Genomic DNA, 56,789 nt, shown 5'->3' with positions numbered 1-56,789 from the left:
GTCGGCCACGCCGCCGTCGTACAGCTCGGCGAGCCGCGTCCGGATCGCGCCGCAGACCTCCTGCGCGTCCTGCGGAGTGGCGACCTCGCCGGTGCCGATCGCCCAGACCGGCTCGTAGGCGATCACGCTGCGCCGCACTTGGTCGGCCGGGATCTTGTCGAGGGATCCGTCGACCTGGGCGAGGACGTGCTCGACGTGCCGTCCGGCCTTGCGGACCTCGAGGCCCTCCCCCACGCACACGATCGGGGTGACGTCCTCGGCCAGCGCGGCCCTGGCCTTGGCGTTGACGAGCGCGTCGTCCTCGTGGTGGTACTCGCGCCGCTCGGAGTGGCCGACCAGGACATGCGAGCAGCCGAGCTTGGCCAGCATCGACGCGGCGATCTCGCCGGTGTAGGCGCCGGACGCGTGCGCCGACACGTCCTGCGCGCCGTACATGATCGCGTACCGGTCGGCCTCGATCACCGTCTGCACGGAGCGCAGGTCGGTGAACGGCGGGACGACGACAATGTCGGCGGCCTCGTGGTCGGGCTCCTTGAGCGCGAACGCCATCTTCTGGACGAGCAGGATCGCGTCCAGGTGGTTCTTGTTCATCTTCCAGTTGCCGGCGATGAGCGGCTTCCGGGCGGGGGTCGCGGCGGCCATGGTTCAGTCCTCCAGTGCCAGCAGGCCGGGCAGCGCCTTGCCCTCGAGGTATTCGAGGCTGGCGCCGCCGCCGGTCGAGATGTGGGAGAAGGCGGTCTCGTCGAAGCCGAGCTGCCGGACGGCCGCGGCGGAGTCGCCGCCGCCGACAACGGTGAACGCGCCGGAATCGAGCAGGCCCTGCGCGACGGCGCGGGTGCCGTGCGCGTAGGGCTCCATCTCGAACACGCCCATGGGGCCGTTCCAGAACACGGTCCGCGCACCGGCGAGGCGGGACGCGAACAGCTTGCCGGACTCGGGGCCGATGTCGAGGCCGAGGCGGTCGGCGGGGATCGCGTCGGCGGGCACGACCGCGTGCTCGGCGTCGGCGGCGAACGCCTCCGCGGCGACGATGTCGACCGGCAGGACGAACTCGACGCCCGCCTCGCTCGCGCGCCGCAGGTACTCGCGGCAGGTGTCGAGCTGGTCCTCCTCCAGAAGGCTCCTGCCGACCTCGTGGCCCTGCGCCTTCAGGAAGGTGAACACCATGCCGCCGCCGATGAGGATGCGGTCGGCCTTGCCGAGCAGGTTGTCGATGACGCCGAGCTTGTCGGACACCTTCGACCCGCCGAGCACGACGGCGTAGGGCCGCTCGACGTCCTCGGTCAGCCTCTTCAGGACGTCGACCTCGGCGGCGATGAGGTCGCCGGCCGCGTGCGGGAGCCGCCGCGGGACGTCGTAGACGCTGGCGTGCCTGCGGTGCACCGCGCCGAACCCGTCGCCGACGTACAGCTCGGCGAGCTCCGCGAGCCGGTCGGCGAACGCGCCGCGCTCGGCGTCGTCCTTGCTGGTCTCGCCCGGCTCGAAGCGCAGGTTCTCCAGCAGCGCGACGTCGCCGTCGGCGAGGCCGGACGCGGCGGCGCGGGCGGAGGAGCCGACGACGTCGGTGGCGAACGCGACGTCGGTGCCGAGCAGCTCGCCGAGCCGAACGGCGACGGGGGCGAGGGAGAACTCGTGCTTCACCTCGCCCTTGGGCCGCCCGAGGTGGGCGCAGACGATGACCTTGGCGCCCTTGGCGCGCAGCGCGTGGATCGTGGGCAGGCTGGCCCGGATCCGCCCGTCATCGGTGATCTTCCCGTCCCGCAGCGGGACGTTCAGGTCGGCCCGGACGAGCACCCGCCGGCCGGCGACGTCCAGATCGTCAATGGTGCGCATCGGATGCGGTGTCCTTCCGGAGACGGCCGCGCCGTGGCCGCGCGGGCGCGCGACCACGGCGGGGCCGGGAGCGATCAGAGCGAGGAGCCGACCAGCTTGACGAGGTCGACGAGGCGGTTGGAGTAGCCCCACTCGTTGTCGTACCAGCCGACGACCTTCACCTGGTCGCCGATGACCTTGGTGAGCCCGGCGTCGAAGATGCACGACGACGGGTCGGTGACGATGTCGGAGGAGACGATCGGGTCCTCGGTGTAGGTGAGGTAGCCCTTCAGCGGGCCCTCCGCGGCGGCCTTGTACGCCGCGTTGACCTCCTCGACGGTGACGTCGCGGGACACCGTCGCGGTCAGGTCGGTGGCGGAGCCCGTCGGCACCGGGACGCGCAGCGCGTAGCCGTCCAGCTTGCCCTGGAGCTCCGGCAGCACCAGGCCGATCGCCTTGGCGGCGCCGGTGGAGGTCGGCACGACGTTCAGGGCGGCGGCGCGGGCGCGGCGCAGGTCCTTGTGGGGGGCGTCCTGGAGGTTCTGGTCCTGCGTGTAGGCGTGGATCGTCGTCATCAGGCCCTTCTCGACACCGAAGGTGTCGTTGAGGACCTTGGCGAGCGGCGCCAGGCAGTTCGTCGTGCAGGACGCGTTGGAGATGACCGTGTGGTTCGCCGGGTCGTACTTCTCCTCGTTGGCGCCGAGGACGACGGTGAAGTCCTCGTTCTTGGCCGGGGCCGAGATGATGACCTTCTTGGCGCCGTTGTCGGCGTGCACCTTCGCCTTGGCCCCGTCGGTGAAGAAGCCGGTGGACTCCACGACGATGTCGACGCCGAGCTCGCCCCACTTGAGGTTCGCCGGGTCGCGCTCCGCGAACGCCTTGATGGCCTTGCCGCCCACCACGATCTCGTCCGCGGTCGCGTGCACGTCCTCGCCGAGGCGGCCGAGGATGCTGTCGTACTTGAGCAGCGTCGCGAGCGTGGCGTTGTCGGTCAGGTCGTTGACCGCCACGATCTCGATGTCGGCCCCGGACGCCTTCACCGCGCGGAAGAAGTTGCGGCCGATCCGGCCGAACCCGTTGATGCCTACTCGGATGGTCACGGAACGGCTCTCCTCATGCGTCGTCTCACCCGGTGTCAGCCGGGCCGTTCACTACTCGTCATTGCGGGGATCTCCCCTCGCCCGACCCTATCCAATGCCGTCCCGGATACCCCACACCGGTCGTGTGGAACGCGCGGGTGGCGCGCGTTCGCCGGCCCGGACACCGGCGGCGCCGCTCAGGGCGCCAGCATGTCGGCGGTGAGGTTCGCCTCCGTGCCGGGGACGCCCTGGTCGAGGGCGCGCTTGTCGGCCATCGCGAGGAGGCGGCGGATGCGGCCCGCGATGGCGTCCTTGGTGAGCGGCGGGTCGGCGAGCTGGCCGAGCTCCTCCAGCGACGCCTGCTTGTGCTCCAGCCGCAGCCGGCCCGCGTTCACGAGGTGCTCGGGCGCGTCGTCGCCGAGGATCTCCAGCGCGCGCGCGACGCGGGCGCCTGCCGCGACCGCCGCGCGGGCCGACCGGCGCAGGTTGGCGTCGTCGAAGTTCGCGAGCCGGTTCGCGGTCGCCCGGACCTCGCGGCGCATCCGCCGCTCCTCCCAGGCGAGGACGCTGTCGTGCGCGCCGAGCCGGGTCAGCAGCGCGCTGATCGCGTCGCCGTCCCGGACCACGACGCGGTCGACGCCCCGCACCTCCCGCGTCTTCGCGTGGATCTTCAGCCGGCGGGCGGCGCCGACGAGGGCGAGGGCGGCCTCAGGGCCGGGGCACGTCACCTCCAGCGACATCGACCGGCCGGGCTCCGTCAGGGAGCCGTGCGCGAGGAACGCGCCCCGCCACGCCGACTCCGCGTCGCACGCCGCGCCCGCGACCACGTGCCGGGGAAGGCCGCGGACGGGCCGCCCGTTGTTGTCGATCAGGCCCGTCTGGCGCGCGAGGGACTCGCCCTCGCGGAACACCCGCACCACGTACCGGTTGCCCTTGCGCAGACCGCTCGGCGCGAGCACCACGACCTCGGAGGTGTGCCCGAACACCTCGGCGATGTCCTTGATCAGCCGGCGTGCCGCCGCCCCGGTGTCGATCTCCGCCTCGATCACGATGCGGCCGCCGACCAGATGCAGGCCCCCCGCGAACCGCAGCAGCGTCGAGACCTCCGCCTTCCGGCAGCACGGCTTCAGCACCGTCAGCCGGCTCAGCTCGTCCTTCACCACACCGGTCATCGCCATGGATGAACCCTCCCCCTCTCGGTCCCCTGCAGTCTGGCCGCCCCAGTCTTGCCGACGGCGGCCCCGCCGGGGTTCACTCGCCGAATATCTGTACGAAGGCTTGGGCGAGGCGGGCGGGCTCATGGCGCGGTGAGCCGTCGTCGGCGGCGACGTCGGCGAGCACCAGCCGGCCCCCGAGATCCTGGACGGCCTTGTCGAGCGCGTCAGGGTCGTCCACCACGCCGCGGTCGGCGAGGACGACGTCCACCCGCAGGCCGGGGGCGTGCGCGCGCAGGACCTCCAGATGCCGCTGCGGGGAGAAGTCGTCGGTCTCGCCCGGCTGCGGCGCCAGGTTCAGCGCGACGACGCGCCGGCCGCGGGCCGCGGTGAGCGCGCGCGCCAGCGCCGGGACCTTCAGGTGCGGCAGGACGCTCGTGAACCACGATCCGGGGCCGAACACGAGCCAGTCGGCGTCCTCGACGGCGGCGAGCGTCTCCGGGCACGCCGGCGGGTCGGCCGGCACCAGCGAGATGCCGAGCACCGCGCCGGGCGTCTTCGCGCACTCGACCTGCCCCCGCACCTGGCCGACGGCACCGGGCCGGGCCGGGTCGGCGCCCCGCACGTCCGCGACGATGTCGAGCGGGACCGCCGCCATCGGCAGGACCCGTCCGTGCGCGCCGAGCAGCCGCCCCACCCAGTCGAGGCCCGCGACCGTGGCGGAGGCGCCCGCCGGTCCGGCGCCGGGGGCGGTGTCGCCGAGCAGCTCCCAGAGGGCGACGATCAGCAGGTTGCCGACCGCGTGGTCGTGCAGGTCGCCGCCGCTGCGGAACCGGTGCTGGACGACGTCCCGCCACGTCCGGCCCCACTCGTCGTCGCCGCACAGCGCGGCGAGCGCCATCCGCAGGTCGCCGGGGGGCAGCACGCCCAGCTCGCGCCGCAGCCGGCCGCTGGAGCCGCCGTCGTCGGCGACCGTGACGACCGCCGTCAGCCGGTCGGTGACGCGGCGCAGCGCCGACAGCGAGGCGTACAGGCCGTGACCGCCGCCGAGCGCGACGACCTTCGGGCCGCTCTGCTTCACCGCGCCGCTACTCTCCCTGTCCCGGACCCGGCCGGGCGCCGGGCCTCACTCGCGGCCGAGGTCGCGATGGGCGACCCGCACGTCGAGGCCCTCGTCCCGCAGCCGGGCGGCGATCTGTTCCGCCATGGCCACACTACGGTGTTTCCCGCCCGTGCAGCCCACGGCGAGCGTCACGTAGTGCTTGCCCTCGCGCTCGTAACCGTCCGTGAGCAGCCGCAGGACCTCGGCGTAGGCGTCCAGGAACTCCTTGGCGCCGCGCTGCCCGAGCACGTAGTCGCGGACGGCGGCGTCCCGGCCGGTCTTCGGCCGCAGCTCCGGCACCCAGTGCGGGTTCGGCAGGAACCGGCAGTCGACGACGAGGTCGGCGTCCACCGGCAGGCCGTACTTGTAGCCGAAGGACACGACGGTCGCGCGCAGGCTCGACTCGCCCGTGTCGGTGCCGAAGAACCCGATGATCTTGTTGCGCAGCTCGTGCACGTTCAGCCCGCTGGTGTCGATCACCAGGTCGGCCTCCGCGCGGACCTCCCGGACGAGCTCGCGCTCCCGGGCGATGCCGTCGACGAGGCGCCCGTCGTCCTGCAGCGGGTGCGGGCGCCGGACGCTCTCGAACCGGCGCACCAGATCGGCGTCGCCCGCCTCCAGGAAGACCACCCGGGGGTGGACGCCCCGCGCCTCCAGCTCCGCGATCGAGGAGTGCAGGTCCTCGGTGAACGCGCGGCTCCGCACGTCCACGACCACCGCGATGCGGGGCACCGCGTCCTTCACCCGTCCGCCGAGGTCGGCCATCGTGGCGAGCAGCCCTGGCGGGAGGTTGTCGACGACGAACCAGTCGAGGTCCTCCAGCGACTTCGCCGCCGTGCTCCGGCCCGCCCCCGACATTCCGGTGATGATGACGATGTCCGGGATCTTCGTCTCGGTCGTCATGCCCGCTCCCCCCTGTCGTCCCCTGCGCGTCCCGTTCCGTGCAGCGCCGCGAGGATGGCCCCGGCGCTGCGCAGCCCGATGCCCGGCACCTCGGCGACCTGCTCCGGCGTCGCCTCCTTGAGCCGCTTCACCGAACCGAAGTGCTTCAGCAGCGCCGCCCGCCGCGCCGGGCCCAGCCCCGGCACGGTATCGAGCTCGCTGACCGTCATGGCCTTCGACCGCCGCTGCCGGTGGAAGGCGATCGCGAACCGGTGCGCCTCGTCCCGGACCCGCTGGACGAGGAACATGCCCTCGCTGTTGCGCGGCAGGATGACCGGATCGTCCTCGCCGGGGAGCCAGAGCTCCTCCAGCCGCTTCGCGATCCCGCACACGGCGATGTCGTCGACGCCGAGCTCGTCAAGCGCCCGCTGCGCCGCCGCGACCTGCGGGGGGCCTCCGTCGACCAGCACCAGGTTCGGGGGGTAGGCGAACCTGCGCGGCTTCCCGGTCTCCGGGTCGATCGGCTGGTGGGCGCCCTCGTCGCCCTCCGCGCTCTCCGTGTCGCCGAGCGCGTCGAGCTCGCCCATCTTCTCGCTCTCGGCGAGGTAGCGGCGGAACCTGCGGGAGATCACCTCGTGGACGGACCGGACGTCGTCCTGCCCCTCCACCCCCTTGATCGTGAACCGGCGGTACTCGCTCTTGCGGGCCAGGCCGTCCTCGAACACGACCATCGAGGCGACCACGTTCGTGCCCTGCAGGTTCGACACGTCGTAGCACTCGATGCGCAGCGGCGCGTCGTCGAGCTCGAGGGCGTCCTGGATCTCATGGAGCGCCCGGCTGCGGGTCGTGAGGTCGGACGCGCGGCGCGTCTTGTGCTGCTTCAGCGCCTCGTGCGCGTTGCGGGCGACGGTCTCCAGCAGCGCCTTCTTGTCGCCCCGCCGCGGCACCCGGAGCCGCACCGGGCCGGCGCGCCGCTCCGCGAGCAGCTCCGTCATGGCGGCCTCGTCGGGCGGCAGGGCCGGGACGAGCACCTCGCGCGGCACCGACTCGCCCTCGCCGTAGATCTGGAGCAGGAAGTCCTCGACGAGGTCGGCGGTCGAGACGTCCTCGACCTTGTCGACCACCCAGCCGCGCTGCCCCCGGATCCGGCCGCCGCGCACGTAGAACACCTGGACGGCCGCCTCCAGCTCGTCCTCGGCGAAGGCGACCATGTCGCAGTCGGTGGAGTCGGGCAGGACGACGGCCTGCTTCTCCAGCGCCCGCTCCAGGGCGCGGACGTCGTCGCGGAGCCGCGCGGCGCGCTCGTACTCCTGCGCGGCGGCCGCCTCCCGCATGTCGCCCTCGAGGCGCCTGATGAACCGGGACGTGTTCCCCGCCATGAAGTCGCAGAAGTCGTCGGCGAGGAGGCGGTGCTCCTCGGGCGAGACGCGGGCGACGCAGGGGGCGGAGCACTTGCCGATGTAGCCGAGCAGGCAGGGCCGGTCGAGCCGGTTCTGGCGCTTGAACACCCCGGCGCTGCACGTCCGGACGGGGAACACGCGCAGCAGCTGGTCGACCGTCTCGCGGATCGCCCACGCGTGCGAGTACGGCCCGAAGTAGCGGACGCCCCTGCGCTTCGCCCCGCGCATCACCATCACCCTAGGGAACTCCTCGTTCAGGGTGACCGCGAGGTAGGGATACGACTTGTCGTCGCGGTAGCGCACGTTGAACCGGGGGTCGAACTCCTTGATCCAGGAGTATTCGAGCTGGAGCGCCTCCACCTCGGTCCCGACGACCGTCCAGTCGACCCGGGCGGCCGTCGACACCATGGTCTGCGTGCGCGGATGCAGCGTGGAGAAGTCCGCGAAGTACGAGTTCAGCCGCGACCGCAGGCTCTTGGCCTTGCCCACGTAGATGACCCGGCCGTGCTCGTCGCGGAAGCGGTACACACCGGGTGACTCGGGAACGGACCCCGGTGCGGGTCGGTAGGTCGCCGGATCTGCCACAACGGAAGCCTAATGCGCGCCACCGACAGGCCGCGCTCCCGCGCGTCCCGGCACGGGTGACGGACATCTCTCCGCAAACGGCGTATAGCCCGCCGAAGATCGGAAAGGGATGCCCGGAACCGCTCCGCCGCACGCTCGAAGGAGGTCGTACCGGACGTGTCAGCGCTCTGGGCCTGGATCGTCCTGGCGGCCGTGGCCGCCACGTCCGTCATCGCCGTCGAGGGGGTGCGCCGGCTGCTGGCCGGCCGGCTCTCGGCCCGCTGGCCCGAGGCGGCCAGGGTCGCCCGCCGCGTCACCTCGCCCGCCACCGGGTTCGCGCTGGTGGTCAGCGCCAATGCCGCGATGCCGTACCGGTACCTGCCCGACGGGGTGGACGACGCCGTCCGGCATCTCATGAAGATCGCGGCGATCGGGGTCGCGACCTGGCTCGTGGTGCGGATCATCTACGCGCTCACCGATCCGCCGCTGGCCCGGCTGATGCGGATCGAGGGCGAGCGGAACCGGCGGGCGCGCCGGGCCCGGACCCAGATGCTGCTGCTGCGCCGCATCGCCGCCATGGTCATCGTCGTCCTCGCGGTCGGGGCGGCGCTGTTCACCTTCCCCGGCGTGCGCGCCGTGGGGGCGGGGGTGCTGGCGTCGGCGGGCGTCGCGGGGCTGGTCGTCGGCATCGCGGCCAAGCCCACCCTCGGGAACCTCCTGGCGGGACTCCAGCTCGCGTTCAGCGACGCGCTGCGGCTCGACGACGTCGTGGTCGTGCAGGGGCAGTGGGGGCGCGTGGAGGAGCTGACGCTCTCCTACGTGGTGGTCCACCTCTGGGACGACCGGCGGCTGATCCTGCCCGTCTCCTACTTCACCGAGCAGCCGTTCGAGAACTGGACGCGGCACACCAGCCGCGTCATCGGGTCCGTGGAGCTGCACGTGGACTGGACGGTGCCGATCGAGGAGCTCCGCGTGGAACTGCACGCCATGCTGAAGGACCATCCGCTGTGGGACCGCCGGGAATGGATCCTGCAGGCGGTCGACGTCCAGCCGAACGGCCTCGTCACGCTCCGCGCGCTGATGAGCGCCGCCGACTCCGCGAGCGCGTGGGACCTGCGCTGCGACGCCCGGGAGCACCTGATCGCCCACATTCGGGACCACTACCCGGACGCCCTCCCCCGCTTCCGCGTCGCCGATCCCGGGACGGAGCCCGCCCCGGACGGGCCCGCGGAGGAGGCCGCCGCGGACCGGGCCGTCCCCCCGCGGGACGGCCCGGTCCGGACGGCGTCGCTCAGGCGAGCTTGATCTTCCCGCCCTCGACCGTGACCTTCCGCGCGTCCAGCGGCCGGTCGGCGGGCGGGTTCACCACCGACCCGTCGGTGATGCTGAACCTACTTCCGTGGCACTTGCAGTTGATCGTGCCCCCGGCGACCTCGTTCACGTCGCAGCCCCGGTGCGTGCAGACCGACGAGAACGCCTTGAACTCGCCCGCCGCCGGCTGCGTCACGACGACCTTCTCGTCCTTGAACAGCTTCCCGCCGCCGACCGGGATCGCGCCGGCGGCGCCGAGGTCCGTGCCGCCGCCCCCGCCCTGGTTCCCGGCGTCACCCGTGGCGCCGCCGTTCCCGGCGTCACCGCCCTCGGGCTCGTCGGATCCGCCGCCGCACGCCGCGGCGAGCATCCCGGCGCCGGCCAGCCCGGCGCCGATCAGGACGCCCCTGCGCGTGTTCCCCGCGTCCGGCGCGACCTGCTCCGGCGCCGTGCCGTCCTGCTGTGCCATGGTCTCCCGCCCCTTCATCAGATGATCGCGTCACCTGGGAGCACGCGTCCCGCCCAGCGATGGTTCAATTCCGAACTAAATTCCGACGACCGTGCCGCCCTCGACCCGCACGGGGTACTCCCGGAGCCCCTCCGCCGCGGGGCCGCGGCCGACCGCGCCGTCGGCGAGGCCGAACTCGCTGCCGTGGCACGGGCAGTGGATCTTCCCGCCCGCCACCTTCGACGTCATGCAGCCCTGGTGCGGGCACACCGCGCTGAACGCCTTGAAGACGCCCGCGGACGGCTGCGTCACCACGACCTTCGCCTCGTCGACGAGCCTGCCGCCGCCGACCGGCACCTCGGCGGCGGGGAGCAGCCTGCGACCCCTGATGTCCGCGGGCGCCGCCGTCGCCCCGCCGGCCGCGCCGCAGCCCGCGAGGACCGCGGCGCCCGCCGCACCGGCGCAGCCGCACAGCACCGCGCGGCGCCCGACCCCCCGCTCGATCTCTTCGCTCATGCGCCCCATGATCCCCGACGTGCGGCGATGCTCCGGACCGGACCCGTCAGCCGAGGATCTTCTTGAGGTACTGGCCGGTGTGGCTGCCGTCGACCTCCGCGACGTCCTCGGGGGTGCCGGTCGCGACGACCGTGCCGCCCCGCGAGCCGCCTTCGGGGCCCATGTCGACGATCCAGTCGGCCGTCTTGATGACGTCGAGGTTGTGCTCGATGACGATGACCGTGTTGCCCTTGTCGACCAGGCCGTTCAGGACGCCGAGGAGCCGGCGGATGTCCTCGAAGTGGAGACCGGTGGTCGGCTCGTCCAGCACGTAGATCGTCCGGCCGGTGGAGCGCTTCTGCAGCTCGGCGGCCAGCTTCACGCGCTGCGCCTCGCCGCCCGACAGGGTCGGCGCGGGCTGGCCCAGCCGGACGTAGCCGAGCCCGACGTCGTTCAGCGTCTTCAGATGCCGGTGGATCGCGGTGATCGGCTCGAAGAACTCCGCGGCCTGCTCGATCGGCATGTCGAGGATCTCGGAGATCGTCTTGCCCTTGTAGTGGACCTCGAGGGTCTCCCGGTTGTAGCGGGCGCCGTGGCAGACCTCGCACGGGACGTAGACGTCCGGCAGGAAGTTCATCTCGATCTTGATGGTGCCGTCGCCGGAGCAGTTCTCGCAGCGGCCGCCCTTGACGTTGAAGGAGAACCGGCCCGGCTGGTACCCGCGCACCTTCGCCTCGGTCGTCTGCGCGAACAGCTTGCGGATGTGGTCGAACACGCCGGTGTAGGTCGCCGGGTTGGACCGCGGGGTGCGGCCGATCGGCGACTGGTCGACGTGCACGACCTTGTCGAGCCGGTCGACGCCGACGACCCGCTTGTGCCGCCCCGGGACGGTGCGGGCGCCGTTCAGCTGCTTGGCGAGCGTGTTGTAGAGGATGTCGTTGACCAGGGTCGACTTGCCCGACCCCGACACGCCCGTGACGGCCGTGAGGACGCCGAGGGGGAACGCCACGTCCACGTTGCGGAGGTTGTTCTGCTGCGCGCCCTTCACGACGATCTCGCGGCCCCTGGTGGGCGGCCGCCGCACCGCCGGGACCGCGATCTCCCGCCGCCCGGACAGGTAGGCGCCGGTCAGCGACCGCTCCGAGGCCAGCAGCTCGTCGACCGTGCCCGACACGACGATCTCGCCGCCGTGCTCGCCGGCGCGGGGGCCGATGTCGACGACCCAGTCGGCCGCCGCGATGGTGTCCTCGTCGTGCTCCACGACGATCAGCGTGTTGCCCATGTCGCGGAGCCGGATCAGCGTCTCCAGCAGCCGGTGGTTGTCGCGCTGGTGCAGGCCGATGGACGGCTCGTCCAGCACGTACAGGACGCCGACCAGCCCCGACCCGATCTGCGTCGCGAGCCGGATGCGCTGCGCCTCGCCACCGGCGAGGGTCGCGGACGCGCGGTCGAGCGTCAGGTAGTCGAGGCCGACGTCCAGGAGGAACCCGAGCCGCGCGTTGATCTCCTTGAGGACGCGTTCGGCGATGTGCTTCTCGCGCTCGTCCAGCTCCATCGAGAGCAGGAACTTGGCCGCCTCGCCGATCGGCAGCGCGGCCACCTCGGCGATCGAGCGGCCGCCCATCGTGACCGCGAGCACGACCGGCTTCAGCCGCGCGCCGTCGCACGCCGCGCACGGGATCTCGCGCATGTAGCCTTCGAGCTTCTCCCGGACGGCGTCGCTCTCGGACTCGGCGTGCCGCCGCTGGATGTAGGGGATCACGCCCTCGTAGGCGGTGTAGTACGACCGCGTCCGGCCGTACCGGTTCTTGTAGCTGACGTGGACCTGGGTCTCGTGCCCCTGCAGGATCGCCTTGCGCGCCTTGGCGGGCAGGCGGTCCCACGGGGTGTCGAGCCGGAAGCCCATGGCGTCGCCGAGCGCCGACAGCAGCCGCAGGAAGTACTCGCTGACGTGGCCGTTCGTCCACGGCTGGATGGCGCCCTCGGCCAGGGAGAGCTCCCCGTCGGGAACGACGAGCTCGGGGTCGACCTCCATGCGCGTCCCGAGGCCGGCGCACTCCGGGCACGCGCCGTAGGGCGAGTTGAAGGAGAAGGTGCGGGGCTCCATCTCCTCGAACGACAGGTCGTCGTACGGGCAGTAGAGGTGCTCGGAGTACATGCGGGTGCGGTGCTCGTCGTCCTCGGGGAGGTCGACGAAGTCCAGGACGATCGTGCCGCCCGCGAGGCCCAGCGCCGTCTCGACGGAGTCGGCGAGCCGCTGCCGCGCGGAGTCCTTCACCGAGAGCCGGTCGACGACCACGGCGATGTCGTGCTTCTCCTGCTTCTTCAGCTTGGGCGGCTCGTCCAGCCGGACCATCCGCCCGTCCACCAGCGCCCGCGAGAACCCCTTGGACTGCAGCTCCCGGAACAGCTCCAGGTACTCGCCCTTGCGCCCGCGGATCACGGGCGCGAGGACCTGGAACCGGGTGCCCTCCGCCAGCTCCAGGACCCGGTCGACGATCTGCTGCGGCGCCTGCCGGCTGATCGGCCGGCCGCATTCGGGGCAGTGCGGGCGCCCGATCCGGGCGTACAGCAGCCGGAGGTAGTCGTACACCTCGGTGATCGTCCCGACCGTGGACCGCGGATTCTTGCTGGTCGACTTCTGGTCGATCGACACCGCCGGGGACAGCCCCTCGATGAAGTCGACGTCGGGCTTGTCCATCTGGCCGAGGAACTGCCGGGCGTACGCCGACAGCGACTCCACGTACCGGCGCTGGCCCTCGGCGAAGATCGTGTCGAACGCCAGGCTCGACTTGCCCGACCCCGACAGACCGGTGAACACGATCATGGCGTCGCGCGGCAGGTCGAGCGAGACGTCCTTCAGGTTGTGCTCGCGTGCTCCACGAACGATGAGACGGTCATGCACGGCGTATCTTCCGGTTCCTGTTCTGGGGCGCGGTGACGAGACGTACGTCGGTCTCAGGCTAACCGCGGGGTACGACGGAATTCCCCCGACCGCACAACGACGGCGCCGGCCGCCGCATTTCCGCCGCCCCGCCCGCGGGCGACCCCTGAACCGTACACGTGTTCGAACCGGGCCCGCCACACGACCCGCGAACCCCACCCGTCCGCCCCGCCCCTTGGATCGGGATCGGGCGGTGGGGAAGGATGATGATCGTGGAGAACCGACGCAAGGTCATCGATGAGCTCGACCTCGGGGTCGAGCGGATCACCGCGACGCTGTCCCGGCTGAGCGCCGCGGAGCTGCGCGCGCCCTCGGCCCTGCCGGGCTGGACGCGGGGGCACGTCGCCGCGCACATCGCGCGCAACGCCGACTCGCTCTGGAACCTGCTGGAGTGGGCGCGGACGGGCGTGGAGATCCCGCAGTACCCGAGCGTGGCCGTGCGGAACGCCGACATCGAGGAGGGCGCCGGGCGCAGCGCCGAGGCGCTGATCGAGGACGTCCGGACGTCGCAGGCGCGGTTCTCCGCGCACGCGCGGGGCCTGCCCGAGGACGCCTGGGACGCCGAGGTGCGGGCGATGCAGGGCTGGGCGCATCCCGCCTGGTACCTCCTCTGCCGCCGGTGGAACGAGGTCGAGGCCCACCATGCCGACCTCGCCGCCGGGTACGGGCCGGCGGACTGGCCCGAGTCCTACGTGCGGTGGGCGCTGGGCAGCACGCTCACCGACCTGGCGGCGCAGCCGCCGGAGCGGTGGGGCGCGCTCGCCGGGTTCCGGCTGACCGCGACCGACTCCGGGGAGTCCGCCCGCCTCGGGTGGAGCGAGGGCGGCCCGGAGGCCGCCGGGTCGGGCCGGGCGCTGCTGGGCTGGCTGAGCGGCCGCTCCGACGGCGCCGGGGTGCACCTGCGCCAGGACGGCGCGCTCCCGGTCCCGCCGGACTGGCCGCATCCCCCCGCGGGCTTCTAGCCCGAGTCCAGCCACTGGTCGAGGGAGCGGGCGCGGCGGGCGTCGTCGGCCGCGGCGGCGTGGTCGCCGAGCGCCAGATGGGACCGGCGGCGCAGCTCCAGGGAGCGCCGCAGGCCCCGGTGGTCGTCCATGTCGCGGCGGATCTTGATCTCGTCGCCGAGGTGCCGGGCGGCGCGCGCGTGCCCGCCGAGGAGCTGCGCCGCGCGGGCCATGGTGTGCAGGGCGCACGCCTGCTCCCGGGCGTCGCCGAGCTCGGCGGCGAGGTCGAGGGCCGCGCGCCCGGTCTCCAGTGCCTCCTCCGGACGCCCCAGGTCGAGGTGGATGTCGGCGAGGTGGACGAGCGCGGTGCCCTCGCCGTGCCGGTCGCCGACGTCGCGGAGCAGCCGCAGCGACTCCAGCTCCATCGCGAGCGCCTCCCCGGGGCGGCCGCTGCGGCGCAGGACCGCCGCGAAGGTGTCCATGCCGACGCCCATCCCGTACCAGTCGCCGCCCGCCTCCCGGATCCGCAGCGCCTGCCGGGCGGCGACCTCGGCGTCGCCCGGCAGGCCGAGCCGCAGGTAGGTTCGGGCGAGGCTGCCGAGCGTCCCGGCCATGCCGCTCCGGGCGCCGAGGTGGTGCCACAGGTCCAGGGCCTCCAGCCCGAGCACGAACGCCTCCTGCGGGCGGCCGAGGCGCCGCATCACCACCGACAGGTGCTCCAGGTCGTGCGCCTCGCCCTGCCGGTCGCCGATCTCGCGGCGGATCTCCAGCGCCCGGGTGAGGAGCTCGCGGGCCTCGTGGTAGCGGCCGAGGCGCCAGTGGACGATGCCGGTCTGCGCGAGCGCCTCCGCCTCGCCCTGCCGGTCGCCGGTATCGCGGTGCAGCCGAAGCGCCTCGCCGCAGTGGGTGAACGCCTCCGCGAACCGGGTCGCGTCGCACATCAGCATGCCGAGCACGGTGAGCGCGCGGGCCTCGCCGTGCCGGGCGCCGAGCGCGCGGTAGTCGTGCAGCGCCCGCTCGGCGTCCCGCCGGGCCAGGTCGCGCAGGCCCAGGGCCGCGTTCATGCGGGCGAGCTCGGTGAGCGCCTCCGCGGCGCCGTGCCGGTCGGCCACCTCCTGGCGCTGGGAGAGCGCCTCCAGCGCGTTGGTCAAGGCCTCGTGGACGTTGCCGCGGTTGCGGTGGATCCGGGCGAGGGTGAGCAGGGTCCCGGCGGCGCCCCGCCGGTCCCCCGAGCGGCGCCGGACGTCCAGGGCGCGGCGGGCGTGCCGCAGCGCGGGCTCGTCCGCGCCGAGCCCGAGGTGCGCGCGGGCCAGGATGTCGTGGTCCCGGGCGACGCCCGCGACGTCCACCAGCTCCCGGTGGATCTCCAGGGCGCGGCGGGCGTGGTCGATCGCCGTCGGGTAGCGGCCGAGCGCGGTGTGCACGTCGGCGAGCGTGGCGAGCACGACCGCCTCGCCGCGCGGATCGGGCGGGTCGGCGGCGCGGAACGCGCGCCGGGCGTCCTCCCCGTACCCGATGGCCTGGACGGAGTTGCCCTGCTCGAAGTGCGCGACGGCGAGGTCGTGCAGCATGACGGCGACGGCGCCCCAGTCGTCCTCGCTGCGGGCGGCGCGCAGCCCCGCCAGGCACACCGCGATGACGTCCTCGCTGTTGCGGCGGAATTCGGCGGAACCGAACAGGGCCCCCGCCAGCTCCCAGCAGGTGCGGTGCAGGCCGAGCCGCGCGGCCTGCTCGACCGCGGCGACCAGCGTGCGGCGCTCCGCCTCGAACCAGGCCGGACCGGCCGTCCGCGCGGCCGCCAGGTACGCCGCGAGCAGCCGCCGCCGCGCGGCGAGCCGGTCGCTGTCGGCGTCCTCCCGGAGCCCCTGTTCCCGGGCGAAGTCGCGCAGCAGGCCGTGCATCCGGTACCGGCCCGGCCCGGCGTCGTCGACGAGGGACGCCTGCCGCAGCGCGGCCAGGCACGCGGCGGCCTCCTCGGGCGTCCCGTCCAGCAGGGCGGCCAGCGCGGCGGGCGTGACGTCCGGGCCGGGGGTGAGCCCGAGCCGGCGGAACGCCCGGCGCAGATCGCGGCGCAGGCCCCGGTAGGCGACGTCGAAGGTCGGGCCGGCCCCCCGGTCGGCCAGCTTCCGGACGACTCCGGCGACGGACGCGCCCGGGTCCTCGGCGAGCCTGCCCGCCATGACCGACAGGGCCAGGGGGAGGCACCCGCACTCCCGGGCCAGCCGCACCACCGCGCGGTCCTCGGACCGCAGCCGGGGATCGGACCGTCCGACGACGCCCGCGATGAGGTCGACCGCCTCTTGCGTCCCGAGCTCCCGCAGCTCCAGCGTCCGGACGTCGGCGCCGTCGAGCAGCACCGGCAGCCGCCGCCGGCTCGTCACGACCACCAGCCCGGACGCCGCCGCGGCGAGCAGCGGCCGGATCTGCCCGGGGTCGGCGACGTCGTCCAGGATCAGCAGGATCCGCTTGTCCGCCAGCAGCGACCGGCACAGCGCCGCCAGCTCCGCCGCCGTGCGCGGGAGCTGGTCGCCCGGGACGCCCGCCCGGCGCAGCACCTGCCCCATCGCCTGCGCCGCGGTGACCGGGCCGGGGGTGGTGCCGCGCAGCTCCGCGAACACGACCCCGTCGGGGAACCGGTCGGCGGCGCGGTGCGCCCAGTGCAGCGCGAGGGCCGTCTTCCCGACGCCCGCCATGCCCTGGACCACCACGGCGCGCGGCCACTCCCGCTGCGCGACGAGGAGGTCCAGCTTGCCGAGGCTGACGGCGCGTCCGGTGAAGAACGGCGGCGCGGGCGGAAGCCGCCGCCCGAGCGGGCGCGCGGCCGGGGGTGCGGCGGACGCGGCGATCCCGGCCGGCACGCCCGCGCGCCGCGCCGGGGCCGCACGGACCGGCACGGTCCGGTCGCGCACGATCCGGTCGGGCACGATCCGGTCCGGCGGCGCGGACCATTCGTCCCCCCACGGCCGGGCCGCGCGCCGCAGTCCCTCCCAGTCGAGGATCGTGAGCGGGCGGGGCCGCCGGTCGAGGATGCCGCGGGCCCGCCACAGCCGGAACCAGCGCACCAGCGTCTCTCGGGAGATCCCGGCCCAGTTCGCCAGGTCGCCCTGGCTGAGCCGGACCGGGATCTCCCGGCCCCGCGACGTGGTCTCCCCGAACCGGTGCGCGAGCTCCAGCAGGTGGTGGGCGAGCCGCTGCGGATGGTCGGCGGCCCGCACCGCGTGCCGCCGGCCGCCGTGCCCCGCGCTCTCGGCGAGGGCGTGCATCATCGCCTCCGCCACGCGCGGGTTCGCGGCCAGCAGGCTGCGCCACTGGCCGCCGTCGACCCGCAGCGCCGCGACGGGCTCCAGGGCGGCGACCGTCGCGCGCTGCGGATGCCCCCACGGCCCGAGGACGCCGACGACGTCGCCCGCCCCGTACAGCTCGATGATCGACTCGTCGCCCTCGCTGGAGCCGACGTACTCCTTCGCGACCGCGTTGCCCGCCGCCCGCGCCCGGAACACCACGTAGACGGCGGGAGCGGTGGCGCCCTGGTGGCACAGCGTCCCGCCGGGCGGGACGTCGGCGCGCCGGCCCATCGCCCGCAGCGCCTGCCGGTCGGTGGGGGCGAGCAGGTCCCAGAAGCTCCCGGACCGGACGTCGCGGTCGAACACGGGTCACCCGCCCGTCATCGCGGCGGCGAGCGCCCAGAACAGGAACAGCACCGCCGACGCCACCGCCCACGCGAGCGCCAACCAGGCCAGTGCGCCGCAGCGGTGCGCGGCGGCGAGCAGCCGCCGCAGCTCGGCGTCGCGCACCCGCTCGTCGAGGGCCGCCGCGGACGCGAACGGCGTCCACGGCACGGACGGGTCGAGCGGCGCGCCCGTGCGGCTCCGGACGTCGCACAGCGCCCGGATCAGCGTCCGGCGCGACCGGACGGCGTAGCCGGCGGAGATCGCGGCGGACCCGGCCGGCACCGGCAGGAGGGCGAGCGCCAGGACGCCGGGCGCCCCGGCGGCGAGCCGGGTGCAGGTCCCGACCAGTACGAGGGCGAGCAGCATCGCGGCGATCGCGGCGTCCTGGCCGCAGAGCCGGACCAGCGCGCAGGCGTGCCCGAGGAGGTCCTCGGGCGTCTCCCTGCCCGGTCCGGGACGGAACGCGGCAACCAAGGTGTCACCGTCCTCACGGGGTCGATCCGATCTTCCGCTCCCATGGTGCGGCGGAGAGCGGCCGCCGTCCGCGCACGAGTGCACGTTCGGGCTGAGTCGCGTGACGCAGTCGCGGAGCGGTTCCCCCGGGCGGCCCGGCGCGGGGTGCCGCGGGCGGGGATGCGGGAGGATGGACCGTTCGCATCACCCCGCGGGAGGATCACCATGAGCTATTCGGGGAACGTCGAGGCCGGCGGCCGGCCCGACGTCCGCGAGCTGCCGGGCCTCTCCGTCACCAAGGTGGCGGTCGGCCCGTACGACAACAACGCCTACATCCTGCGCTGCGCGGCGACCGGGGAGCGGCTGCTGATCGACGCGGCGAACGAGGCGTCCCGGCTGCTGGAGCTCATCGGTGACGGCCCCCTCGCCCGGGTCGTGACGACGCACCGGCACCAGGACCACTGGATGGCGCTGAGCGAGGTCGTCCGGGCGACCGGCGCCCCCGTCGTCGCGCACCACCGGGACGCGGAGGCGCTCCCGGAGCCGGTCGCGGAGCCGGTCGAGCACGGCGCGACGGTCCGGGTCGGCGACGCGTCGCTGGAGGTGATCCACCTGCGCGGCCACACCCCGGGCTCGATCGCCCTGCTGTACGACGCGGGCGGCGCGCTCGCCGCCCGCCCCCACCTCTTCACCGGCGACAGCCTGTTTCCGGGGGGAGTCGGGAACACGTGGGGGGATCGGACGCTGTTCGAGCAGCTCCTCGCGGACGTGCAGGAGCGCGTCTTCGACCGGCTGCCGGACGCCACCTGGGTCTACCCCGGCCACGGCAAGGACACCACCCTCGGCCGCGAGCGCCCCAGCATTCCCACCTGGCGCGAGCGCGGTTGGTGATCAGCGGGCGGGCGGGGCGGGCCGCGGCGGTCCCGGGCCGGGAGGCCGCCGCGGCCCGGTGGTACCGCTGGGTGCATGTTCGCGCGGGTGATGGCGTCCAGCGCCCCGAACGGCTTCCACATGGCGCCGTCGGTCGCGCCCGGCCGCCCGGCGCGCCGAGGCGGCCGGCGGCTACCAGCCCGGGGGCAGCGAGGTGAAGTCGGGGTCGCGGCCCTCGGCGAACGCCGCCAGCGCCTCGGCGTTCGCGGGGCCGCCCATGAGCCGGACGAAGCCGTCGTTCTCCCGCTCCCGGGCCCGCCGGATCTCCGCCCGCAGCGGCGCGGTCATGTCGCGCTTGACCTCGCGCAGACTCGACACCGGCCGGCTCGCCAGCGTGGCCGCGACCCGGCGCGCCTCCGCCATCAGGGCGCCGGGCTCGCAGACCCGCCAGACCAGGCCCATCTGCTTCGCCTCGTCCGCCGGGATCCACTCCGCGGAGAGCAGGATCCAGGCGGCGTTCTGACGGCCGACCAGGAGGGGCAGCAGGTAGCTCGACGCGGCCTCCGGCGCGACGCCCAGGCTGGTGAACGGGGTCTTGAGGCGGGCGTCTCCGGACATCAGGACCAGGTCCGCGAACCCGATGACGGTCAGCCCGATCCCCAGGCCGAGCCCGTTGATCGCCAGTACCAGGGGCTTGTCGAACGCCTCCAGCGCGTCGATGAGCCCGATGAACCCGTGCCGGCCGGGCGTGAAGTCCGGGTTCGCGATGCGCTCGCCCATCTCCACGAGATCGGTGCCGGCGCTGAAGGCGCGGCCGCTGCCGGTCACCAGCACCACCGCCACCGCGGGGTCCTCGGCCGCTTCCAGGAGCGCGTCCGCGAGCGCGTCGTACAGGGCCTCGTTGAACGCGTTGAGCGCGTCCGGGCGGTTCAGCGTCAGCGTCCGGACGCGGCCGGCGTCCTCGGCCAGCAGCACCGGGGCCTTCGCGGTCATCGCCGTCCCTCCGTCCCGAGCACCAGGTCCGCGCACCGCTCGCCGATCATGATGGAGGGCGCGTTGGTGTTGCCGCCCGTCACGGTCGGCATGACGGACGCGTCGGCGACCCGCAGGTTGTCGACGCCGAGGACCCGCAGCCGCGGGTCGACGACGGCGCGCTCGTCGGAGCCCATCCGGCAGGTGCCGACCGGATGGTAGACGGAGTGCACGATGTTGGGCAGGAAGCGGCGCAGCTCCGCGGGGTCGGTGTACTCGGGCCCGGGACGGATCTCGCCCCGGTTGTCGCCGGTCCCCGCCATCACCTGCCGCGCGATCGAGATCCCCTCGAGCAGCACGTCGGCGTCCTTGCCTGCGGAGAGGTAGGCGGGGTCGATGAGCGGCGGGAGCGACGGGTCGGGGCCGGCGAGCCGGACCGTCCCCCGGCTCTCCGGGTAGATGAGCGTCGGGAAGACGCTGAGGCCGGGTCTGGTCGTGGGCGGGCGCACCGGCTTGTCGCCGTCCTGGTTGGGGAACGGGTAGACCCAGTACAGCGCCATCACCTGAAGGTCGGGGATCGCGCCGGACAGCGACGTCCGGACGAAGGCGGTGGCCTCGAACTGCGAGCCGCTGGCCCAGCCGGACCGGCGCAGCCGCGCCTGCGCGAGCCCGCGCAGGAAGTACGCCGGCGTCGGGCGGCGCAGCGCCGAGTCCATCCGGAAGGAGACCGGCACGAACAGGTGGTCGTGCAGGTTGTCGCCCACCGGCAGGTCGCTGACCACGTCGATGCCGTGCCGCCGCAGGTGCTCCGCCGGGCCGATCCCGGACAGCTGCAGCAGCTTGGGCGAGCCGAACACGCCGGCGGAGACGATCACCTCGCGGTCGGCGGCGATGACCTGCCTGTCGCCGTCGGCTCCGACGACCTCGACGCCGGTGGCGCGGCTGCCGCTCAGCACGAGCCGGGTCGCCGTGGCGCCGGTGAGGACGAGGAGGTTGTCCGGCGGGTCGGTGCGCAGGTAGGCGCGGGACGCGGAGTAGCGGACGCCGCGGTCGGCGCTGAGCTGGAAGACGCCGACGCCCTCCTGCTCGGGGCCGTTGTAGTCGTCGAGGAACGGGACGGCGAGCCGTTCGGCCGCGGCGTCGATGAAGCCGCGGGACGCCTCGGTGAGGTCCTTCTGGCGGCGCACCCTGACCGGCCCGCCCGCGCCCCGCACGCCGCCGCCGCCGTCCTCCCAGTCCTCGAGGCGCTTGAAGGCGGGCAGGACGTCGTCGTAGGCCCAGCCGGCGGCGCCGTCCGCGGCCCAGTCGTCGAAGTTCCGCCGGTGCCCGCGGACGAACAGCATGCCGTTGACCGAGCTGGAGCCGCCGAGCACCCTGCCGCGGGTCTGCGGGATCACCCGTCCCCACGCCGATGTCTGCGGCACCGACTTGTAGCCCCAGTCGACGAGCCTCTTCAGCTGCGGGGTGGACAGCATCACCGCCACCGCGCCGGGGATCTCCAGGAGGTTCTTCACGCCGCGGGCGGTGTCCCGGCCGCCGGCCTCGACCACCGCCACGCTCGCCCCGCTCTCGGCGAGGCGTCGCGCGACCGCGCACCCGGCGCTCCCCGCCCCCACGACGACGTAATCGGCTCGGACCACGAGCACCTCCCGGCGCGTACACCTGATCGGACACGTGTCCAGTCACTATTCCAGAAAAATAGAACAGGTTCTAGTGGATCTTCCGCTGAGCGGGAGCGGGCGCGCCGCTCGCGGGGTCAGGCCTTGTGCGGGATCTGGTTGACGGTGCCCCCGTCGATGACGAACTCGGACCCGGTGGCGTACGACGACTCGTCGCTGGCGAGGAAGAGCACGAAGGACGCGACGTCCTCGGGCTGCCCGGGGCGGCCGAGCGGGATCGGCACCATGTCGTCGGGAATGCCCTCGGTGATGGGGGTGCGGATCAGCCCGGGATGCAGCGAGTTGACCCGGATGCCGTGCGGGGCGAGTTCGACGGCGACCGACTTGGTGAGGCCGCGCAGCCCCCACTTCGACGCCACGTAGCCGTGCGCCCAGGAGGTGCCGCGCAACCCCTCGATGGACGAGTTGTTGATGATCGAGCCGCCGCCCGCCGCGATCAGCGCCTCGGTGGCGGCGCGGATGCCGAGGAAGGGGCCGGTGAGATTGACGTCGATGATGTGCCGCCACTTCTCCAGCCCGAACCGCTGGATGGCCGCGCCGTTGGCGATCCCCGCGTTGTTGAACAGCACGTTCAGGCCACCGAACTCGCGGACGGCGGTCTCGACCGCGGCCGTCCAGTCCTCGGCGCTCGTCACGTCCAGGTGGATGTAGCGGGCCGCGTTCCCCAGACCGTCCGCGACCGCCGCGCCCTCGTCGTCGAGGATGTCGCCGATCACGACCCTGGCGCCCTCGGCCGCCAGTGCGCGCGCGCTGGCCGCTCCGATGCCGCGCGCGCCACCGCTGATCAGGGCGACCTTCCCGTCCACACGTCCCATCGCCTGTGTCCTCTCTGTCAGCGGGTCATCTGTCGCGCATCGGCCAGGGCCGCCGCGAAGACGCCGCGCGCGGTGTTGAAGGGCAGGTCGAGCGGCGTCCGCAGGCCCGGCGGCGCCGCGACGACGTCGGGGATCGCGTTGACGATCCGCCCGGCGCCGGACGCGATCGCGGAGTGGTTGTGGTCGCCCCTGGCGCTGGTCGGGCAGACGTCGACGCGGTAGGACGGCTCGCCGGTGATCTCGACGCGGTAGGAGCCGCCCTCCTGCGCCGGCTGGGGCCAGTCGGGGCGCAGGTCGCCGCGGAGCCGGTTGGTGTGGTCGATGACCAGTACCTCCCTGCCGGCGACGACACCGCGGATCTGGAACCGCATGGCCGCCACCCCGCCCGCGGGGATGTGCCCGGCGGCCACGTCGAACGCCTCCGGCGCGGGCTCCAGCTCGAACCACTCGGTGATCTCGTCGAGCTCGAGACCGAACCCGCGGGCCAGCATCCGGAGGCTGACCCCCCAGGACGCCGCGAGCATGCCCGGCCGGAACATCGGCGCCGTGTCCCCCACCGGCCGGCCGAAACCCATGAAGCCGAAAAGCACCGGGCCGCCGTCGTAGCTGGCGTAATCGGCGATCTCCGAGCAGCGCACGTGCTCCACCCGCTGGCACGTGCTGGCGATCGCGAACGGCAGCAGGTCGTTGACCCACCCGGGATCCACACCGGTGACGAACAGGCTCGTCCCGCCCTCCCGGCACGCCTCCTCGACGGGCCCGATCATGCGGTCCGGCAGCAGTCCCCACGGGTGGATCAGCGGCACCGGGGAGGACGCCACGACATCGCTCCCCGAGGCGAGGATCCGCCGGACGTCTCCGAGCGCGCCGGACAACCGGGTCTCGCCGATCGCGCAGTAGGCGGTGCAGTCCGGCCGCAGGGCCAGTGCCGCGTCCAGGTCGCCGGTGGCCGTCACACCGGTGACCGCGTCCAGGCCGGCGAGCTCGCCGGCGTCCCGGCCGACCTTCTCCGGGCTGGACACCACCAGCCCGACCAGCTCGAACCGGGGGTCCTCGATCAGCTGCGACAGGACGATGCGGCCGACGTTGCCGGTCGCCACGTGCAGAACGCGGATGGCCATGGTCCTCCTCGTCCGGGAAGCCGGCACCGCGGCCGGCCGCGATCGGCTGGCCACCTGCCTGGACAGGTGTCCAGGCTAGCGTCCGCTCCCCCCTCCCCGCAATGGCCTCCGTCGTCCGCGCGGTGAGGCCCGGCGCCGCCCTACCCGGCGCCCTGGCCCACGGAGATCCGGCTCGCGCACTCCCTGCCGGGCCGGACGCCGAGCTGGACCTTCCACATCGCCTCGGCGAGCGCGTTGAACTGGTACAGCAGGGCCCGCTGAGCGGGGACGTCCCCCGCCTCCGCCGCCACGGCCGCGTGCTCGGCCACGATCGCCAGGCGGTTGACGCGGCATGCCAGGAGGTGCCCGATCGGCCTCGCGCGCACGCTGTCCCGCAGCGAGTCGAGCAGGAGGCGCTCGGCGGCGCCCAGCTCGGCCATGACCTCGTCCGTCGCCCTCCGCAGCTCCGTTCCGCCTCCGCCGCCGGACGGCGCCATGGCCAGCAGCCGCAGCCTCGCGAGCGCGGGCAGGCAGAGCCGGTGCTGCTCGCGCAGGCGCCGCTCCAGGTTCACCGGCCGGCCTCTGCCGGCCGTCCGGGCTCCGTGGTCGCGTGACCCGTTCATGCGTCGTCCCTCCGGGATTCGTCGCCGCCCTGGTCCAGCCGGAACGGCGGGTAGGCATCGGTCATCAGCAGTACGTACGCCGCGACCCGCATCGTCCAACGCTGCATGCCCATGACGAAGTCGAAGATCCCGCGCAGGTAACGCGCGGTGAACAGCAGGCCGACGGCCGCGATGAGGACCAGCAGGCCGATCAGGCCCGGCGACCGCCACGCCCAGTCCTCCTGGCCGGCGGCGCCGAGCCCCCCGGAGAACGCCGCGAGGATCAGCAGGTGGGGGACGGCCAGGAGCCACCACTTCACCAGGACCAGGCCCCGGGACAGCCGCCCGGGGAAGTCGATCTGGAGACGGGCCGGATAGTCGGCGACGTCCTGGAGGGTGAAGGGCGGGTACCGGTCGGTTCCCAGGGCTCCGTAGCCGTAGAACGCCACCCGCCAGAACCAGCGCAGCACGCCGACGTTGAAGTCGAAGATCGAGCGGGGGTAGCGGCCCGTGAACAGGACGGCGAAGAGCGCCACGACGGTCAGGACCGCCAACGCGAGCCCGAGGAAGAGCAGCACGACGTAGTGCGGGATCAGGAGCAGCCACTTCACCAGCCACAGCCACCGTGACAGCGGCTCGTCCAGGCGCCCTTCGACACGAACCGGCGTCTGCCGACCGTTCATGTCCCCTCCTTCGCTCGCGGCCCGGCGACCCACGGGCGGGGCGCGACCGGACGGCCCGCCGCCCTCCACCCTCCGCCGACGGGCGGCGGCGGTGTAGGGCGGCTGGTCCGTCCCTCCACGGGCCGAAGGTCCTCACACCGCGCTCGCGGCGGCGACCGCCGTCCCCTCGGCGACGACCTCGACGCCGATCCGCGGCGGATCGATGATCGAGTTGCGCACGGCGCAGCGCCGGACGGCGTCCAGGAGCCCGTCGAGCACGGCGCCCCGCACGGCCAGGGGCGGCCGCACCGCCAGCGCGATGCGCGACACCCCGGCGAGGGCGCCCTCGCCCATCGCGAAGTCCGCGGTGACCTCCAGCCCGCCGGCGGGCAGTCCCAGCCGCCGCAGGTGGCCCCGCGCGCAGTGGGCCGCGCACGCGGCGACGGACGCCACGAACAGCTCGACCGGGGTGGGACCGGTGTCCGTGCCTCCCGCCGAGTACGGCTGATCCACGGAGACCACGTGGTCGCGCAGCACGACGGCGAAGGCGTCACCCTCACTGTGGACGACTCTGATCTCGGTCATCACGCCACCTCCTCCCATGGGTAATCGCTCGTCACCAGAAGCCTTTCCACGGGGCTTCCCGGGAATCGAGCCGAAGGTCCCGAGCCGCGGCGGCAGGCGGGACGTTGGTCCCGGCGCGCGGTGACCGAAGGCCCGTGGCCGCACCGCCCCCACCGGGGACAACATGAATGTGGCACCCACCGATGGGGATGGGACCAGGAACCGGAGCGAATGATTCGGCGGCATCGCCCGCACGACCCACCGTCGCCAAGACGGAGCACACCGGCTCCCGCGAGCCTCCCCACCGGGGGTGTCCCCGGACTCCGAGCGGAAGGAGGCACCACGAGAGCACTGGAGCGCCACAGGCGGCACGTGGTCTTCCCCGGCCTGTTCGGTACCGACGACATCGAGGCGTCCCTCGACAAGGGCGTCCTCGCGGTCCAGGCGCCGATGCCGAGGGCCGCCGAACGCGAGACGAAGCGGATCACCATCGCACGGTGACGCGGTGACGCGGGCACCCGATGGGCCGCGATCCTCCGGAGGTGATGTCGCGAACGCCGAAGGCCCGGCACCGGCCGGGCCTTCGGCGTTCTCACCCGCGGATCACTCCTCGGCGCCGCCTCGCGGCACCACGACGACGGGGCAGTGCGCGTGACGCAGCACCGCGTGGCCGAGGCGCCCCAGCGCCATGCCCGCCGGGCCGTGCCCGCGGTGGGCGCCCACCACCACGAGCGCGGCGTCCTCGGAGGCGTCCACCAGGGCCTGCGCCGGTGGACGGTCGGAGATGTCGCGCACCACCGGGACCTCGGGGAAGCGTTCCCCGAACCCCGCCAGGGCCTCCGACAGCTCCATGTCCTCGGTCACCCGGACCCGGGGGGTGCCGAACTCCGCCCCAACGGCGTGCAGCGCGACGATCCCGGCCCCGCTCGACGCGGCCTCGGTGAAGGCCCAGTCGAGGACCGCGTTCTCGTCGTGCCGGCCCTCGATCCCGACCACGATCCTCGCGGGCGCGTCGGCGGGATACCGCGCGGCGCGGGAGACCACGAGGACCGGGCACCGCGCGTGCACCACCGTGTGGACGCCGACGGATCCCAGCAGCAGCCCGGCGAACCCACCGAGCCCGCGCGATCCGACGGCCACCAGCGAGGCGCGCCCGCTCTCCTCCTCCAGCGCTCGGCGCGGGTCGTGCGGCACCAGCCGCGTCGTGACGTCCAGGCCCGGGTGCGTCTTGAGCGCGTACCGGCACGCCTCGGCGAGCATGTCCTCCCGTTCGGCGACCAGATGGCGGAGCGCGTCCTCCGGGACGCTCCCGTCGGGCAGCAGCGCCCGGGAGCCGTGCACGAGCAGCAGCGGGAGACGGTGCCGGACGGCGTGTTCGGCCGCCCAGTCCAGGGCCCGCCAGGCATGCGCGGAGCCATCGATGCCCACGACGATCGGTGCCGGCATGGTCCTTCCCTTCTGAGCCGTCTCGAGCCTTCCTTCCGCCCAGCGTGGAGGCGAAACCGGTACCATTTCCGGCATTCCGCGGCGGGGCGGGAAACAGGCCGTCCGGGGGCGGAACAAGCGGCGTGAAGTGTTCGTTTCTCCAACCACCACGTCACCGACCTCGGGGCCAAGACCAGGAGCGACATCATTCCCATCCGCGATGACGTCGATCCCCTGCCCGCGCTGCGCTATCCGGCGAGCGCGCTCGTGCTGGTCGCCGGGCTGCCCGGGGCCGGAAAGAGCACGTTGCTCGACCGGCTGTACGGGCTGCGGGGCGACGAGACGGGTCCGGCCGTGTGCGGCCCCGTCCGGGTGATCGACTCGCGCCAGGCCCGCAACTGGTGGGACCTGCGGCTGGCCGCGGTGCCGCCGCGGCTGCGGGTGCCGCTCGTCAACGGCACCCACGTGTGGCGCATCGCGCGCGCCGTCCGGGCTGGCCATCCCGTGGTCGCCCACACCCGCGGGACGTGGCCGCTGCTCCTGCACGGGTTCGCGTGGCTGGCGCGGCGGCGGGGCGGCGCGGTGCACCTGATCCTCATCGACGTCGACCCGGCGACGGCCCGCGCGGGCCAGCTGTCGCGGGGCCGCGTCGTGGCACCCTCGGTGTTCGCCCGGCACTGCCGCCGCTGGACGCCGCTGATGGAGCGCGCCCGCACGGGCGCCCTGCCGCCCGCCGCGGGCGTCACGGTGCTGACCCGGTCCGCCGCCGCGGGCCTCGACAAGATCGAGTTCGATGTGCCCGCTCACGGGGTCCGCTAGGCGGGGGCGAGGGTGGCGCCGCGCAGGGTCGTGTAAAAGGGGCTCGATCCGGCGAAGCCGGGGCCCGTCTCCTCACCGATGTAGAGGTCCGCGCGGCCCTCGCCGCCGTGGCCGGGGCGGAACACGTCCGTGACCGTCCAGCGGGCCTGCCGGAACCGCGCGCAGGCGCCGGCGGGCGTCGGGCGTCCGTTCCCGTCGCGCCCGCAGCCGGTGATCAGGAACCGCTGCCCCCGGGCGAGGACGGACCGGTCGACGGCCGCCGACTCCCAGGGGCGCAGCGGAAGCCCCCGCGAGTCGCGGGTGGTCTCGTCCAGCCAGAACCCGACGCCCGTCGCCCAGTTGAGGTACCGGCCCCTGTTCGGCCCGGACGTCAGCCGTCCGCTGCCCTCCATCCGGACGACCTTCAGGAAGTCCTCCGGATAGGAGCCGAGCGGATCCCGGCCGTTGGAGCAGCGCGGGCGGGGGCAGCCCCGCACCGCCTCGGCCCTGCCCTTGTAGAAGCTCTGGACGGCCGTGTAGTACGTCGTGATCCGCCAGCCGCCGGGCCGCCCCAGCAGCGGTGAGGCCGTCGGAGACGGGACGGACGGGCGGGACGGCGACGGGGACGCGGCCGCCGGCGGGGCGGCGGTGGGCGGCACCGCCACGGACGCGCCCTCGGCCGCCTGCCCGCAGCCCGCGGCGGCCAGCAGCGCGAGGACGGCCGCCCCCTTCGGCCGCACGGTCAGTGGCCCCGCTCGATCCAGGCGTCCAGGTGGGGTGCCTCCGCGCCGATCGTGGTGCTGTCGCCGTGCCCCGTCCGGACGACCGTCTCCGGCGGCAGCGTCAGGAGCCGGTCCCGGATCGACGCGATGATCGTCGGGAAGTCGGAGAACGACCGCCCGGTGGCGCCCGGCCCTCCCTGGAACAGGGTGTCGCCGGAGAAGACCGTGCCGAGCGCCGGTGCGTGCAGGCAGACCGCGCCGGGGCTGTGGCCGGGGGTGTGCAGGACGGTCAGCTCCGTGCCCGCCACCGTGATCACTTGGCCGTCCGCGAGGGCGCCGTCCGGATCGCGGCCGGGGTGCCTCCGCTTCCACAGCATCAGGTCGTCCGGGTGCAGCAGGACGCGCGCGCCCGTCTCCGCGGCCAGGGCGGGGGCGGCGTCGATGTGGTCGTCGTGCCCGTGCGTGGACACGATCGCGACGAGGCGGCGGCCGCCCAGCGCGGCGGCGATCGCGGCGGCGTCGTGCGCGGCGTCGATGACGATCGCCTCGGCGTCGTCGCCCACGATCCAGACGTTGTTGTCGACGTCCCAGGTGCCGCCGTCCAGGGAGAACGTGCCGGACGTGACGAGGTGGTCGATCCGGGCCGCCATCAGAGGACCACCACCGAGCGCAGGACGTCGCCGTGGTGCATCTTCTCGAACGCGGCCTCGACGCCGTCCAGCGGGATCGTCTCGGACACGAACGCGTCCAGGTCGAGGCGGCCCTGGAGGTACAGGTCGACGAGCATCGGGAAGTCGCGGGACGGCAGGCAGTCGCCGTACCAGGACGACTTCAGCGTCCCGCCGCGCCCGAACACGTCCAGCAGCGGCAGCTCGAGCCGCATCTCGGGCGTCGGGACGCCGACGAGCACCACGGTGCCGGCGAGGTCGCGGGCGTAGAACGCCTGCTCGTAGGTCTCGGGGCGGCCGACCGCGTCGATCACGACGTCGGCGCCGAATCCGCCGGTCAGCTCCCGGACGGCCGCGACGACGTCCGCGTCCGAGCCGTTCACGGTGTGGGTGGCGCCGAGCGACGTCGCGGTGGTCAGCTTGCGGTCGTCGATGTCGATGGCGATGATCTTCGCGGCGCCGGCCAGCCGGGCGCCGAGCACGGCCGCCGCGCCGACGCCGCCGCAGCCGATGACCGCGACCGAGTCGCCGCGGCCGACCCCGCCGGTGTTGATCGCGGCGCCGAGTCCCGCCATCACGCCGCAGCCGAGCAGGCCCGCGACCGCCGGCTTCGCCGACGCGTCGACCCGGGTGCACTGACCGGCCGCGACGAGCGTCTTGTCGGCGAACGCGCCGATGCCGAGCGCCGGGGACAGCTCGGTACCGTCCTCCAGCGTCATCCGCCGCGTCGCGTTGTGCGTGTCGAAGCAGTACCAGGGCCGTCCCCGCAGGCAGGCGCGGCACTGCCCGCACACGGCCCGCCAGTTCAGGACCACGAAGTCGCCGGGGGAGACCTCGGTGACGCCCTCCCCCACGGACTCCACGACGCCGGCGGCCTCGTGGCCGAGCAGGAAGGGGAAGTCGTCGTTGATGCCGCCCTCGCGGTAGTGCAGGTCGGTGTGGCAGACCCCGCACGCCTGGACCTGGACGACCGCCTCGCCGGGCCCGGGATCCGGAACGGTGATCGTCTCGATCCGCACCGGCTGCCCCTTGCCCGGTGCGATGACCCCGCGTACCTGCTGCGCCATCCTCAGCCCCTTCGCCGTGGTTCGTCCCCCGACCCTATAGAGGCACGCTAGAGACCGTGCGGCGCGGCGCTCAGTTCCGTCCCGTCCTGCGGGACGACGCCGGACGGGTGCGCGAGGCGGGTAGGCGCCGTCCGGCCGCGCAGGACGACCTCGTTCCCGAGCGTCCAGTGCGCGGCCTCCTCGGCACCGGCCTCCGCGACGGCGGACCCTGCGGCCAGGACGCGCTCGGGCGTGCCCTTCGCGAGATCGGTGAGGCGCGCCGCCTCGTTCACCGGGTCGCCGATCACCGTGTACTCGAAGCGCTCCTCGGCGCCGATGTGCCCGGCGACCGCCTCGCCCGCCGACACGCCGATCGCGGCGGACAGCGCGGGCACCTCGTCGCGGAGCCGGCGGGCCAGCTCGCGGGCGGCGGCGAGGGCGCGGCCGGGCGCGCCGTCCAGGGACAGGGGCGCGCCGAAGACGGCGAGGGCGGCGTCGCCCTCGAACTTGTTGATCCAGCCGCCGTGCGCCCCGACGGCCTCGACGACGACGGCGAAGAAGTCGTTGAGCAGCGCGACGACCTCGGCGGGCGGCCGGTCGGCGGCGAGCCGCGTGGAGCCGATGATGTCGACGAACAGCACCGCGACCTCGCGCGTCTCGCCGCCGAGGTCGATGCCGCGCTCCAGCGCGACCCGGGCGACGTCCACGCCGACCTGGCGGCCGAACAGGTCCTGGAGCCGGGCGTGCTCGCGCAGCCCCGCCGCCATGTGGTTGAACCCGGCCTGCAGCAGCCCGACCTCGCTGCCGTCGTAGACGGGGACCTCGACGTCCAGGTCGCCGCGCTCGATCCGGGCGAGCCCGAACCGGACCGACTCGACCGGGTCGGCGATCGCGCGGGCCGCGACGTAGGTGATGCCGAACCCGACGATGAGCGCGCCGCCGCCGAGGGTGAGGACGGCGAAGGCGAACTCCCGGACGGTGACCTTCGCGATCAGGAAGGTGCCGATGGCGAGGCTGATCAGCCCGAGGATCGGCATGGCGGTGCCGAGACCCCAGGCGAGCACGGACCGGGCGACGATGCCGGGCAGCCCGGTGCGGCGGGGCGGCCGGCTGCGCAGCGCGGTGGTGACCGAGCGGCGCAGCAGCCGCTCGGTCAGCAGGTACACGACGGTGCACGTGGTGATGCCGCCGAGCAGGCCGGTGAGGCCCAGCTTCATCGCCCACAGCGGTTCGAACGGGACATTGATGACGATCCAGCCGAGGGTGCCGATCCCCCACAGCGTGAGGTGCAGCCCCATCAGCCGCAGCGGCGCGTAGAGCAGCAGCGACCGCTCGTGCCGGTCGGGCTCCTCGTGCTTTTCCACGAGCCGCCGGACGCGCCGGAAGAACCGTCCGCCGAGCAGCAGCCCGGCGGGGACCGCCGCGAGGACGTACGCGGTGGACATCGCGACGTTGACCATCCGGAGCCGGTCGGAGATGTCGCCGACCGGGTCCGGCACGACGAGCGCGAACACCAGGACGACGAGGGCGCCGCCGAGGTTGGCGAGGCCGGTCGCGACCGTGACCAGCAGCCGCGCGCGGCGCACGATCCGCTCCCGCGAGTCGTCCGGCGGCCCGTCGATCAGCCGCCAGAGCGGCCCGAGGACCCGGCGCCGCAGCCGCACGGCGGGGGGATCCAGCTCATCGGCGTCCATGACGGTGCAGGGTATCCCGTGGCGCTTCAGGCGAGTTCTTCGATGAACGCGGCGAGCTGGGTGAGGTTGCGGCATTCGTACATGCGGACGAGCTCGCCGTAGCGGGACGCGGCGGAGTCGCCGGTGTCCCACGAGCGGCGGGGCTCGGGGTTGAGCCAGTAGGCGTGCCGGGCCTTGTCCACCATCGTCTTCAGGATCGGCAGGGACAGCTCGCCGTAGTTGGAGCGGGCGTCGCCGAGGATCAGCAGGGAGGTCTTCGGGGTGATGGCGTCGCCGTACCTGCGGTCGAAGACCTTGATGGCGTTGCCGTAGTTGGAGCGGCCGGTGATCCAGACGAGGTCGGCCTCGCTCGTCATGCGCGTCATGGCGTCGGCGACGTCCACGCCGGGCGCGAAGTACTCGGTGATCTCGTCGGTGGCGTCGATGAACGCGAACGCGCGGACCTTGCTGAACTGCTCTCGCAGCGCGAACGTCAGCAGCAGCGTGAAGTGCGCGAACGCGGAGACGGAGTCGCTGGCGTCGCAGAGGATGACGAGTTCCGGCTTGTGGGGGCGGCGCGGCCGGTGGTGGGTGGTGAGCGGCACTCCCCCGCTGGCGAGGGACGCGCGGACCGTCCGGCGGAAGTCGAGCCGGCCGCGCCTGCCGTGCCGCTGCCTCTGGACGAGCCGGGTCGCCAGCCGCCGGGCCAGCGGGTACACCTCGCGGCGCAGCGCGGCCATGTCGGCGCGGCTCGCCGAGTTGAAGTCGAGCCGTTCGAGCGGCGGCCGGACGGCGAGCCGCGCGGTGCGCTCGACGCCGGTGTCCTCGGCGATGCGGCGGCGGACCTCGGTGGCGACGAGGTCCTCGAACCGGGTGATGCGCTCGTCGAGCGTCCTGCGCGCGACCCGCTCGGCCATCCCTCCGCGCTCCTGCCCGTTCAGGACCGCCTCCAGCAGCGACGCCATCAGCGTCCGGGGCGACATGGCCCGCAGGACGCCGGACGAGAACCAGGAGTCCTGGCCGGGGGTGCGGCCGAAGCCGGCGACGGCCGTCCGGGCGAACTGCCGCAGGCCCGCGTCGTCGCCGGTGAGGAGGAGCTCCCGCAGCTCGTCGCGGAGGTCCCGCACCTCGGGGTCGAGGGCGGGCGGGAGCGGAGTGCCGTCGTCCTGCGTCGGGCGCTGCGGGCGGGCGGCGGGCGGCGCCGCGCCGTCCCCGACGGCGGCGGGGAACCACAGGTCGAAGAGGGTGTCGAAGGTGGCGCGGTGCGCCGGCCGCTTCACCACCGTGGCGGCGTAGGCGGCGCGCAGCGCGTTCCGGTCGAGCAGGTCGACGACCTGCATGGCGCGGACGGCGTCCAGGCCCTCGGCGACCGACACCGGCATCCCGGCGTCGCGGAGCGCGGCGACGAACCCCGTGTGCCGGTCGACGAGCGAGCCCACCGTCAGCCCTTCAGCCCGAGTTCCCTGGCGGCGCGCTCCTGGTCGGAGACGTGCTTGAGGACCACGCCGAGCGTGCGGGCGACGGCGGCCTCGTCCAGCTCGTCCAGGCCGAGGGCGAGCAGGGTGCGGGCCCAGTCGACGGTCTCGGCGATGGACGGCGCCTTCTTGACCTCCAGGGCGCGGAGCGTCCCGACCGTCCGGACGAGCTGCTCGGCGAGCTCCGCCTCGATGCCGGGGACCTGCGCGAGGACGATGTCCCGCTCCCGGTCGGCCGCCGGGTAGTCGAGGTGCAGGTAGAGGCAGCGGCGCTTGAGCGCCTCCGACAGCTCCCGCGCCGCGTTCGAGGTGATGAGGACGAAGGGGCGGCGGACGGCGGCGACCGTGCCGAGTTCGGGGATCGTGACCTGGAAGTCGGAGAGGACCTCCAGCAGCATGCCCTCCACCTCGACCTCCGCCTTGTCGGCCTCGTCGATCAGGAGCACGGTCGGGTCGCTGCGCCGGATCGCGGCGAGCAGCGGCCGCTCGAGGAGGAACTCCTCGGAGAAGATGTCGTCGTGGGTGTCCTGCCAGGCCCGGTCCGACGGGGCGGCCTGGATCGCGAGGAGCTGCTTTTTGTAGTTGAACTCGTAGAGGGCGCGGGCCTCGTCCAGGCCCTCGTAGCACTGGAGCCGGATCAGCTCGGCGCCCGTCGCCCTCGCGACGGCCTTCGCCAGCTCCGTCTTGCCGACGCCGGCCGGGCCCTCGACGAGCAGCGGCTTGCCGAGCGCCTGCGCGAGGAACACCGTCGTCGCGATCGCCTTGTCGGTGAGGTAGCCGGCCTCCCCCAGCCGCACGGCGGTGTCGGCTGGCGAGGAGAATCCTCCGCCGCTGTTCTCGTGGACGCCGTCCCCGTGGGTCATGACCTGGCCTTCGCCTTCATCCTCGTGTACTTCTGGTTGGTGCCGTTGAACAGCAGCTTCGCGTTGCCGTCGGTGAGCGCGACGCCCCAGTAGTTCGCGCCCTGCGGGTCGCCGCCCTGCCAGGAGAAGCGGAACTTCCCGCCGCCCTCCGGTATCGCGGTGCCGCTCCACAGCTTCTGGCCGCTCCGCATCCACACGCCGGTGCCGTCGGCCTTGAACTCGAAGTAGTCCTTGGCGGTGCCGATCCAGCGGCCGACGAGCGGCTTGACCTGCGCGGTGTCCACCTGAGGGAGGGGCGCGAGCGTGGTGGCCGGCGCGGACGGCTCCGCCGCGTCCTTCTTCTCACCGCCCCCGCAGGCGGTCAGCACGAGCGCGGACGCGGCCGCGGCGGCCAGGAGCAGGGTCGAGCGCACCCGCACGGGGACCTCCAGGAAGTTCCGGGACAGAAGCGGCAGTGTACCGGCGGGTAGGCTCCCTCCCCCGGGGGACCGCCCGGTTCCCTCCCCGGAGGGACGCCCGATCCGTCCCCGGCCTCCTATAACGGAGGAATGACCACTCCACGGCCGGCCCGCGAGCCCCTGACCGCGCTGCCGCACGACCCCGTGACCGCGCTGCCGCACGAGGACCTCGCCGCGGCGATGGCCGCCCGGCGCGAGCTCGGGCCCGAGTACGACGCGGCGTTCCTCGAGACGGTCGTCGCGCGGATCGAGGAGTCCCTCGACGCCCGGACGGCGTCCAGGGCCCCGGCCCGGCGGCGGGGAGGCGGCGGCTCCGGCGACCTGGCGCTGGCCGTGCTGTCCCTCGCCGCCGCGATCCCGCTGTCCGCGATCGCGGTGGTGAACGCGGGCCTGCCCGGTCTCGCCGTCGTGTGCGCGGCGATCGTCCTGGTGAACCTCGCGTACACGGGCCGGGCCCGCCGCTGAGCGGGACGGGTGCGGACCGGGGGCCCGCACCCGTCCCGTCATCGCGTCACCTGCCGGGCTCGGGATCGCGCGGCAGGCCGAGCAGCCGCTCGCCGATGATGTTGAGCTGCACCTCGGTGGTGCCGCCGTAGATCGTCATCGCGCGGCTGAACAGCATGGCGCGGGCCACGATGGCGGCCTCGCTCATCGGCACCTCGGTCGCGGCCGCGGCACCCTGCGCCGCCCAGCAGTAGTCGGCGACGTCCTGGTTGAACTGGACGCCGAGGAGCTTGCGGACGCTCGCCTCCGCGCCCGGCTCCACGCCGTTCAGCTGCTTCAGCGTGGTGCGCAGCCCCAGCAGGTCGATCGACTGGCCCTGCGCGATCAGCTTGCCGACCTCGGCGCGGGTGACCGCGTCCAGCTCGCGCTTCTCGAAGAACCGCAGCAGCTCGGGGACGCCCATGCCCATGCCGCCGCCGGTGGACAGCGACACCCGCTCGTTGGACAGCGTGTTGCGGGCGACCTGCCAGCCCTTGTCGACCTCGCCGACGACGCACTCGTCCGGGACGAACACGCCGTCCAGGAAGACCTCGTTGAACAGGGCCTCGCCGGTGAGCTCGCGGAGCGGCCGGACGTCCACGCCCTCGGACTTCATGTCCACGAGGAAGTAGGTGATGCCGTCGTGCTTGGCGGCGTCGGGGTTGGTGCGGGCGATGCAGAAGCCCCACTGGGCGTGCTGCGCGACCGACGTCCAGATCTTCTGGCCGGTGAGCCTCCAGCCGCCCTCGACCCGCTCCGCCTTCATCGACAGGGCGGCGAGGTCGGAGCCGGCGCCGGGCTCGGAGAACAGCTGGCACCACACGATCTGGCCGCGCAGCGTCGGCCGCAGGAAGCGCTCCTTCTGCTCCTGCGAGCCGTACCGGACGAGGGACGGCACCAGCCACGCGCCGATGACCAGGTTCGGGGCCTTGACCTTGGCGGCCCTCAGTTCCTGCTGGATGAGGATCTGCTCGACCGGCCCGGCGGCCCGGCCCCACGGCTTCGGGAAGTGCGGGACGGTCCAGCCCTCGTCGCCCATCCGCGTGTTGAGCTCGTGCTTGTCCTCGATGGCGGCGAGCTCGGCGATCTCGGCGCGGATCCGCTCGCGCAGCGGCTCGGTGTCGGCGTCGAGCTCGAGCTCCACCTCGCGGCGGCCACCGGCGAGGGCGAGGTCGGCGACCGTGCCGGCCCAGTCCTTGGCGGGGCCGAGCAGGGCCCGGAGGGTGAGCGCGCGGCGCAGGTAGACGTGCGCGTCGTGCTCCCACGTGAAGCCGATGCCGCCGAGGATCTGGATGGCGTCCCTGGCGGTCTGCACCCCGGCGTCGGCCGCGATGACGGCGGCGACGGCGGCGGCGAACCCGGCCTCGCCGTCCTCCGCGTCCTCGTCGAGGGCGCGGGCGGCGTCCCAGGCGGCGGCGCGGGCCTGCTCGGTGGCGATGAGCATCCGGGCCGCCTTGTGCTTGACGCCCTGGAACTGGCCGATCGGGCGGCCGAACTGCTCGCGGACCTTCGCGTACTCGGCCGCGGTGGTCACGAGCCACCCGGCGAGACCGGCGGCCTCGGCGCCGAACAGGGCCGCGGCGAGGTCGCGGACGCGTCCGGTGGCGACGCCGTCGAGCACCCGGTCGGCGGCGACGGCCGTGCCGGACAGTTCGACCGCGGCGACGCGGCGGACCCGGTCGAGGCTCGCGGTGGGCGTGACGGTGGCGTCGGCGGCGTCCACGGCCACCCACTGCTCGCCGTCGCCGGTCGCGACCGGCAGGACGAGCACGTCGGCGAGCCCGGCGCCCAGCACCGTCGAGGCGGTGCCGGACACGGTGAGCACGCCGCCCTCGCGGGTGCCGGTCAGGTCGCCGGCGAGGGCGACCGCGGCCGTCCTCGACCCGTCGGCGAGGGCGGGCAGCAGCTCCGCCCGCGCCTTGGCGTTGCCGGAGGTCGCCACCACGGCGCTCGCGAGGACCGTCGGCAGGAACGGGCCGGGCGCGGCGGCCCGGCCCAGTTCCTCGACGACCACGGCGAGCTCGAGCAGGCCGTAGCCCTGCCCGCCCTGCTCCTCGGTCAGGTGCAGGCCCAGCAGGCCCTGCTCGGCGAGGGCCGCCCAGAAGGGCGGCCTGCTCTCCTCGTCCGCCTCCAGCGCGGCACGTACGGCCGTCGCCGGAATGTTGCGCTCGGCGAAGCCGCGCACCGATTCGGCGAGCGCCTCATGCTCCTCGGTCAGCCCGATGGCCATACGTCGAATCCCCTTCTGAGACCGCTGTTGACCGCGATTCTAGAACAGGATTCTGGTCCTGTGGGGCAGTGACACCGGTCTCATGTTCGACCTTCTCCACCCCGGCCCGGCGGCCGGCGGCGAGGCTCAGCACCGTCGTGGCGACGAGCGTCCCGGCGATCACCGCGAGCGACAGCCAGATCGGCACCTCGGGGGCCCACGACACGCCGTACTCGTGCATCGCGTGCAGGATCAGCTTCACGCCGATGAAGCCGAGGATGAACGCCAGGCCCTTGCCCAGGTAGACGAGCCGGTCGGTGAGCCCGCCGAGGAGGAAGTACAGCTGGACGAGGCCCATCAGGGCGAACGCGTTGGCGGTGAAGACCAGGTACGGCTCGGTCGTCAGCCCGAAGATCGCCGGGATGGAGTCCAGCGCGAACAGCACGTCGGTGGAGCCGATCGCGATCATCACGATGGCGAGCGGGGTGACCATGCGGCGTCCGCCGGCCCGGGTGAGGAACCGGCTTCCGTCGTAGGCGTCCGAGGTCGGGACGACGCGCTTCGTCCAGCGCAGCAGCGCGTTCTCCTTGAACTCCTCTTCCTCGTCCTCTCCCTTGACCAGGCCGTAGGCGGTCCAGAGCAGGAAGCCGCCGAAGATGAAGAAGACCCAGGTGAACTGGGAGATCGCGGCCGCGCCGACGGCGATGAAGATGCCGCGCAGCACCAGCGCGATGACGATGCCGGCCATCAGCACCGTGTGCTGGGCGTGCTTCGGCACGGCGAACCTGGTCAGGATCACCATGAAGACGAAGAGGTTGTCGACGCTGAGGCTCTTCTCGGTGACGAAGCCGCCGAAGTACTGGGCGGCGTACTCGCCGCCGGAGAAGGCCCAGACGCCGAGGCCGAACGCGACGGCGAGACCGATATAGATCACCGACCAGAACGCGGCACGGCGGGTGGTGAACTCCCGCGTGTCGTTCCGGTGGATCACGAACAGGTCGATCGTGATGACGGCGAGGATCCCGACGAGGGTCAGGGACCACACCAAGGGCGAGACGGACACGGGTGAACGCACCTCCGGCGGACACGGTCGAGCGCCGGAGGTCTCTCCCATCCCGGGCGGACCGGGACCGCGGCCCCCGGGCCGATACGGATCGACCGTGCTGACGAGAACCGCGCGCGGGGATACTCCCCTCCATCACCCCGCACAACGGAGGTCGCGGACGGGGTGTTCCAATCAAGCCGGGGAAATTTCAACTTTCTCGAACCCCGGCGCCCGGCGCCGCGTCTAAGGCCCGATCACCTCCGGCGCCGGACGGCCTCGCGGTAGAACCCGGCGAGCTGCTCGACGGCGTCGTCCTCGGTCGGCAGGTCCACCGCGCGGCGCGCGGCGGCCTCGGCCAGCCGGGCGGCGAGGGCCGGGTCGTCCAGGACGCGGGCCACCGCCCGGGTGAGCGCCCCGGCGTCGCCGGGCGGGACGAGCAGCGCCGCCTCGCTCTCCGGTCCGTGGAGCAGCCCGCCGCCGTCCGGGCGGTCCTGCGCGCCGACCACGCCCGGGATCCCGCCGACGCGGGTCGCGACGAGCGGCAGCCCGGCCCGCAGGATCTCCTGGACGATCAGCGGCTGCCCCTCCCATACGCTCGGCACCACGGCGATGTCGGCGGCGGCGAGCAGCTGCGGCACGTCCTTGCGGCGCCCGAGCAGCCGGACCGGCAGGTCCTCCGCCTCGATCCGCGCGGCGAGCCCATCGTGCAGCGGACCGTCGCCGACGAGGACGGTGAGCGGCACCGGCACGCGGCCGGTCCAGCCGGCGGCCGCGTCGAGCAGGGTGTGCAGGCCCTTCTGCTCGGCGAGCCGCGCCACGGTGATGATCAGCGGCCGGTCCCCGACGCCGAGCTCGTCGCGCAGCCCCGCGCGGACCGCGGGACCCGGCGGGGTCCGCGGCGCCGGAGCCGGGACGAGCGCGTGCGCGACCCGGCGCGCGCCGAGCGACCGCATCCGCTCCTCCAGGTCGGGCGACACGCCCAGCACGCGGGACGCCCCCAGCGCGACGACGCGTTCCAGCGCCCCATAGACCGCGGCGGTGCGCCCGCCCGCGATGACGGCGTTGTGGAGCGTGACGATCAGCGGCGGCCCGCCCCCGGCGACCCGCAGCGGGCCGGGCGCGACCCGCGCGCACGCCATCGCGGCGAGCGCCCCTGCGCGCAGCCCGTGCGCGTGCACCACGTCGGCGCCGCGCAGCAGCCCCCGCAGTCGCGCCACGGCGCGGGCGTCGTCGAGCGGCCGGGGCCGGTCGGCGAGATCGACCTCGGCGAACCGTGCGCCGCGCGCGGAGAAACGGTACAGCTCGTCGGTCGAGGCGGGCCCGCACACCGCCACCCGCGCCCCCCGCTCGACGAGCCCCTCGGCCACGGACCGGACATGCCGCCCGAGCCCTCCCGAGGCGGTCCCCAGCACGAGCGCGACCCTCAGCCCTTGCAGATCGGTCCCCCGCGCGCCGCCGGTCTCCGGCACGCCCTCGCTCGACCCGTTCACGCCCGCCTCGCCATCGTCCGGCTCCCCTGCGCTCGCCTCGTGCACGCCCGCCATATTCGCACTCCGCGCGCCCCCGCGCGGCGCGTTCGGGTGCCGGTCCGCTCCGCGCGAGGCGGTCTCGTCCTGCTCAGGCATCTCGGGTCACCCTCCGGGTCAGGACGGCGCGCAGATCCCCGCCGTCGATGGCGAACACGATGATCAGGAACACCGCCGCGGCGACGGCGGCGGACAGGACGCCGGCACCGGCGGCGGCGAGCTCGCCGGACGCGGCGACGGCGGCGGAGACGGCATACCCGGCGGCCCCGCCCCCCGCCGCGCCGGCCAGCCCGGCCGCGAGCGCGCGCGGGACCCCCCGCGCCGCCGCCGCGCCGCGCGCCCGGACGAGCGTCCCGAGCAGCAGCGCGCCCGCCACGGTCATCCCGATCGCGTTGCCGAGCCCGAGCGCCGCCACCACCCAGCGGGCCTCGGCGGACAGGACGAGCACCAGGTCGGCGGCCATGACGACGGCCCATCCGGAGACGACCGCGACGGCGGCCATCCGGCCCCGGTGGCACGCGTACAGGACCCTGCCCAGATGCGCGACGAGCCCGTAACCGACCAGGCCGGGCGCGAACGCGAGCGCGGCCGACGCCAGCACGTCCGCCTTGAGGTCGTTCTCCGGGTTGAACACGACGCCGACGGGCAGCGCGACCGCGATCAGCGCCGCGGCGCCCGCGCACGAGACCAGCAGCACCGCCCGGGTGGTGGCGGCGGTGACCGCGTCGAACCGGGCCTCGTCGCCCGCGCTGATCCGGGCCGCGAGCAGCGGGAACGCGCTGGTCGCGATCGGCACCGCGAGGATCGCCCACGGCAGCAGGTAGATCGCCCACGCGTACTGGTAGCTGGCGAGCGCGCCCTCGGTCCCCTCGTAGCTGAGCCGGACGACGAGCAGCGCCGACAGCTGCTGCGCGGCGACCGTGGCGAGCCCGGCGAGCGCGAGCCGGACGGCGCGCCGCGCCACCCCGTCCGGAAAGCGGAGCGTCGGCCGCAGCCCGAGGCGCAGGCGCCACGCGGCGGCCCCCGCCGTGGCGGCCATCGCGACGCCGCCGAGCGCGGTGCCGACGGAGAGGGTGAGTTCCGCGCTGAGCGGCAGACCCGCGAGGTCTTTGCCGTGGCCGTGGCCGAGCGGCGCGTACACCAGGTAGGCGCCGATCACGACGAGGCTCGACAGCAGCGGCGCCAGCGCGGGCGCGACGAACCGGCGGTGCGCCTGGAGCAGCCCGTACAGGACGACCGCGATCCCGTAGAACACCATCTGCGGCGCCATGACCGCGAGCATCCGGGCGCCGACGTCGACGATGCCGCCCCGGGCGCAGCCGAGCGGGTCGGCGCCGACCAGCAGCTCCATGATCGGGCGGGCGAGGAGGGCCATCAGCGCCGACAGCGGAACCAGGACCAGCACGATCCAGGTGAGCAGCGCCGACGCCGTCCGGCGGACCCGCTCGCGGTCGCCCTGCTCGGCGGGCCCGGCGAGGAGCGGCACGACCGTGCTCGCCAGGGCGCCGCCCGCCACGATCTCGTAGGCGATGCTCGGGATCTGCGTCGACGTGAAGTAGGCCTGGCCGAGACAGCTCGTGTCGACGGTCTGGGAGAACGTGTAGGTGCGGCCGAACCCGGCGAGCCGGGACAGGACCGTGATGACCCCGATGACGACGGCGGCGCCGGCGACGCCGCCGGTCAGGCGCCGCAGCCGCGGGGAGGTTCGACGGGTCACGCGGAAGGGGCTCTTCCCTCGCCCGCTACGCGCGCGCGGCGGACCCGGCGGGCTCCGCGGCGGGGGCGGCGGTCGCGGGGGGCCGGCGGCCCAGCATGTCGATCCGGTTCAGCACCGGGTTCGCCGCGATGACCTTGGTGAAGCTGACGGCCTCGCTCGCGGCGTTCAGCCCGGCGACCCCGGCCAGCACGGCGAGCCGGGGGCCGAGGCCGAGCCGGGTCGCGGCGAGGCCGAGCAGCGCGCCGAGCGCGTTGGCGCCGGTGTCGCCGAGCATGGCCCGCTCGCCGAGGTCGTCCGGCAGCAGCGCGGCGGCGGCGCCGAGCGGCGCGGCCACCACCGCCGATCCCGCCGGGGTCAGCGCGAGGGGCGCGCCGGTGAGCATCCCGACCTTGATCGCCCGCCCGGGGCGCAGGTCGAACAGATTCATCAGGTTGGCGCTCCCGGCGATGATCGCGCCGTTCAGGAGCGCGTCGAGCGCGCGCCCGGCGCGGGACGGGGCGGGCGACCCGGCGAGCGCGGCGGCGGCGAGCCCCGTCGCGCCGATGCCGAGGATCTTCACGGCGCCGCTGGTGACCTCGCCGCGGGCGAGCGCGCCGAGGTGCCCCTTGAACCCGCGGGACGACGCGGACCCGGCGAGGTCGTCGTAGCCGCCGAGGATCCCGGACGCGGTGCCCGCGAGCAGCGCGGCGGCCCGCAGCCGGCCGCCGGGGCCCGGGGCGAGCAGCCCCGCGACGGCGGTCCCCGCGACGAACGCGGGCCCCTCCAGCAGCGTCACGGGCTCGCCCCGATGGTTCGTCCGCCCCCACACCTCGTCGCCGGGCGCTCCCTTCAGGCCGGGCGGACGGCGGGTCAGCGCGCCGTAGGCGGCGCGCGCCGCGACCGCGCCCAGCGCGGCGCCGAACACGGGGCCGGCCAGGGCCCGCAGGGGTCGGTTCATGGGGTCATCCGCTCCTCGCCACCGTGGGCGCGGGCGAGGGCAGGTAGCCGTTCACACCGGCGCCCGTCCCGTACCGTCCGGACTTGCCGTTCAGCTCGTTCTGCAGCGCCAGGACCGTGACCACCCGGCCGGACGGGACGTCCACCATGTCGACGGTGGAGACCTCGTCACCGGCGTCGGCGTCCCGCAGCGCCGCGATGAGCCCGCTCTCCTGCGCGGAGGTCGCGGGCCCGGCGACGACCGTACCGCGATTCGCGGCGTCGAGGGCGGCGGCCAGCGAGATCAGTGCCTTGTTGTCGGCGTCGCCGCCCTCGTAGGCGTACCCGCCGGCCGGCGCGACCATGATCGCGAGGGTGGCGTGCTGGCCGGGCTTGCCGCTGGTGGTGATGTACCCGGCCTGCCGGAAGGCGTTCAGGACGGCGCCGCCGGAGGCGTCCTCGCGACCGGACGCGGCCTGGTCGCGGGTACCGAGCGCGCCGGCCAGCACCGCGCCGGCCTTGTCGTAGGGCCCGGCTCCGGACGGGAACGCGGGGCCCTCGCCGCGCAGCCCCACCGCGAGCTGCTCGACGGAGGACTGCTGGTCGTCGTCCAGGAGCTTCTTCTGGACGGTGACGCGGCCGGTGACGGTCGCGCCCGCGTCCTTGGCGAGCTCGCCGACCCGCTCGATGGCCTCGTTGCCGGCGCCGGGCGTCTCGACCAGCACGACGGACTGGCCCGCCAGCCGGCCCTGGACGATCTGCGGGGCGAGGAGCCGCGCGAACTGCTCGTCGCCGTCGAGGAGGCCCTGCAGGCGGCGCTGCTCGAGGCGGGCCTCCTGCGCGGTCTTGGCGGCCTGGTTCGCCTGCTGCCGGAGGGTGTCGCTCACCGAGTCCGACAGGGTGGTGGAGCCGAGCACGATGCCGAGCGCCAGCGCGAGGAAGATCGCGACGATGGAGACGAGGTGGTAACGGAAATCGATCACGTGAAGAGTCCGGTCAGCCAGAAGACGAAGGCGTGCCAGCGGTCGGCGAGGAGGGGGCTGATGACGTCCCCCGCCGGGGACATGGCGACGGCCGTGACGATGGCGACGAGCGCGCCGAGGACGAGGAACAGCAACGACCAGGTGGAGATGCGGCTGCGGTAGAGGCGGCTGACGCCCTTGGCGTCGACGAGCTTGCTGCCGACCCGCAGCCGGGTGAGGAACGTGCTCGCCATCCCGGCGCGGCCCTTGTCGAGGAACTCGACCATGTTCGCGTGGGTGCCGACGGCGACGATGAGCGTCGCGCCCTTGTCGTCGGCGAGCAGCATCGCGATGTCCTCGCTGGTGGCGGTCGCGGGGAACACGACCGCGTCCCGGCCGAGCTCGTGGACGCGCTGCAGGCCGGGCGCCCGGCCGTCCCGGTAGGCGTGCACGACGATCTCCGCGCCGCAGGTGAGCGCGTCGTCGGAGACCGAGTCCATGTCGCCGACGATCATGTCGGGCCGGTAGCCGGCCTCCAGCAGCGCGTCGGCGCCGCCGTCGACCCCGATGAGGACGGGCCGGTACTCGCGGATGTAGGGGCGCAGGGTGGCGATGTCCTCGCGGTAGTGGTAGCCGCGGACCACGATCAGCGCGTGCCGCCCCGCGATCCTCGTGCCGATCTCGGGGACGCCGACGCCGTCGATGAGCAGGTCGCGCTCGCGCTTGACGTACTCCATCGTGTTCTCGACGAACGCCTCGAGCTGCTCGGCCAGCCCCGCCTTGGCCTCCGTCAGCGCCGCCTCGATCGTCTCGGCGGTCTGCTCGGTGCCCTTGACGACGACCTCCTCGCCCCGGTGGACGGCGGCGCCCTCCACCCGGACCTGGTCGCCCTCGTCGAGCTTGGCGAAGACGTCGGGGCCGACGTCGTCGACCAGCGGGATGCCCGCCTCGACGAGGATCTGCGGGCCGAGGTTCGGGTACCGGCCCGAGATGCTGGGCGCGACGTTAACGACCGCGCCGACCTGGCACGACACCAGCGCCTCGGCGCTGACGCGGTCGAGGTCGACATGGTCGATCACCGCGATGTCGCCGGGCTGCAGCCGCTTGGTGAGGTTCTTGGTGCGCCGGTCGAGCCGTACGGTCGCGCTGACCCCGGCGCGGCCGTCGTCGCGGGCACGGCCGAGGGCCAGCACGCGGGGCAGCCGCTTGGCCGGCCGGGCGCGCCGCTCGGCGGTGGAGGACGGGTCGCTCATCGCCTGCCATCCTGCCAGAGCCTCGCGGGTGACTTCCGCGCTCACTCCCGGCCCGGCGTGTTCGTTCGGTCACTCTCCGCAGGTCAGGCCACGTCGCGCCGGATCATTCCCGCCTATCGCTCGCGCGCGGCGAGTTCGAGGAGCTCCTCGGCGTGGGCGCGGCCGAGCTCGGAGTCCTCCAGCCCGGCGAGCATCCGGGACAGCTCCCGGACGCGGCCCTCCCGGTCCAGGGCGGTGACGCCGCTGCTGGTCACCGTGCCGTCGTCGGATTTCTCCACCACCAGGTGCTGGTCGGCGAACGCGGCGACCTGCGGCAGGTGCGTGACCACGATCACCTGGGCGTTGCGGGCCAGCCGGGCCAGCCGCCGCCCGATCTCCACCGCCGCCTTGCCGCCGACGCCCGCGTCGACCTCGTCGAACACGAACGTCGGGACGGGGTCGGCGCCCGCGAACACGACCTCGATCGCCAGCATCACCCGGGACAGCTCGCCGCCGGACGCGCCCTTGTGCAGCGGCAGCGCCGGGGACCCCGGATGCGGGGCGAGCAGCACCTCGACCTCGTCCAGCCCGTGCGGGCCGTAGTCGGCGGCCTGCGTCACCGCGATCTCGACGCGGGCGTGCGGCATCATCAGCGCGGTCAGCTCCGCGGTGACGGCGGCGCCGAACCGCTCGGCGGCGGCGGCGCGCACCGCCGTCAGCTCCCCGGCCTCCGCGGCGAGCCGCCCGGCCAGCTCCGCGTGCTCGGCGCGCAGCTCCTCGATCCGGTCGTCGTCGCCCTCCAGCTCGGTGAGCCGGGCCGCCGACGCGCGCGCCCACTCCAGCACCGCCCCGACGGTGCCCTCGGCGGCGCCGTACTTGCGGATCAGGGCGGTCAGCTCCGCGCGCCGCTCCTGGACGACCGCCAGCCGCGCCGGGTCGGCGTCCACGGACTCGGCGTAGGACGCGAGGTCGGTGCCGACGTCCGACACCAGGTACCCGGCCTCGGCGAGCCGGTCGGCGAGCGCCGCCAGCTCCGGGTCGTGGTCGCGGACCGTGTCGAGCGCGTTGCGGGCCTGGCCGAGCAGGTTCGTCACGTTCGCGGCCTCGAACGCCGCCGCCGCGTCGCCGAGCAGCGCCTCGTGGGCGGTGTCGGCGGCGCCGCGCAGCGCGTCGGCGTGGCCGAGCCGCTCCTCCTCGGCGGCGAGCGCGACGTCCTCGCCGTCCTTGGGGTCGACCTTCTCGATCTCCTCCAGGCCGAAGCGGAGCATCTCCGCCTCCTGGGCGCGCTCCCGGGCCCGGGTGGTCAGCTCGTCCAGCAGCGCCGTCACCTGCCGGTGCCGCTGGTACGCGGCGGTGTAGGCGCGCATCGGCTTGGTCAGCGCGCTCCCCGCGTACCGGTCGAGCGCGCCGCGCTGCCGCGCCGACTGCAGCAGCCGCTGCTGGTCGGACTGGCCGTGCACGGCGATCAGGTCGTCGGCCAGGTTGATCAGGACGCTCACCGGCACGGACCGGCCGCCGAGGAACGCCCGGGATCGGCCCTCCGCCGACACCGACCGCGTCACGATCAGCACGTGCTCGTCGTCCAGCTCGCCGCCGGCCTCCTCGACCCGCTCGGCGGCGCGGCCCCCCGCGTCGACGACGATGCGGCCCTCCACCGACGCGCGGTCCGCGCCCGGCCGGACGCGGCGCGGGTCGGCGCGGCCGCCGAACAGCAGGCCGAGGCTCGTCACCACCATGGTCTTACCGGCCCCGGTCTCGCCGGTCACGACGTTGAACCCCGGCGACAGATCGAGCACGGCCTCATCGATCACACCGAGGCCCTGGATCCGCACCTCATCGACCATCGGACGCACCGGCGTCACAACCCCTCGCAAAACAGATCCCGGATCAGCGCCTGGTGAGATTATCGCCCCCGCCGCGGCCCGGCTCTCCCTCGCCGGACCCGGACCGGCCGCTCGGCTTCCGGGTCGGCGCCTGGTGAGAATACAGTCCCGTCCTCACGAACGCCGCGTCCCTGCTCCCCCCACCGGACCCGGACCGGGCGCCGAGCCGCCGCCCGTCACGTCCCCCACCTGGGGGTGCCCGCGGACGGGCGCGGGCCTCGCGGGTTGCCGGGAACGTCCCCGCCAGCCCGTCACGGGCAGCCCGAACTTCGTGACGAGCCGGTCGGTGAACGGAGTCAGGTGCAGCCGGGCGAGCCGCACCGGCTCCTCGCCCCGGCGGACCTCGACCCGCGCGCCCGGCGGCAGGTCGAGGGTGCGGCGGCCGTCGCACCACAGGACGGCGCGCGGCGTGTCCGCCAGCACCTCCACCGCCACCAGCGAGCGCGGCGACACCACCAGCGGCCGGGAGAACAGCGAGTGCGCGCTGATCGGGACGACGAGCATCGCCTCGACCTCCGGCCACACGACCGGCCCGCCCGCCGAGAACGCGTACGCGGTCGATCCGGTCGGGGTGGCGCACACGACGCCGTCGCACCCCCAGTTCGACAGCGGCCGGCCGTCGATCTCGACGACGACCTCCACCATCCGCTCCCGCTCTGCCTTCTCGAGGCTGGCCTCGTTCAGGGCCCACGTCGTCCCCATGACGGTGCCGTTGCGGCGGACCGTCACGTCGATCGTCATGCGCTCCTCGACGTCGTAGCGGCGGGACACGACCCGGTCGACGGTGTCGGCGAGGTCGTCGCGCTCGGCCTCGGCGAGGAACCCGACGTGGCCCAGGTTGACGCCGAGCAGCGGCGTCCCGGACGTGCGGGTCAGGTCGGCGGCGCGCAGCAGCGTCCCGTCGCCGCCGAGCACCATGACGACCTCGGCGCCGTCGGCGGCCGCGGCCGACGGCGCCATGACGCGTGCGCCGGGGCAGCCGATGTCGGGGGCCTCGTCCGCGAGGACCCGGACGTCGATCCCGGCCGCGGTGAGGCGCTCCACGACCAGCTGCGCGCTGCGGACCGCCTCGGGGCGGCCCGTGTGCGCCACGACCAGCACCGACCTCGTACTCATGCTCTCGCTCCACTTCCCGGTCCCGGTACGGACGATCCGTGTACGGGCACCGGCGCGCGGTAGATCATTGCGGGCCCTCCGCGACGGCCTTCGCCAGGGCCTCCTCGTCCAGCGGCGGGGCGCCGGCCCGGAGCCACAGGAAGTACTCCACGTTCCCGGACGGGCCGGGCAGCGGGCTCGCCGCGACGCCCAGGACCCCGAGGCCGAGCGTGCCCGCGTGCGCGGCGACGTGCCGCACCGCCTCGGCGCGCAGCTCCGGGTCGCGGACGACGCCGCCCGCTCCGACCCGCTCCCGGCCGACCTCGAACTGAGGTTTCACCATCATCGCGTAATCGGCGTCAGGGGCGGCGCACCGCCGGACGGGGTCGAGGACGAGCGTCAGGGAGATGAACGACAGGTCGCCCACCACCAGGTCCGGCGGCTCCCCGAGCCGATCGGGCGTGAGGTCGCGGATGTTGACCCGCTCCATCACGGTCACCCTCTCGTCGGTGCGCAGCGACCAGGCGATCTGCCCGTACCCGACGTCGACCGCGTACACGTGGGCGGCCCCGGCGCGCAGCAGGACGTCGGTGAACCCGCCGGTGGAGGCGCCCGCGTCCAGGCAGCGGCGGCCCGCCACGGCCAGCTCGGGGAACGCGGCGAGCGCGCCGGCGAGCTTGTGCCCGCCGCGCGAGACGTACTCGGGGCCGCCCGCCGCCTCGGCCACGACGATCGCGGCGCCCGCCTCGACCTGCGTCGCCGGCTTGGTCGCCGGCTGCCCGCCGACCCGGACCCGGCCGTCCGCGATCAGCTGGGAGGCGTGCTCGCGGGACCGGGCGAGCCTGCGCCGGACCAGCTCGGCGTCCAGCCGCCGACGGGTCACGCGGCGCCCCCGGGCCGCGGCGCGGCGGGGAACGCCGGACGGCGCGGAGCCCCGGCCGCCGGGTCGTCCCCGGCGGAGGCGAGGATCTCCTGGAGCCGGTGATGGACGTCCTCGTAGATCTCCACGTGCTCGGGCACGGGGCGGCCGGGCAGCTCGCCGAGCCGGGCCAGCGCGGCGTCCACGCGCGGGTCGCCGGTCGGCTCGGCCGCCGGCGCCCCTTCGGGCGTCTCCCCCGGACCGGAAACCGACGGGGGCGCGGCCTCGTCGGACATCACGTCACCTCCACTCACCCCCGGGGCGCGCACCGAAGTCGCCCCGGGTCCGCTCAGAACGCTACCGTCCGGGAACGGCATCGGTGCCGATCGAAGGGGAACTGCCTGATCATGGCGAACGAGGAGGACTGCCGGACCGCGCTGGACCGGATCGCCGCGAGGGTCGCGGAGGTGGACGGCGAACGGCTCGCCGAGCACGTCGTGGAGCGGACGATCAGCTGCCGCATCCCCGACCTCGGCGTGGCGTACCGGACGCGGCTCCACGAGGGCGGCCTCGACCCGTTCGAGCCGGACGGCGAGCCGAAGGCGGCGCAGGTGCGGCTCGTGGTGAAGAGCGACGACCTGGTCGCGATGGCGCACGACGAGCTGAACCCGGCGAAGGCGTGGGCGTCCGGCCGCCTCAGGATCGAGGCGAGCCTCTTCGACCTGCTGCGGCTCCGCAAGTTCCTCTGATCACAGGGAGAGCGCCTCCAGGGCGTCGCAGAGGGCGTCGGCGGGGGCCGGGGCGTGGTCCGTCCAGGCGGCGGACGCGAGGGCGCGCAGGCCGTCGTAGGGGTCGCCGGAGCCGTCCACCGCGAAGCGGGCGCCCTCCCGGCGGGCCGTCCAGCCGCCGCAGTGGTGGCCGGCGGCGTCCCGGGCCACCTCGGGGTGCGGCACGAGAAGGCCCGTCAGGTCGGGGGCGACATAGGTCGGCCGGTGCCTCGGCGCGGCGGTGAGGGCCTGCAGGTGGCCGGTGACGCCGGTGAACACGAGCAGGCTGTCGGCGCCGCCGTTGAAGGCGCCCTCGATGTCGGTGTCGAGGCGGTCGCCGACGACCAGGGGGCGGCGGGCGCCCGTCCGGATGATCGACTCCTGGTGCAGGGGGCGCTCGGGCTTGCCGGTCACGATCGGGTCCACCCCGGTCGACGCGCTGATCACCTTGGTCAGCGCCCCGTTCCCCGGGTGCGGCCGCCCGTCGTCGGACGGGACCGTGAGATCGCGGTTGGAGCCGACGAACAGGGCGCCCTCCGCGACCGCCATGGCCCCCTCGGCGATCAGGTCGTAGGACAGCCGCGCGGAGAACCCCTGGACGACCGCGGCGGGCCGCTCCGCCGCCGTCGACACCGGCCGCAGCCCCCGCGCGTACAGCGCCTGCCGCAGCCCCATCCCCCCGACCACCAAGACCTTCGCGCCGGCGGGGAGCCGTTCCGCGAGCAGCCGCGCGGCGGCCTGCGCGGAGGTCACCACGTCGTCCGGGTCGGCGGGCACGCCCACCTCGGCGAGCAGCGCCGCCACGGCCGAGGGGGTGCGGGACGCGTTGTTGGTCACGAACGCCAGCCGCTGCCCGGCGGCGCGCGCCTTGGCGAGCGACCCGGCCGCGGCGGGCACGGGGCGGCGTCCGGTGTAGACGACGCCGTCCAGGTCCAGGAGGGCGACGTCGTAAACCTCGGCGAGGGGGCGTGCACTGGCCTTCATCGCGCTCCTTGTCGTCAGCGTCGGGATCTGAGGGTGGCGCGGGCGTGCTGGAGGGCGCGCGCGTAGTCGCGGTTGTCGGGGCGCATCGCGGCGGCCAGCGCGAGCTGCTCGACGGCGGCCTCGAAGTCGCCGAGGCGGCTCAGCGCCAGGCCGAGGCCGAACCGCGCGTAGTCCTCGGCGGGCTCCTCCTCGACGATCCGCCGGAAGCTCGCGGCGGCGTCGTCGAACAGCCGCGCCCCGAACTGGGCCCGGCCGAGCGCCTCCCGGATGCTGTGCGAGCCGGGCTCGGCGTCCGCCGCCCGCGCCAGCAGCTGGACGGCCGCCGACGCGCTGCCCGCCCGGAGCAGCTCCAGCCCGCGGGTGTACCACTCGTACACCCCGCCGTGCGGCTCGGCGGCCCCGCCGCCGGTCCCCGGGGAATCCTCCGGCCCCTCCGGTCCTTGCACACTCATGTGGAACCCCTCTCGGACTCCGATCACCTCGACCGTACCCGGCGGCGCCGCCCGCTCCCCCCGGTGGCTACCATGCCCACGGTGGACGACGACCTCCCCTCCGGCCTGCCGCCGGAGGAGTTCAGCGCGTGGATCTTCGGGACCGCCGGGCCGCGCACCCCGGGCGGCCTGGAGCTGGCCCCGTTCCGCGGCGTCCGGTTCGTCCAGGAGAAGGTGGGCGATCTCGCGGCCGTCACCACGCCCCCGTACGACCTGATCGACGAGACCGCGTTCCGGCGGCTCCTCCGCGGCGGCGGCCACAGCATCGTCCGGCTCAACATGCCCCGCGCGGCGGGCGAGAGCTACGCCGAGGCGGGCGCCCGGCTGCGGCGCTGGCTCGACGGCGGCGTCCTCGCCGCCGACCCCGAGCCCGCGCTGTACGTCTACGAGGCCGCCCGGGACGGTGCCGCCGTCCAGCGCGGCCTGATCGGAGCGCTCGGGCTGCGCGCGGAGGCCGACCGGACCGTCCTGCCGCACGAGAACGTCTTCCCCGGCCCCGTCGAGGACCGGCTCGCCCTGATGTCGGCCGCCCGCGCCAACCTGGAGCCGATCCTCCTGGTGTACGAGGGCGGCGGCGACGCCGCCGGCATCGTGGACGACGCCACCGCCGCCGACCCGCTGATGGAGTTCGACGCCGACGACGGCCTCACCCACCGCCTCTGGCAGGTCACCGACCCCGTCCTGCACGACCGCGTCGCCGCCGACCTGCGCGGCCGCCGCGCCCTCATCGCCGACGGCCACCACCGGTACGCCACCTACCGCGCCCTCCAGGCCCGCCACCACGCCGCCGGAGACGGCCCCGGCCCCTGGGACCGCGGGCTGGCCCTCCTGGTCGACTCGAAGCGGTACCCGCCGCATCTGGGCGCGATCCACCGCGTCCTTCCGGGCCTGTCCCCGGACGAGGCCGTGGAGCGCGCCCGCGAGGTCTTCCACGTGGCGGAGCTCTCCGACGAGGAGACGGCCGTCACGGCCCTCGCCGCCGCGCCCCGCCCGGCGTTCCTGCTGGGCGGGGGCACCCACCTGCACCTGCTCACCCACCCGGACCCGGGCCGGCTGGACGCCTCCATGCCCGCGGAGCACTCGCCCCGGTGGCGAAGCCTCGACACGGCGATCCTCGATCACGTCCTCATCGAGGGCCTGTGGAACGTGCCGGAGAACGAGCGCAGCGTCGAGGTGGTCCACGACGACCCGTCCGCCGCGATCGCCCGCGCCCGCCGCACCGGCGGAACCGCGGTCGTCCTGAACGCCCTGCGCGTCGAGGACGTCCTGGCCGTCGCCGGCGAGGGCGAGCGCGTCCCCCGCAAGTCGACGTCCTTCGGCCCGAAACCGCGCACCGGCCTCGTCCTGCGCCTGCTCGACGGGGACGGACCGGACGGGTGATGATCGGGGAATGGACACCACGATCACCCCGCTCGGCGACGGCGTGTACGAGATCGACACCCGGATGGCCGGCTACACCGGGATCACCGCCGGGTACCTGATCCTCTCCGACCGGCCCTGCCTGGTCGAGCCGGGCACGGCGGGCTCCGCGCCGATCGTCCGGCAGGCCCTCACCGAACTGGGCGTCGGCCCCTCCGACCTCGCGAGCGTCGTCGTGACGCACATCCACCTCGACCACGCGGGCGGCGTCGGCGACATCGCGGACATGTACCCGCAGGCGGAGATCGTCGTCCATGAGAAGGGCGCCCGGCACCTCGCCGACCCCGAGCGGCTCATGCGCAGCGCCCGGATGGTCTACGGCGACAGCCTCGACACCCTGTTCGGGGAGCTGAAGCCGACCGACGCCGCCCGGATCCGCGCCGTCGACGAGACCGGCGAGATCGACCTCGGCGGCGGCCGCCACCTCGAATCGCACTACTCGCCCGGCCACGCCAAGCACCACGTCGGCCTCATGGACTCCCTCACCGGCGACCTCTACGTCGGCGACGCCGCCGGGATCTACATCCCCGAGACGGCCGATGTGCGGCCCGCAACTCCCCCACCGGACTTCGACCTGGAAACGGCCCTCGGATCGCTCGGGAAATTCGCGTCGCTCGGCCCGCAGCGCCTCCTCTTCGCGCACTACGGGCCGGTAACGGAGGTCGACGAGATCCTCGAACGGTCGGCGGAGGAACTGCGCGTCTGGGTCGACGCCGTGAGGGACGTCAAGGACGAGGAACTCGACCACGCCGTCGCCATGGTCGTCGAGCGCACCAAGAACCGCTACGCCATCACCGCCGACGACGCCGACCCGGAACTCGCCGCGAAATACGAAGTGCTGAGCAGTTCCGCGAGCAACGTCGCCGGCATCATCCACTCCCTCAACCGGCACGCCTGACGGCTCACCGGCGGAACGGCCCCGTGACCTCGAACGTGTAGCCGTCGGTGCCCCCGACGAAACCGCTCTTGCCGCGCTGGGACGAGAAATAGAGGCGCGTCCCGTCCGGGCTGAACGCCGGGCCGGTGATCTCCGATCCGTCGTGACCGAGAACGCGCAGGAACGGCGTCACGACCCCGTCGGGCGTGATGAGGTTGATCTCCATGTTGTCGCCGTCCTCGGCGATGAACAGATCCCCGGACACGGCCGACGTGACATTGTCGACGCCCTTCAGCGGCGCCTCTCCCGTCACGAGGTCGTCGTCATAGGCGATGTCGAGGCGGCCCGCCGCCGCGTCGTACGCCCACACCCGGTTGTCGCCCTTCGTGGTGAAATAGCAGACGCCGCCGGTGTAATGGCAGCCCTCACCGCCGTCGAAGCGCATCGCCCCCGGAACCTGGTCCCGCGTCGGCGTGAGCCAGAACTGCGCATTCGGCACCTTCGCCCACGTGACCGGCCCCGTTCCGGACCCGACGAGCACCTCAAGCACCCCGGACGACAGGTCACCCCACGTGTCGGGCCGGAACCGGTAGAAGCAGCCGTCCTCCTGGTCCTCGGTCAGATAGACGGCCTTGCGCACCGGGTCGGCCGCCGCCGCCTCGTGCTTGAACCGCCCCATCGCCGGACGCGCCGCCGCGCCGTTCCGCCCGAACGGGTCCGTCTCCCACACCAGCCCGAAATCGTGCTCCTCGCACGACAGCCACGTGTTCCACGGCGTCGCCCCGCCCGCGCAGTTCAGCGTCGTCCCGTTCAGGATCCGGTGAGCCGCCACGACCTTTCCCGCCGCGTCGAACCGGACCGCCGACGCACCGCCGACCACGGGCACCTCGGAATTGCTGGCGTACACCCATCCGCCGCCCGGGACCGCGAAGCACGCACCGCCGTCCGGCGCGGGATGCCACGTGTACCGCGTCCCTTCGACCCGCTGCAGGGAACGCGCGACGACGCGTCCGGTGAACCCCTCCGGCAGCTGCAGCCCGTTGGCGTCGGCGGCCCGCAGGGGCCCGTACGGCCCCGGCCCCGGCTGCGCCGGCCCCCCGGCGAACGCGTGCTGCCACAGCGCGCCGGAGAAGGCGGTGGTACCGCCCGCGACGGCGGTGGCGCGCAGGAACATGCGGCGGTTCAGGGGCATGACGGGCTCCTCACGGACTCCTCGGCGGACCCGAGGAGTCGATCACCACCGGACGGCACCGGCGCCCCCGAACGGACACGATCACGTGAATATGCGGTGAATCATCCCGCCCGTCAAGCCCCCTGGCCCAGGCACCGGCGACCGCCCGGGGGAGAACCGTCAGGACTCGTCCGTGGACGGCCGCGGCGTGTCGCCCGCTTCCTCGGTCGTGGGCTCCAGGAACACGGCGGGCGCCTTGGGCACGCCGTCCTCCTGCGAGGGCCCCTCGTCCTCCGCCCGCGGATCGGCCGGCTTGAACTCGATCGCCGTGGCGTCCCCGGGCACATGCTCGACGGCCTGGGCATCCTCCGCTTCCACGGGAACGAACGCGACCGCGGCCGGCTCCCCGCCCTCGGGTGCGGCCGGCTCCGCGATCTCGTCCGCGATGGCGGCGTCGTCGGCGGATTCCGCCACCGGCTCGTCCGCCTGCTCCTCGTCCTCCGGCTCCACGGTGTCGAGGATGTGGAGTCCTTCGAGCTCGGCGTAGCGCTCGGCCGCGTCGGTGTCGCCGTCGCGGTCGGCGGCCGCGGCTCGGGCGAACCAGTCGGACGCCTCCTCCTCGCGTCCGGCCTCCGCCAGCGCGTCGGCGTAGGCGTAGAAGAGGCGCGCGGACCAGGGACGCAGCCGCCGGTCCCGCAGCTCGGGGATCTGCAGCGTCACCACGGCGGCGTCCTGCTGGCCCAGGTCGCGCCGCACGCCGGACTCGACGATGCGCAGCTCGACCCGGCCCATCGGGTCGAGGCCCTCCGCCTCCGCCGACTTGATCAGGTCGAGGGCGCGCTCGGGGCGTCCGAGGCCGCGTTCGCAGTCCGCCATCACGGGCAGGTACGAGTCGTCGCCCGCCATGAGCCGCCGCGCGGCCCGCAGCTCGGCGAGCGCCTCCGCCCATTCACCCGCGTGGTACGCGGCGAGCCCGGCGGCCTCCCGGACGATCCCGACCCTGGACGCGAGGCGCCGCGCGACCCGCGCGTGCCGGTAGGCCAGTTCGGGGTCATCCTCGGTCGTCCTGCCGGCCATCACGAGGTGACGGGCGACCTTCGCGGCGAGCTCCTTCGGCAGCGTGCGCAGCTCGATGCGCGCGTCCTCGTCCAGCTCCTCGCCGGTGACGTCGTCGGGCAGGATCGGATCGTCGTACTTCGGCGGTGCCTGCTCGTCCCGCTCGCGCGAAGGCCCGTACGGGCGCCCCTCGCGCCTCGGGCCACCGGCGCGGGACGGCCTGTCACGCTCGCCCCGCCGATCGTCGAAACGCCCGGCACCGGAGCCCCGCTCACCACGAGGGCCGCCGGACCGCCGGTCGCCCTGACCGCCGCGCTGCCCGCCGAAGCGACCCCCACGACGCTCACCGCCCTCACCACCGCGGAAGCCGCCTTCGCGGCCCTCGCCTCGCCCACCACGCGGACCGCCGAACCCCGGCGCTCACCACGGGGACCACCGGAACCGCCGCCACGGTGCTCGCCGCCCTGACCACCGCGCGGACCACCGAAACCACCCTCACGACCCCCACCACGAGGACCGCTGAAGCGGCCGGAACCACGCTCCCCGCCCTGACCACCACGAGGACCGCCGAAACGACCTTCGCGGCCTCCACCACGCGGACCGTCGGAGCGGCCACCCTCGCCACCACGGCCACCCTGACCACCACGAGAGCCGCCGAAGCCACCCCCACGACGCTCACCGGCCTGGCCACCCCGAGGACCACCGAACCCGCCCTCACGGCGCTCACCGCGCGGCCCGCCGGAGCCACCCTCACCACGAGGACCGCTGAAGCGGCCGGAACCGCGCTCCCCGCCCTGACCGGAACGGGGGCCACCGAAACGGCCTCCGCCGCCCTGACCTGCCCGGGAGCCGCCGGCACCTCCCTCGCGACGGTCACCGCGCGGGGCAGTGAACCCGCCACCGTTGCGGGGGCCTTCGGAACGACCGCCCTCGCCACTACGCGAACCGGCCTCCCGGCCTCGGAAGCCGCCCTCCTTGCGCTCGTCAGGGCGCTTGAACGGCCGGCCGGGCTTGCGGTCATCCCGCTGGCCGCGCGAATCGCGGTCCTTCCAGCCTCCGCCCCCTGGGCGACCTCCGCCGCCCTGCGAGGCGCCGGGACGACCCGCGGCTCCGCGGGCGTCTCCGCCCTTGCGAGGCCCCCCCGGTCCGCCGCGACGCGCGGGCGTGTTCCGCCCCCCGTTGTTGCCCCGCCGCTCGCGGTTGTCGTCGCTGCGGCCGTCGTCTTCCGCGCTCATGTCGCCCGTCACTGTTCTCGATAGTGGTTCGTGCAGTCCTGCCAGCCTACTTTGACCGGCCCCGCAAATGCGTCGAGGGCCGACCCCGGAAATCGGGGCGGCCCTCGACCAAAACATGTCCGGCGGCGTCCTACTCTCCCACACGGTCTCCCATGCAGTACCATCGGCGCTGAAGGGCTTAACTTCCGGGTTCGGGATGGGACCGGGTGTTTCCC

The 56,789-nt window shown here is 74.3% G+C and carries 52 protein-coding genes and 1 rRNA gene (1 of these 53 running past the window's edge); 10 read left to right on the top strand and 43 right to left on the bottom strand.

The window, feature by feature from the left end:
* The 7 genes from tpiA to uvrC all read right to left on the bottom strand — a co-directional run.
* Positions 1-642: the 5' portion of a triose-phosphate isomerase gene (gene tpiA / locus IE99_RS0110500; RefSeq protein ID WP_030167476.1), read on the bottom strand. It extends 153 nt beyond the left edge of the window; 642 of the gene's 795 nt are visible here — the first part of the coding sequence; the start codon lies at positions 640-642; the stop codon falls past the left edge of the window.
* 3 nt (positions 643-645) lie between these two features.
* The gene (locus tag IE99_RS0110495) at positions 646-1,833 is read right to left on the bottom strand and encodes a phosphoglycerate kinase (protein WP_030167474.1); all 1,188 of its coding nucleotides are present in this window, start codon (positions 1,831-1,833) and stop codon (positions 646-648) included.
* 74 nt (positions 1,834-1,907) lie between these two features.
* Positions 1,908-2,912 carry a type I glyceraldehyde-3-phosphate dehydrogenase gene (gene gap, locus IE99_RS0110490; RefSeq protein WP_030167472.1) on the bottom strand — a complete coding sequence of 335 codons (1,005 nt, stop codon included), beginning with the start codon at positions 2,910-2,912 and terminating at the stop codon, positions 1,908-1,910.
* A 176-nt stretch (positions 2,913-3,088) separates the two neighbouring features.
* Positions 3,089-4,069 carry a DNA-binding protein WhiA gene (whiA, locus tag IE99_RS0110485; protein WP_030167470.1) on the bottom strand — a complete coding sequence of 327 codons (981 nt, stop codon included), beginning with the start codon at positions 4,067-4,069 and terminating at the stop codon, positions 3,089-3,091.
* A gap of 73 nt (positions 4,070-4,142) precedes the next feature.
* Complete coding sequence (locus IE99_RS0110480; RefSeq protein ID WP_030167467.1) at positions 4,143-5,126, bottom strand: gluconeogenesis factor YvcK family protein; 984 nt, start codon at positions 5,124-5,126, stop codon at positions 4,143-4,145.
* A 45-nt stretch (positions 5,127-5,171) separates the two neighbouring features.
* Complete coding sequence (gene rapZ, locus IE99_RS0110475; protein ID WP_030167464.1) at positions 5,172-6,050, bottom strand: RNase adapter RapZ; 879 nt, start codon at positions 6,048-6,050, stop codon at positions 5,172-5,174.
* The gene (gene uvrC, locus IE99_RS0110470) at positions 6,047-8,014 is read right to left on the bottom strand and encodes an excinuclease ABC subunit UvrC (protein ID WP_051712366.1); all 1,968 of its coding nucleotides are present in this window, start codon (positions 8,012-8,014) and stop codon (positions 6,047-6,049) included. The genes rapZ and uvrC overlap by 4 nt, the downstream gene beginning before the upstream one ends.
* Before the next feature lie 156 nt (positions 8,015-8,170).
* On the opposite strand from uvrC, the gene IE99_RS29030 reads away from it, so the two are divergent.
* A complete protein-coding gene (locus tag IE99_RS29030) occupies positions 8,171-9,298 on the top strand; it encodes a mechanosensitive ion channel family protein (protein WP_051712365.1) in 1,128 nt (375 codons plus the stop codon).
* On the opposite strand, the gene IE99_RS0110460 is transcribed toward IE99_RS29030, so the two are convergent.
* The 3 genes from IE99_RS0110460 to uvrA all read right to left on the bottom strand — a co-directional run bounded on the left by IE99_RS0110460 (position 9,285) and on the right by uvrA (position 13,152).
* On the bottom strand, positions 9,285-9,773 hold the full coding sequence (locus tag IE99_RS0110460) for a Rieske (2Fe-2S) protein (RefSeq protein WP_030167455.1): 489 nt from the start codon (positions 9,771-9,773) through the stop codon (positions 9,285-9,287). The two genes, IE99_RS29030 and IE99_RS0110460, sit on opposite strands and share 14 nt — an antisense overlap.
* A gap of 75 nt (positions 9,774-9,848) precedes the next feature.
* Entirely contained in the window at positions 9,849-10,268 is a 420-nt protein-coding gene (locus IE99_RS0110455; RefSeq protein ID WP_030167453.1) for a Rieske (2Fe-2S) protein, read from the bottom strand.
* Between the two features lie 46 nt (positions 10,269-10,314).
* The gene (uvrA, locus tag IE99_RS0110450; protein ID WP_030167437.1) at positions 10,315-13,152 is read right to left on the bottom strand and encodes an excinuclease ABC subunit UvrA; all 2,838 of its coding nucleotides are present in this window, start codon (positions 13,150-13,152) and stop codon (positions 10,315-10,317) included.
* A gap of 251 nt (positions 13,153-13,403) precedes the next feature.
* Between uvrA and IE99_RS0110445 the strand changes: the two genes are divergently transcribed.
* Positions 13,404-14,153, top strand: coding sequence for a maleylpyruvate isomerase family mycothiol-dependent enzyme (locus IE99_RS0110445; protein ID WP_245623152.1), 750 nt, complete (start codon positions 13,404-13,406; stop codon positions 14,151-14,153).
* Here IE99_RS0110445 and IE99_RS0110440 read toward each other — a convergent pair.
* Together IE99_RS0110440 and IE99_RS0110435 are read right to left on the bottom strand one after the other, a co-directional pair.
* Positions 14,150-17,782, bottom strand: coding sequence for a tetratricopeptide repeat protein (locus IE99_RS0110440; protein ID WP_030167431.1), 3,633 nt, complete (start codon positions 17,780-17,782; stop codon positions 14,150-14,152). The two genes, IE99_RS0110445 and IE99_RS0110440, sit on opposite strands and share 4 nt — an antisense overlap.
* Positions 17,783-17,785: 3 nt before the next feature.
* Positions 17,786-18,277 carry a hypothetical protein gene (locus tag IE99_RS0110435; protein ID WP_030167428.1) on the bottom strand — a complete coding sequence of 164 codons (492 nt, stop codon included), beginning with the start codon at positions 18,275-18,277 and terminating at the stop codon, positions 17,786-17,788.
* A gap of 204 nt (positions 18,278-18,481) precedes the next feature.
* On the opposite strand from IE99_RS0110435, the gene IE99_RS0110430 reads away from it, so the two are divergent.
* Complete coding sequence (locus tag IE99_RS0110430) at positions 18,482-19,147, top strand: MBL fold metallo-hydrolase (RefSeq protein ID WP_030167426.1); 666 nt, start codon at positions 18,482-18,484, stop codon at positions 19,145-19,147.
* 171 nt (positions 19,148-19,318) lie between these two features.
* Here the strand turns inward: IE99_RS0110430 and IE99_RS0110425 are convergent, their stop codons facing one another.
* The 7 genes from IE99_RS0110425 to IE99_RS0110395 form a co-directional block, all read right to left on the bottom strand.
* Positions 19,319-20,119 carry an enoyl-CoA hydratase/isomerase family protein gene (locus IE99_RS0110425; protein ID WP_037559096.1) on the bottom strand — a complete coding sequence of 267 codons (801 nt, stop codon included), beginning with the start codon at positions 20,117-20,119 and terminating at the stop codon, positions 19,319-19,321.
* Entirely contained in the window at positions 20,116-21,738 is a 1,623-nt protein-coding gene (locus IE99_RS0110420; RefSeq protein WP_030167420.1) for a GMC family oxidoreductase, read from the bottom strand. Before IE99_RS0110420 ends, IE99_RS0110425 begins: the two co-directional genes overlap by 4 nt.
* A gap of 116 nt (positions 21,739-21,854) precedes the next feature.
* Positions 21,855-22,592 (bottom strand): glucose 1-dehydrogenase, encoded by a 738-nt coding sequence (locus tag IE99_RS0110415; RefSeq protein ID WP_030167416.1) that lies wholly within the window; start codon positions 22,590-22,592, stop codon positions 21,855-21,857.
* A gap of 17 nt (positions 22,593-22,609) precedes the next feature.
* A complete protein-coding gene (locus tag IE99_RS0110410) occupies positions 22,610-23,713 on the bottom strand; it encodes an NAD(P)H-dependent amine dehydrogenase family protein (protein WP_030167413.1) in 1,104 nt (367 codons plus the stop codon).
* A gap of 140 nt (positions 23,714-23,853) precedes the next feature.
* Entirely contained in the window at positions 23,854-24,315 is a 462-nt protein-coding gene (locus tag IE99_RS0110405; protein ID WP_157610195.1) for a hypothetical protein, read from the bottom strand.
* Positions 24,312-24,977, bottom strand: a complete 666-nt coding sequence (locus IE99_RS0110400; protein ID WP_037559094.1) for a DUF4389 domain-containing protein — start codon at positions 24,975-24,977, stop codon at positions 24,312-24,314. The genes IE99_RS0110405 and IE99_RS0110400 overlap by 4 nt, the downstream gene beginning before the upstream one ends.
* Before the next feature lie 132 nt (positions 24,978-25,109).
* Positions 25,110-25,541 carry an OsmC family protein gene (locus IE99_RS0110395; RefSeq protein WP_051712364.1) on the bottom strand — a complete coding sequence of 144 codons (432 nt, stop codon included), beginning with the start codon at positions 25,539-25,541 and terminating at the stop codon, positions 25,110-25,112.
* A gap of 351 nt (positions 25,542-25,892) precedes the next feature.
* Between IE99_RS0110395 and IE99_RS33390 the strand changes: the two genes are divergently transcribed.
* The gene (locus IE99_RS33390) at positions 25,893-26,021 is read left to right on the top strand and encodes an Hsp20 family protein (RefSeq protein ID WP_281176518.1); all 129 of its coding nucleotides are present in this window, start codon (positions 25,893-25,895) and stop codon (positions 26,019-26,021) included.
* Between the two features lie 102 nt (positions 26,022-26,123).
* On the opposite strand, the gene IE99_RS0110385 is transcribed toward IE99_RS33390, so the two are convergent.
* A complete protein-coding gene (locus IE99_RS0110385) occupies positions 26,124-26,966 on the bottom strand; it encodes a universal stress protein (protein WP_030167400.1) in 843 nt (280 codons plus the stop codon).
* A gap of 246 nt (positions 26,967-27,212) precedes the next feature.
* Between IE99_RS0110385 and IE99_RS0110380 the strand changes: the two genes are divergently transcribed.
* Positions 27,213-27,764 carry an ATP-binding protein gene (locus IE99_RS0110380; protein ID WP_245623151.1) on the top strand — a complete coding sequence of 184 codons (552 nt, stop codon included), beginning with the start codon at positions 27,213-27,215 and terminating at the stop codon, positions 27,762-27,764.
* Here IE99_RS0110380 and IE99_RS0110375 read toward each other — a convergent pair.
* The 7 genes from IE99_RS0110375 to IE99_RS0110345 are packed head-to-tail and all read right to left on the bottom strand — an operon-like array spanning position 27,761 to position 34,609.
* A complete protein-coding gene (locus IE99_RS0110375; RefSeq protein WP_030167395.1) occupies positions 27,761-28,483 on the bottom strand; it encodes an RlpA-like double-psi beta-barrel domain-containing protein in 723 nt (240 codons plus the stop codon). The genes IE99_RS0110380 and IE99_RS0110375 overlap by 4 nt on opposite strands.
* Positions 28,484-28,485: 2 nt before the next feature.
* Entirely contained in the window at positions 28,486-29,115 is a 630-nt protein-coding gene (locus IE99_RS0110370) for an MBL fold metallo-hydrolase (protein WP_030167392.1), read from the bottom strand.
* A complete protein-coding gene (locus IE99_RS0110365) occupies positions 29,115-30,200 on the bottom strand; it encodes an S-(hydroxymethyl)mycothiol dehydrogenase (protein ID WP_030167389.1) in 1,086 nt (361 codons plus the stop codon). The genes IE99_RS0110370 and IE99_RS0110365 overlap by 1 nt, the downstream gene beginning before the upstream one ends.
* Before the next feature lie 47 nt (positions 30,201-30,247).
* Positions 30,248-31,873 (bottom strand): adenylate/guanylate cyclase domain-containing protein, encoded by a 1,626-nt coding sequence (locus IE99_RS0110360; protein WP_051712363.1) that lies wholly within the window; start codon positions 31,871-31,873, stop codon positions 30,248-30,250.
* Positions 31,874-31,899: 26 nt separating this feature from the next.
* Positions 31,900-33,291: a vWA domain-containing protein gene (locus tag IE99_RS0110355; protein WP_030167383.1), complete on the bottom strand. Its 1,392-nt coding sequence runs from the start codon at positions 33,289-33,291 to the stop codon at positions 31,900-31,902.
* 2 nt (positions 33,292-33,293) lie between these two features.
* Positions 33,294-34,190 (bottom strand): AAA family ATPase, encoded by an 897-nt coding sequence (locus tag IE99_RS0110350; RefSeq protein WP_051712362.1) that lies wholly within the window; start codon positions 34,188-34,190, stop codon positions 33,294-33,296.
* Positions 34,187-34,609, bottom strand: coding sequence for a hypothetical protein (locus IE99_RS0110345; RefSeq protein ID WP_030167377.1), 423 nt, complete (start codon positions 34,607-34,609; stop codon positions 34,187-34,189). Before IE99_RS0110345 ends, IE99_RS0110350 begins: the two co-directional genes overlap by 4 nt.
* Positions 34,610-34,738: 129 nt before the next feature.
* On the opposite strand from IE99_RS0110345, the gene IE99_RS0110340 reads away from it, so the two are divergent.
* Complete coding sequence (locus tag IE99_RS0110340; RefSeq protein ID WP_084219414.1) at positions 34,739-35,113, top strand: hypothetical protein; 375 nt, start codon at positions 34,739-34,741, stop codon at positions 35,111-35,113.
* Between the two features lie 46 nt (positions 35,114-35,159).
* On the opposite strand, the gene IE99_RS0110335 is transcribed toward IE99_RS0110340, so the two are convergent.
* The 11 genes from IE99_RS0110335 to IE99_RS29025 form a co-directional block, all read right to left on the bottom strand.
* Entirely contained in the window at positions 35,160-37,361 is a 2,202-nt protein-coding gene (locus IE99_RS0110335; RefSeq protein WP_030167371.1) for an acyl-CoA dehydrogenase family protein, read from the bottom strand.
* On the bottom strand, positions 37,333-38,403 hold the full coding sequence (locus tag IE99_RS0110330; protein ID WP_051712361.1) for a TerC family protein: 1,071 nt from the start codon (positions 38,401-38,403) through the stop codon (positions 37,333-37,335). The genes IE99_RS0110335 and IE99_RS0110330 overlap by 29 nt, the downstream gene beginning before the upstream one ends.
* A 236-nt stretch (positions 38,404-38,639) precedes the next feature.
* Complete coding sequence (locus IE99_RS0110325; RefSeq protein ID WP_037559121.1) at positions 38,640-39,812, bottom strand: glycosyltransferase; 1,173 nt, start codon at positions 39,810-39,812, stop codon at positions 38,640-38,642.
* A gap of 190 nt (positions 39,813-40,002) precedes the next feature.
* A complete protein-coding gene (gene murJ, locus IE99_RS0110320; RefSeq protein ID WP_051712360.1) occupies positions 40,003-41,628 on the bottom strand; it encodes a murein biosynthesis integral membrane protein MurJ in 1,626 nt (541 codons plus the stop codon).
* Positions 41,629-41,653: 25 nt separating this feature from the next.
* Positions 41,654-42,565 (bottom strand): hypothetical protein, encoded by a 912-nt coding sequence (locus IE99_RS0110315; protein ID WP_030167351.1) that lies wholly within the window; start codon positions 42,563-42,565, stop codon positions 41,654-41,656.
* Between the two features lie 4 nt (positions 42,566-42,569).
* Complete coding sequence (locus tag IE99_RS0110310) at positions 42,570-43,526, bottom strand: copper transporter (protein WP_030167348.1); 957 nt, start codon at positions 43,524-43,526, stop codon at positions 42,570-42,572.
* Positions 43,523-44,695, bottom strand: a complete 1,173-nt coding sequence (gene steA, locus IE99_RS0110305; protein WP_425423815.1) for a putative cytokinetic ring protein SteA — start codon at positions 44,693-44,695, stop codon at positions 43,523-43,525. The genes IE99_RS0110310 and steA overlap by 4 nt, the downstream gene beginning before the upstream one ends.
* 176 nt (positions 44,696-44,871) lie before the next feature.
* Entirely contained in the window at positions 44,872-46,581 is a 1,710-nt protein-coding gene (recN, locus tag IE99_RS0110300; RefSeq protein ID WP_030167341.1) for a DNA repair protein RecN, read from the bottom strand.
* 153 nt (positions 46,582-46,734) lie between these two features.
* Positions 46,735-47,736, bottom strand: a complete 1,002-nt coding sequence (locus IE99_RS0110295; protein WP_084219413.1) for an NAD kinase — start codon at positions 47,734-47,736, stop codon at positions 46,735-46,737.
* Positions 47,737-47,800: 64 nt separating this feature from the next.
* Entirely contained in the window at positions 47,801-48,598 is a 798-nt protein-coding gene (locus tag IE99_RS0110290) for a TlyA family RNA methyltransferase (RefSeq protein WP_030167335.1), read from the bottom strand.
* Positions 48,595-48,870, bottom strand: coding sequence for a hypothetical protein (locus IE99_RS29025; RefSeq protein WP_245623150.1), 276 nt, complete (start codon positions 48,868-48,870; stop codon positions 48,595-48,597). The genes IE99_RS0110290 and IE99_RS29025 overlap by 4 nt, the downstream gene beginning before the upstream one ends.
* A gap of 111 nt (positions 48,871-48,981) precedes the next feature.
* On the opposite strand from IE99_RS29025, the gene IE99_RS0110280 reads away from it, so the two are divergent.
* Positions 48,982-49,323, top strand: coding sequence for an SCP2 sterol-binding domain-containing protein (locus IE99_RS0110280; RefSeq protein WP_030167329.1), 342 nt, complete (start codon positions 48,982-48,984; stop codon positions 49,321-49,323).
* Here the strand turns inward: IE99_RS0110280 and IE99_RS0110275 are convergent, their stop codons facing one another.
* On the bottom strand, positions 49,324-50,325 hold the full coding sequence (locus tag IE99_RS0110275) for an HAD-IIA family hydrolase (protein ID WP_037559089.1): 1,002 nt from the start codon (positions 50,323-50,325) through the stop codon (positions 49,324-49,326). It lies immediately after the preceding gene.
* A 14-nt stretch (positions 50,326-50,339) separates the two neighbouring features.
* A complete protein-coding gene (locus tag IE99_RS0110270; RefSeq protein ID WP_030167322.1) occupies positions 50,340-50,777 on the bottom strand; it encodes a tetratricopeptide repeat protein in 438 nt (145 codons plus the stop codon).
* A 72-nt stretch (positions 50,778-50,849) separates the two neighbouring features.
* On the opposite strand from IE99_RS0110270, the gene IE99_RS0110265 reads away from it, so the two are divergent.
* Positions 50,850-52,196, top strand: a complete 1,347-nt coding sequence (locus tag IE99_RS0110265; protein WP_030167320.1) for a DUF1015 family protein — start codon at positions 50,850-50,852, stop codon at positions 52,194-52,196.
* Positions 52,197-52,206: 10 nt separating this feature from the next.
* The gene (locus tag IE99_RS0110260) at positions 52,207-53,133 is read left to right on the top strand and encodes an MBL fold metallo-hydrolase (RefSeq protein ID WP_030167317.1); all 927 of its coding nucleotides are present in this window, start codon (positions 52,207-52,209) and stop codon (positions 53,131-53,133) included.
* Positions 53,134-53,137: 4 nt separating this feature from the next.
* On the opposite strand, the gene IE99_RS0110255 is transcribed toward IE99_RS0110260, so the two are convergent.
* Both IE99_RS0110255 and IE99_RS33005 read right to left on the bottom strand, forming a co-directional pair.
* The gene (locus IE99_RS0110255) at positions 53,138-54,304 is read right to left on the bottom strand and encodes an alkaline phosphatase PhoX (RefSeq protein WP_157610191.1); all 1,167 of its coding nucleotides are present in this window, start codon (positions 54,302-54,304) and stop codon (positions 53,138-53,140) included.
* A 159-nt stretch (positions 54,305-54,463) separates the two neighbouring features.
* On the bottom strand, positions 54,464-55,360 hold the full coding sequence (locus tag IE99_RS33005; RefSeq protein WP_245623149.1) for a hypothetical protein: 897 nt from the start codon (positions 55,358-55,360) through the stop codon (positions 54,464-54,466).
* A gap of 6 nt (positions 55,361-55,366) precedes the next feature.
* Here IE99_RS33005 and IE99_RS31095 point away from each other — a divergent pair, with 6 nt between their 5' ends.
* Positions 55,367-55,807 (top strand): hypothetical protein, encoded by a 441-nt coding sequence (locus tag IE99_RS31095; protein ID WP_030167308.1) that lies wholly within the window; start codon positions 55,367-55,369, stop codon positions 55,805-55,807.
* Positions 55,808-56,691: 884 nt separating this feature from the next.
* Here the strand turns inward: IE99_RS31095 and rrf are convergent.
* Positions 56,692-56,789: ribosomal RNA gene (gene rrf, locus IE99_RS30200) — 5S ribosomal RNA — on the bottom strand; the annotation flags it as partial.

It is taken from the genome of Spirillospora albida, from assembly GCF_000718255.1.
Taxonomy (GTDB): Bacteria; Actinomycetota; Actinomycetes; order Streptosporangiales; family Streptosporangiaceae; genus Spirillospora; species Spirillospora albida.
The sequence above is the reverse complement of the archived record's forward strand: the minus strand, read 5'-3'. Positions and strand labels throughout refer to the sequence as shown.

Bases quoted from the DNA above. Each gene is read 5' to 3' on its own strand.
- IE99_RS0110495 (WP_030167474.1), bottom strand. From the start codon at position 1,833: ATGCGCACCATTGACGATCTGGACGTCGCCGGCCGGCGGGTGCTCGTC.
- whiA (WP_030167470.1), bottom strand. From the start codon at position 4,069: ATGGCGATGACCGGTGTGGTGAAGGACGAGCTGAGCCGGCTGACGGTG.
- rapZ (WP_030167464.1), bottom strand. From the start codon at position 6,050: ATGACGACCGAGACGAAGATCCCGGACATCGTCATCATCACCGGAATG.
- IE99_RS0110460 (WP_030167455.1), bottom strand. From the start codon at position 9,773: ATGGCACAGCAGGACGGCACGGCGCCGGAGCAGGTCGCGCCGGACGCG.
- IE99_RS0110455 (WP_030167453.1), bottom strand. From the start codon at position 10,268: ATGAGCGAAGAGATCGAGCGGGGGGTCGGGCGCCGCGCGGTGCTGTGC.
- IE99_RS0110430 (WP_030167426.1), top strand. From the start codon at position 18,482: ATGAGCTATTCGGGGAACGTCGAGGCCGGCGGCCGGCCCGACGTCCGC.
- IE99_RS0110425 (WP_037559096.1), bottom strand. From the start codon at position 20,119: ATGACCGCGAAGGCCCCGGTGCTGCTGGCCGAGGACGCCGGCCGCGTC.
- IE99_RS0110415 (WP_030167416.1), bottom strand. From the start codon at position 22,592: ATGGGACGTGTGGACGGGAAGGTCGCCCTGATCAGCGGTGGCGCGCGC.
- IE99_RS0110410 (WP_030167413.1), bottom strand. From the start codon at position 23,713: ATGGCCATCCGCGTTCTGCACGTGGCGACCGGCAACGTCGGCCGCATC.
- IE99_RS0110405 (WP_157610195.1), bottom strand. From the start codon at position 24,315: ATGAACGGGTCACGCGACCACGGAGCCCGGACGGCCGGCAGAGGCCGG.
- IE99_RS0110400 (WP_037559094.1), bottom strand. From the start codon at position 24,977: ATGAACGGTCGGCAGACGCCGGTTCGTGTCGAAGGGCGCCTGGACGAG.
- IE99_RS0110395 (WP_051712364.1), bottom strand. From the start codon at position 25,541: ATGACCGAGATCAGAGTCGTCCACAGTGAGGGTGACGCCTTCGCCGTC.
- IE99_RS0110385 (WP_030167400.1), bottom strand. From the start codon at position 26,966: ATGCCGGCACCGATCGTCGTGGGCATCGATGGCTCCGCGCATGCCTGG.
- IE99_RS0110370 (WP_030167392.1), bottom strand. From the start codon at position 29,115: ATGGCGGCCCGGATCGACCACCTCGTCACGTCCGGCACGTTCTCCCTG.
- IE99_RS0110365 (WP_030167389.1), bottom strand. From the start codon at position 30,200: ATGGCGCAGCAGGTACGCGGGGTCATCGCACCGGGCAAGGGGCAGCCG.
- IE99_RS0110360 (WP_051712363.1), bottom strand. From the start codon at position 31,873: ATGGACGCCGATGAGCTGGATCCCCCCGCCGTGCGGCTGCGGCGCCGG.
- IE99_RS0110350 (WP_051712362.1), bottom strand. From the start codon at position 34,190: ATGACCCACGGGGACGGCGTCCACGAGAACAGCGGCGGAGGATTCTCC.
- IE99_RS0110340 (WP_084219414.1), top strand. From the start codon at position 34,739: ATGACCACTCCACGGCCGGCCCGCGAGCCCCTGACCGCGCTGCCGCAC.
- IE99_RS0110335 (WP_030167371.1), bottom strand. From the start codon at position 37,361: ATGGCCATCGGGCTGACCGAGGAGCATGAGGCGCTCGCCGAATCGGTG.
- IE99_RS0110315 (WP_030167351.1), bottom strand. From the start codon at position 42,565: ATGAACCGACCCCTGCGGGCCCTGGCCGGCCCCGTGTTCGGCGCCGCG.
- recN (WP_030167341.1), bottom strand. From the start codon at position 46,581: ATGGTCGATGAGGTGCGGATCCAGGGCCTCGGTGTGATCGATGAGGCC.
- IE99_RS0110295 (WP_084219413.1), bottom strand. From the start codon at position 47,736: ATGAGTACGAGGTCGGTGCTGGTCGTGGCGCACACGGGCCGCCCCGAG.
- IE99_RS29025 (WP_245623150.1), bottom strand. From the start codon at position 48,870: ATGTCCGACGAGGCCGCGCCCCCGTCGGTTTCCGGTCCGGGGGAGACG.
- IE99_RS0110280 (WP_030167329.1), top strand. From the start codon at position 48,982: ATGGCGAACGAGGAGGACTGCCGGACCGCGCTGGACCGGATCGCCGCG.
- IE99_RS0110275 (WP_037559089.1), bottom strand. From the start codon at position 50,325: ATGAAGGCCAGTGCACGCCCCCTCGCCGAGGTTTACGACGTCGCCCTC.
- IE99_RS0110270 (WP_030167322.1), bottom strand. From the start codon at position 50,777: ATGAGTGTGCAAGGACCGGAGGGGCCGGAGGATTCCCCGGGGACCGGC.
- IE99_RS0110265 (WP_030167320.1), top strand. From the start codon at position 50,850: ATGCCCACGGTGGACGACGACCTCCCCTCCGGCCTGCCGCCGGAGGAG.
- IE99_RS0110260 (WP_030167317.1), top strand. From the start codon at position 52,207: ATGGACACCACGATCACCCCGCTCGGCGACGGCGTGTACGAGATCGAC.
- IE99_RS0110255 (WP_157610191.1), bottom strand. From the start codon at position 54,304: ATGCCCCTGAACCGCCGCATGTTCCTGCGCGCCACCGCCGTCGCGGGC.
- IE99_RS33005 (WP_245623149.1), bottom strand. From the start codon at position 55,360: ATGGCCGGCAGGACGACCGAGGATGACCCCGAACTGGCCTACCGGCAC.